53 protein-coding genes, 1 tRNA gene, 1 rRNA gene and 1 pseudogene are annotated in these 57671 nt (G+C 45.9%); 44 read left to right on the top strand and 12 right to left on the bottom strand.

Annotated features, from left to right (window positions below; all coding sequences use genetic code 11):
• The 8 genes from B9Y93_RS11460 to dnaA all read right to left on the bottom strand — a co-directional run.
• Positions 1-193 (bottom strand): 16S ribosomal RNA (locus B9Y93_RS11460); the annotation flags it as partial.
• A 581-nt stretch (positions 194-774) separates the two neighbouring features.
• Positions 775-3282 (bottom strand): DNA gyrase subunit A, encoded by a 2508-nt coding sequence (gene gyrA / locus B9Y93_RS11465; protein WP_085494579.1) that lies wholly within the window; start codon positions 3280-3282, stop codon positions 775-777.
• Positions 3283-3779: 497 nt separating this feature from the next.
• Positions 3780-5696, bottom strand: a complete 1917-nt coding sequence (gyrB, locus tag B9Y93_RS11470; RefSeq protein ID WP_085494580.1) for a DNA topoisomerase (ATP-hydrolyzing) subunit B — start codon at positions 5694-5696, stop codon at positions 3780-3782.
• A gap of 29 nt (positions 5697-5725) precedes the next feature.
• Entirely contained in the window at positions 5726-5983 is a 258-nt protein-coding gene (gene remB, locus B9Y93_RS11475) for an extracellular matrix regulator RemB (protein ID WP_085494581.1), read from the bottom strand.
• Positions 5984-5994: 11 nt separating this feature from the next.
• Positions 5995-7107, bottom strand: coding sequence for a DNA replication/repair protein RecF (gene recF, locus B9Y93_RS11480; protein ID WP_176228909.1), 1113 nt, complete (start codon positions 7105-7107; stop codon positions 5995-5997).
• A gap of 3 nt (positions 7108-7110) precedes the next feature.
• Positions 7111-7332: a S4 domain-containing protein YaaA gene (gene yaaA, locus B9Y93_RS24560; RefSeq protein ID WP_170936484.1), complete on the bottom strand. Its 222-nt coding sequence runs from the start codon at positions 7330-7332 to the stop codon at positions 7111-7113.
• Positions 7333-7372: 40 nt separating this feature from the next.
• On the bottom strand, positions 7373-8515 hold the full coding sequence (gene dnaN / locus B9Y93_RS11485; RefSeq protein ID WP_085494582.1) for a DNA polymerase III subunit beta: 1143 nt from the start codon (positions 8513-8515) through the stop codon (positions 7373-7375).
• Positions 8516-8696: 181 nt separating this feature from the next.
• On the bottom strand, positions 8697-10052 hold the full coding sequence (gene dnaA, locus B9Y93_RS11490) for a chromosomal replication initiator protein DnaA (protein ID WP_085494583.1): 1356 nt from the start codon (positions 10050-10052) through the stop codon (positions 8697-8699).
• 966 nt (positions 10053-11018) lie between these two features.
• On the opposite strand from dnaA, the gene rpmH reads away from it, so the two are divergent.
• From rpmH to B9Y93_RS11555, 12 genes are all read left to right on the top strand, one after another.
• The gene (rpmH, locus tag B9Y93_RS11495) at positions 11019-11153 is read left to right on the top strand and encodes a 50S ribosomal protein L34 (protein WP_085494584.1); all 135 of its coding nucleotides are present in this window, start codon (positions 11019-11021) and stop codon (positions 11151-11153) included.
• A gap of 136 nt (positions 11154-11289) precedes the next feature.
• The gene (gene rnpA / locus B9Y93_RS11500; protein ID WP_085494585.1) at positions 11290-11646 is read left to right on the top strand and encodes a ribonuclease P protein component; all 357 of its coding nucleotides are present in this window, start codon (positions 11290-11292) and stop codon (positions 11644-11646) included.
• A gap of 91 nt (positions 11647-11737) precedes the next feature.
• On the top strand, positions 11738-12508 hold the full coding sequence (locus tag B9Y93_RS11505; RefSeq protein WP_240967984.1) for a YidC/Oxa1 family membrane protein insertase: 771 nt from the start codon (positions 11738-11740) through the stop codon (positions 12506-12508).
• Positions 12505-13260 (top strand): RNA-binding cell elongation regulator Jag/EloR, encoded by a 756-nt coding sequence (jag, locus tag B9Y93_RS11510; RefSeq protein WP_085494586.1) that lies wholly within the window; start codon positions 12505-12507, stop codon positions 13258-13260. Before B9Y93_RS11505 ends, jag begins: the two co-directional genes overlap by 4 nt.
• Positions 13261-13361: 101 nt before the next feature.
• Positions 13362-14744, top strand: a complete 1383-nt coding sequence (gene mnmE / locus B9Y93_RS11515; RefSeq protein ID WP_085494587.1) for a tRNA uridine-5-carboxymethylaminomethyl(34) synthesis GTPase MnmE — start codon at positions 13362-13364, stop codon at positions 14742-14744.
• A 154-nt stretch (positions 14745-14898) separates the two neighbouring features.
• The gene (mnmG, locus tag B9Y93_RS11520; protein WP_085494588.1) at positions 14899-16821 is read left to right on the top strand and encodes a tRNA uridine-5-carboxymethylaminomethyl(34) synthesis enzyme MnmG; all 1923 of its coding nucleotides are present in this window, start codon (positions 14899-14901) and stop codon (positions 16819-16821) included.
• 99 nt (positions 16822-16920) lie between these two features.
• Positions 16921-17643: a 16S rRNA (guanine(527)-N(7))-methyltransferase RsmG gene (rsmG, locus tag B9Y93_RS11525; protein WP_085494589.1), complete on the top strand. Its 723-nt coding sequence runs from the start codon at positions 16921-16923 to the stop codon at positions 17641-17643.
• A gap of 954 nt (positions 17644-18597) precedes the next feature.
• Complete coding sequence (gene noc, locus B9Y93_RS11535) at positions 18598-19416, top strand: nucleoid occlusion protein (protein WP_085494591.1); 819 nt, start codon at positions 18598-18600, stop codon at positions 19414-19416.
• A gap of 391 nt (positions 19417-19807) precedes the next feature.
• Positions 19808-20569 carry a ParA family protein gene (locus B9Y93_RS11540; protein WP_085494592.1) on the top strand — a complete coding sequence of 254 codons (762 nt, stop codon included), beginning with the start codon at positions 19808-19810 and terminating at the stop codon, positions 20567-20569.
• Entirely contained in the window at positions 20562-21410 is an 849-nt protein-coding gene (locus B9Y93_RS11545) for a ParB/RepB/Spo0J family partition protein (RefSeq protein ID WP_085494593.1), read from the top strand. Before B9Y93_RS11540 ends, B9Y93_RS11545 begins: the two co-directional genes overlap by 8 nt.
• Positions 21411-21574: 164 nt before the next feature.
• Entirely contained in the window at positions 21575-22711 is a 1137-nt protein-coding gene (locus tag B9Y93_RS11550) for an aminotransferase class V-fold PLP-dependent enzyme (RefSeq protein ID WP_085495085.1), read from the top strand.
• Positions 22712-22739: 28 nt separating this feature from the next.
• Positions 22740-23255, top strand: coding sequence for a DUF4446 family protein (locus B9Y93_RS11555; protein WP_085494594.1), 516 nt, complete (start codon positions 22740-22742; stop codon positions 23253-23255).
• On the opposite strand, the gene yyaC is transcribed toward B9Y93_RS11555, so the two are convergent.
• Positions 23252-23839, bottom strand: a complete 588-nt coding sequence (gene yyaC / locus B9Y93_RS11560) for a spore protease YyaC (protein ID WP_085494595.1) — start codon at positions 23837-23839, stop codon at positions 23252-23254. The genes B9Y93_RS11555 and yyaC overlap by 4 nt on opposite strands.
• Positions 23840-23961: 122 nt before the next feature.
• Here yyaC and B9Y93_RS11565 point away from each other — a divergent pair, with 122 nt between their 5' ends.
• The 5 genes and pseudogenes from B9Y93_RS11565 to B9Y93_RS25195 all read left to right on the top strand — a co-directional run.
• A complete protein-coding gene (locus tag B9Y93_RS11565) occupies positions 23962-24243 on the top strand; it encodes a putative Se/S carrier protein (RefSeq protein ID WP_085494596.1) in 282 nt (93 codons plus the stop codon).
• A gap of 1 nt (position 24244) precedes the next feature.
• Positions 24245-25174, top strand: a complete 930-nt coding sequence (locus tag B9Y93_RS11570; protein ID WP_085494597.1) for a mechanosensitive ion channel family protein — start codon at positions 24245-24247, stop codon at positions 25172-25174.
• Positions 25164-25364 (top strand): DUF951 domain-containing protein, encoded by a 201-nt coding sequence (locus B9Y93_RS11575; protein ID WP_085494598.1) that lies wholly within the window; start codon positions 25164-25166, stop codon positions 25362-25364. Before B9Y93_RS11570 ends, B9Y93_RS11575 begins: the two co-directional genes overlap by 11 nt.
• Positions 25365-25574: 210 nt before the next feature.
• Positions 25575-25665 (top strand) — tRNA-Ser (locus B9Y93_RS11580).
• Between the two features lie 244 nt (positions 25666-25909).
• Positions 25910-26029: pseudogene (locus tag B9Y93_RS25195) on the top strand (hypothetical protein); the annotation flags it as partial.
• Here the strand turns inward: B9Y93_RS25195 and B9Y93_RS11585 are convergent.
• Positions 26014-26256, bottom strand: a complete 243-nt coding sequence (locus tag B9Y93_RS11585; RefSeq protein ID WP_085494599.1) for a zinc ribbon domain-containing protein — start codon at positions 26254-26256, stop codon at positions 26014-26016. The pseudogene B9Y93_RS25195 and the gene B9Y93_RS11585 overlap by 16 nt on opposite strands.
• A 258-nt stretch (positions 26257-26514) precedes the next feature.
• Between B9Y93_RS11585 and B9Y93_RS11590 the strand changes: the two genes are divergently transcribed.
• Positions 26515-26898 (top strand): hypothetical protein, encoded by a 384-nt coding sequence (locus tag B9Y93_RS11590; protein ID WP_085494600.1) that lies wholly within the window; start codon positions 26515-26517, stop codon positions 26896-26898.
• A 401-nt stretch (positions 26899-27299) separates the two neighbouring features.
• Here B9Y93_RS11590 and B9Y93_RS11595 read toward each other — a convergent pair whose 3' ends face one another.
• A complete protein-coding gene (locus B9Y93_RS11595; RefSeq protein WP_085494601.1) occupies positions 27300-27494 on the bottom strand; it encodes a YjzC family protein in 195 nt (64 codons plus the stop codon).
• A 226-nt stretch (positions 27495-27720) separates the two neighbouring features.
• Between B9Y93_RS11595 and rpsF the strand changes: the two genes are divergently transcribed.
• From rpsF to B9Y93_RS11680, 17 genes are all read left to right on the top strand, one after another.
• Positions 27721-28005 (top strand): 30S ribosomal protein S6, encoded by a 285-nt coding sequence (gene rpsF, locus B9Y93_RS11600; protein WP_085494602.1) that lies wholly within the window; start codon positions 27721-27723, stop codon positions 28003-28005.
• A gap of 43 nt (positions 28006-28048) precedes the next feature.
• Positions 28049-28555 (top strand): single-stranded DNA-binding protein, encoded by a 507-nt coding sequence (gene ssb, locus B9Y93_RS11605; RefSeq protein WP_085494603.1) that lies wholly within the window; start codon positions 28049-28051, stop codon positions 28553-28555.
• 45 nt (positions 28556-28600) lie between these two features.
• A complete protein-coding gene (gene rpsR / locus B9Y93_RS11610; protein ID WP_085494604.1) occupies positions 28601-28876 on the top strand; it encodes a 30S ribosomal protein S18 in 276 nt (91 codons plus the stop codon).
• Between the two features lie 255 nt (positions 28877-29131).
• Complete coding sequence (locus tag B9Y93_RS11615; protein ID WP_085494605.1) at positions 29132-29827, top strand: DUF421 domain-containing protein; 696 nt, start codon at positions 29132-29134, stop codon at positions 29825-29827.
• 61 nt (positions 29828-29888) lie between these two features.
• Positions 29889-30920 (top strand): LCP family protein, encoded by a 1032-nt coding sequence (locus tag B9Y93_RS11620; protein ID WP_244903380.1) that lies wholly within the window; start codon positions 29889-29891, stop codon positions 30918-30920.
• 123 nt (positions 30921-31043) lie between these two features.
• The gene (locus tag B9Y93_RS11625; protein WP_085494606.1) at positions 31044-31466 is read left to right on the top strand and encodes a CBS domain-containing protein; all 423 of its coding nucleotides are present in this window, start codon (positions 31044-31046) and stop codon (positions 31464-31466) included.
• A gap of 308 nt (positions 31467-31774) precedes the next feature.
• The gene (locus tag B9Y93_RS11630; protein WP_425320345.1) at positions 31775-32707 is read left to right on the top strand and encodes a DUF2232 domain-containing protein; all 933 of its coding nucleotides are present in this window, start codon (positions 31775-31777) and stop codon (positions 32705-32707) included.
• Positions 32708-32719: 12 nt separating this feature from the next.
• Positions 32720-34684, top strand: a complete 1965-nt coding sequence (locus B9Y93_RS11635; RefSeq protein WP_085494608.1) for a DHH family phosphoesterase — start codon at positions 32720-32722, stop codon at positions 34682-34684.
• On the top strand, positions 34681-35124 hold the full coding sequence (gene rplI / locus B9Y93_RS11640) for a 50S ribosomal protein L9 (RefSeq protein ID WP_085494609.1): 444 nt from the start codon (positions 34681-34683) through the stop codon (positions 35122-35124). Before B9Y93_RS11635 ends, rplI begins: the two co-directional genes overlap by 4 nt.
• Before the next feature lies 1 nt (position 35125).
• On the top strand, positions 35126-36478 hold the full coding sequence (dnaB, locus tag B9Y93_RS11645) for a replicative DNA helicase (RefSeq protein WP_085494610.1): 1353 nt from the start codon (positions 35126-35128) through the stop codon (positions 36476-36478).
• A 323-nt stretch (positions 36479-36801) separates the two neighbouring features.
• The gene (locus B9Y93_RS11650) at positions 36802-37584 is read left to right on the top strand and encodes a spore coat protein (RefSeq protein WP_097676070.1); all 783 of its coding nucleotides are present in this window, start codon (positions 36802-36804) and stop codon (positions 37582-37584) included.
• A 509-nt stretch (positions 37585-38093) separates the two neighbouring features.
• Positions 38094-39620: a peptidoglycan DD-metalloendopeptidase family protein gene (locus B9Y93_RS11655; protein WP_085494611.1), complete on the top strand. Its 1527-nt coding sequence runs from the start codon at positions 38094-38096 to the stop codon at positions 39618-39620.
• Between the two features lie 285 nt (positions 39621-39905).
• Positions 39906-40631, top strand: a complete 726-nt coding sequence (gene yycF, locus B9Y93_RS11660) for a response regulator YycF (protein ID WP_085494612.1) — start codon at positions 39906-39908, stop codon at positions 40629-40631.
• On the top strand, positions 40631-42508 hold the full coding sequence (gene walK / locus B9Y93_RS11665; RefSeq protein WP_085494613.1) for a cell wall metabolism sensor histidine kinase WalK: 1878 nt from the start codon (positions 40631-40633) through the stop codon (positions 42506-42508). The genes yycF and walK overlap by 1 nt, the downstream gene beginning before the upstream one ends.
• Positions 42505-43878, top strand: coding sequence for a two-component system activity regulator YycH (yycH, locus tag B9Y93_RS11670; RefSeq protein ID WP_085494614.1), 1374 nt, complete (start codon positions 42505-42507; stop codon positions 43876-43878). Before walK ends, yycH begins: the two co-directional genes overlap by 4 nt.
• Positions 43879-43895: 17 nt before the next feature.
• Positions 43896-44642, top strand: a complete 747-nt coding sequence (gene yycI, locus B9Y93_RS11675; RefSeq protein WP_085494615.1) for a two-component system regulatory protein YycI — start codon at positions 43896-43898, stop codon at positions 44640-44642.
• Positions 44639-45469 (top strand): MBL fold metallo-hydrolase, encoded by an 831-nt coding sequence (locus B9Y93_RS11680; RefSeq protein WP_085494616.1) that lies wholly within the window; start codon positions 44639-44641, stop codon positions 45467-45469. Before yycI ends, B9Y93_RS11680 begins: the two co-directional genes overlap by 4 nt.
• On the opposite strand, the gene B9Y93_RS11685 is transcribed toward B9Y93_RS11680, so the two are convergent.
• Complete coding sequence (locus B9Y93_RS11685; protein ID WP_085494617.1) at positions 45414-45644, bottom strand: hypothetical protein; 231 nt, start codon at positions 45642-45644, stop codon at positions 45414-45416. The two genes, B9Y93_RS11680 and B9Y93_RS11685, sit on opposite strands and share 56 nt — an antisense overlap.
• Positions 45645-45958: 314 nt before the next feature.
• On the opposite strand from B9Y93_RS11685, the gene B9Y93_RS11690 reads away from it, so the two are divergent.
• The 9 genes from B9Y93_RS11690 (at position 45959) to B9Y93_RS11730 (ending at position 57521) form a co-directional block, all read left to right on the top strand.
• Positions 45959-47182, top strand: coding sequence for a S1C family serine protease (locus B9Y93_RS11690; RefSeq protein ID WP_085494618.1), 1224 nt, complete (start codon positions 45959-45961; stop codon positions 47180-47182).
• 116 nt (positions 47183-47298) lie between these two features.
• A complete protein-coding gene (locus B9Y93_RS11695; RefSeq protein ID WP_085494619.1) occupies positions 47299-47472 on the top strand; it encodes a CxxH/CxxC protein in 174 nt (57 codons plus the stop codon).
• 288 nt (positions 47473-47760) lie between these two features.
• Positions 47761-48318, top strand: a complete 558-nt coding sequence (locus B9Y93_RS11700) for a hypothetical protein (protein WP_244903381.1) — start codon at positions 47761-47763, stop codon at positions 48316-48318.
• 206 nt (positions 48319-48524) lie between these two features.
• On the top strand, positions 48525-49394 hold the full coding sequence (locus B9Y93_RS11705) for an aminoglycoside 6-adenylyltransferase (RefSeq protein ID WP_085494620.1): 870 nt from the start codon (positions 48525-48527) through the stop codon (positions 49392-49394).
• 239 nt (positions 49395-49633) lie between these two features.
• On the top strand, positions 49634-50113 hold the full coding sequence (gene rlmH, locus B9Y93_RS11710; protein ID WP_085494621.1) for a 23S rRNA (pseudouridine(1915)-N(3))-methyltransferase RlmH: 480 nt from the start codon (positions 49634-49636) through the stop codon (positions 50111-50113).
• 263 nt (positions 50114-50376) lie between these two features.
• Complete coding sequence (locus B9Y93_RS11715; protein ID WP_085494622.1) at positions 50377-51594, top strand: hypothetical protein; 1218 nt, start codon at positions 50377-50379, stop codon at positions 51592-51594.
• Complete coding sequence (locus B9Y93_RS11720; protein ID WP_085494623.1) at positions 51587-53362, top strand: ATP-binding protein; 1776 nt, start codon at positions 51587-51589, stop codon at positions 53360-53362. Before B9Y93_RS11715 ends, B9Y93_RS11720 begins: the two co-directional genes overlap by 8 nt.
• Before the next feature lie 416 nt (positions 53363-53778).
• Positions 53779-55617: a DUF4365 domain-containing protein gene (locus B9Y93_RS11725; protein WP_085494624.1), complete on the top strand. Its 1839-nt coding sequence runs from the start codon at positions 53779-53781 to the stop codon at positions 55615-55617.
• Positions 55618-55727: 110 nt separating this feature from the next.
• On the top strand, positions 55728-57521 hold the full coding sequence (locus B9Y93_RS11730; protein ID WP_085494625.1) for a GmrSD restriction endonuclease domain-containing protein: 1794 nt from the start codon (positions 55728-55730) through the stop codon (positions 57519-57521).
• Positions 57522-57671 lie beyond the last annotated feature (150 nt).

The raw sequence follows: 57671 nt of genomic DNA on the forward strand, positions 1-57671 counted from the left end.
GAAGATGCCTATCTGGTATTAGCTCACGTTTCCGTGGGTTATCCCAGTCTTATGGGCAGGTTACCTACGTGTTACTCACCCGTCCGCCGCTAAGCCAAACACTTTCCGAAGAAAGTGTAAGACTCCGCTCGACTTGCATGTATTAGGCACGCCGCCAGCGTTCGTCCTGAGCCAGGATCAAACTCTCCATTAAAGTGTTTGACTTGCTCATTGGTATTGCTGACGAGAAATTAATTCTCAATAATGTTTCACTCGTTGTTCAGTTTTCAAAGAACAATTTTGCTTTGTCTCAACCGCCTTATCAGCGGCGACTTAATTAATATATCATATCTGAAATCTTAATGCAAGCTTTTTTTAACGACATTAATTATTTCTTTGTAAATGTCCTTATCACTTGCCCCTTCTTTTCAAAGAAGGAACCTTAGTATAACAAAATAGAGATTGTAATGCAACACTTATTTTCTATATGTCCTAAAGCTCATATTCCTTATCATTTTGTGGCCATCTTAAATATCCAAAGCATCTCTATTAGCCCATCACTTAACTCCACTCTCCTCTATATACATTAAATGAGTATAGAAGCTCTTTTCTATATGAATGTAACTTATAACTACTTAATTTTAATTCACATGATCTTGAAAAGGATCTTATCTCTTATCCATATGTATCATTGATTCACAGTTAAGAGGTTATTGAAGATCTCAAGCGAGATACAACCCTATACAATAAAAGAAGGCTGCACATTAGCAGCCTTCTTTCTATATGAGATGCGAATTATTCTTCAGTTTGCGGAAGATCAGTGTCAGGCAAGCTGGTTCCTTCTTCTGAAGCACCTTCTGCCTCCAACATTGGATCTTCCTCCTGATTCTTGCCGCAGCGTGTAACCGTAGATACAGCATCTTCATCACGAATATTAATAATCTTCACGCCTTGAGCATAACGTCCCAATTGGGAGATGCCCGAGATGCTTGTCCGGATAATCGTACCCGATTCGGTGATCACCATAAGGTCATCATCGTCGCTTACAACTTTTAGTCCTGCAAGAGGACCATTTTTCTCTGTCACATTAATGGCCTTGATTCCTTTACCGCCACGGGTCTGGGAACGATATTCCTCTGTTGGCGTACGTTTACCATAGCCCTTCGTCGTCACAATCAAGACATCTAGTGCTGGATCAATAACGTCCATATCAATGACACGGTCATCATTATCCAGATTAATTCCTTTTACGCCGGTAGCAGAACGTCCCATTGAACGAACGTCTTGCTCGGAGAAGCGGATCGACATCCCGTTCTTCGTCCCCATGATGATCTCTTGTTCACCATCAGTAAGACGGACTCCAATCAGATCATCATCCTCACGCAGATTGATCGCAATCAATCCACCTTTGCGGATATTGTTGTAGTCGATGAGTGGGGTTTTCTTCACAATTCCTTGTCTTGTGGCAAAGAATAAGTATTGTTCACCGCCAAATTCCTCGACCGGAATAACCGCATTAATGGTCTCTCCTTGCTCAATCTGAATCAAGTTAATGATTGGCGTGCCTCGTGCCGTACGGCTAAGATCAGGGATCTCATATGCCTTGATACGGTACACCTTGCCCTTGTCGGTAAAGAACATCAGATAATGGTGGGAGTTTGTCACAAACAAATGCTCCACAAAGTCATCATCTTTCGTGCCCATGCCGACAACACCACGGCCGCCCCGCTTCTGGCTGCGATAGGTTGTCGCAGGCAGACGCTTGATATAGCCGCTGTGCGTAATCGTAATGATAACATCCTCGCGAGGAATAAGATCCTCGTCCATGATATCATCGCCAAACGTAATCTCTGTACGGCGCTCGTCGCCATACTTCTGCTTAATCTCTTCAAGCTCGTCATGAACGATCTGAAGAACAAGCTGCTCATCAGCAAGAATCGCCTTGAATTCCGCAATTTTCGCCAGGAGCTCGTTATACTCTTCTTCGATCTTGTCGCGCTCCAAGCCTGTGAGGCGGCGAAGACGCATATCAAGGATGGCTTGTGCCTGCTCAAATGACAGGGTAAAGCGCTCTATCAAGCCATTGCGCGCTTCCTCATCATTGCGTGAGGAACGGATAAGCGCAATAATCTCATCCAGATGATCAAGCGCAATTCGCAAGCCTTCTAGAATGTGAGCACGAGCCTCTGCTTTGTTAAGTTCAAACTGTGTGCGACGGCGAATAACCTCAACTTGATGCTCAATGTAGTAGTGAAGAACATCACGAAGATTGAGAACGCGAGGTTCTTGATTAACAAGCGCTAGCATGTTCACGCCGAAGTTGACCTGCATCTGCGTATGGCGATACAGGTTGTTAAGCACGACGCTTGGCGTGACATCACGACGCAGCTCAATCACAACGCGCATGCCGTTACGGTCAGACTCATCGCGAAGGTCTGTAATGCCGTCGATCTTTTTATCACGAACAAGCTCTGCAATCTTCTCAACCAGACGCGCTTTGTTCACTTGGTATGGAATTTCATTTACCACGATGCGCGCTTTGCCGTTGTTCTCTTCAATCTCCGCACGGGCTCTCATTACGACAGACCCACGGCCTGTCATATAAGCTTGGCGAATGCCTTCGCGGCCCATGATCAAGCCAGCTGTAGGAAAGTCAGGACCATGAATATATTCCATGAGATCAATCGGTGTAAGCTCAGGGTCTTTAATGAGCGCTTGTACCCCATTAATAACCTCTGATAAATTATGCGGCGGGATATTGGTAGCCATCCCTACGGCGATACCAGACAAGCCGTTCACGAGCAGGTTCGGAAAACGTGCAGGTAAAACAACTGGTTCCTTCTCTTCACCATCATAGTTAGGCGCAAAGTCAACCGTATCTTTATTTAAATCACGAAGCATCTCCATCGAGATCTTCGATAAACGAGCTTCCGTATAACGCATTGCCGCTGCCATATCACCGTCTATGGAGCCGAAATTGCCGTGTCCATCAACCAGCATGTAGCGCAGGGAGAAATCCTGAGCCATACGGACCATCGTCTCATACACCGCAGAATCACCGTGTGGATGGTACTTACCAATAACCTCACCCACGATTCTTGCAGATTTCTTATAAGGCTTGTCCGGGGACATACCGAGTTCGGACATTGCATACAGAATACGGCGGTGTACGGGCTTTAACCCATCCCTTACATCTGGCAATGCACGACTCACTATAATACTCATCGCATAATCGAGAAAAGATTCGCGCATCTCGGTGCCAATGTCGCGGTCTTTGATCTGCGATTGTTGTTCTTCCGCCATGCTGGACCTCCTTCAAATAATTCCGAGTTCATCTGTTCTTAAAGCCGCGAACAAAATGTTCGGAAATTCAACAATATCCATCGCTTCTGAGCAGGTTTTTGAATAGGCATTGTTCGTTAACTAACCACAGCTGTCTCGATACTGCAACCGCATGCACGGGTGTCTAATTGCACGAAAAAACGGCATGCCTCCTATTCAGGAAGCAGCACCGTCGTCATGATGACATGTCGCGATCAAACTTCATGATTCTGTTATCTATTATATTACTTTCACAAATAAGAAACAATTAAACCTACTTGTGAACATAGGCCTAAATCAAGCCCTATAAACCTATTCAATTCTGCTTCGACCTTGCTAAAGCTATATGAAATATACTGTCTATTATACCATGAAAATGATTTGAATACTGCATAAATCCAATCACTTCATTTTCACAGAGCAAAAATACCCCAGTCATTACGACTGAGGTATCAATTGCCTATCTCTAGGAAAATGAACTAGATATCCAAATTCTTAACAAATTTCGAATGTTCGATAATGAAGTCACGACGCGGTTCAACTTGATCCCCCATCAAGGTATCAAAAATATCATCCGCCATCTTTGCATCGTCAACCGTGACTTGAAGCATTGTACGGCTTTCTGGATCCATAGTCGTTTCCCACAGCTGAGTGGCATTCATTTCACCAAGACCTTTGTAACGCTGAACGTTGATCTTGACGCCTTCGCCCCACTCGGCCATGATCTCATCCTTCATCTTCTCGGAATCTGCATAGCGGACAACCTTGTTGCGCTCTATCTTAAAGAGCGGAGGCTGCGCGATATAGATATAACCCGCTTCTACGATCTTTCTCATATAGCGATAGAAGAACGTCAGAAGCAGTGTGCGAATATGAGCGCCATCGACATCGGCATCGGTCATGATGACGATCTTGTGGTAACGAGCCTTGGACAAGTCAAAGTCTTCCCCAATCCCCGTACCAAGCGCTGTAATGATATTGCGAATCTCAGCATTAGACAACACCTTGTCCAATCGCGATTTCTCCACGTTCAGAATCTTACCGCGCAGCGGCAGAATCGCTTGGAAATGACGGTCGCGGCCCTGCTTCGCAGAACCACCAGCGGAGTCACCCTCAACGATATACAGCTCGCTGATGGATGGGTCCTTGGAGGAACAGTCCGCAAGCTTCCCTGGCAAAGAGGATACTTCGAGCGCGCTCTTACGGCGAGTTAACTCGCGCGCACGCTTGGCCGCTTCTCTGGCACGAGCCGCTTGTGTTCCCTTTTCAATGATCTTCTTGGAAATAGTCGGGTTCTCATTCAAGAACTGCATGAACTTCTCCGCAAACATCGATTCCACGATACCACGAACTTCGCTGTTGCCAAGCTTAGTCTTGGTTTGGCCTTCAAACTGCGGCTCTGGAATTTTAACCGAAATAATCGTCGTCAAGCCTTCCCGAACATCATCACCGGTCAGATTAGCGTCGCTTTCCTTCATCAAGCCCATCTTGCGTGCATAATCGTTAATAATTCGAGTCAGCGCACTCTTAAAGCCGGATTCATGCGTTCCGCCCTCATGGGTATGAATATTGTTTGCGAACGAATAGATGTGATCTGTATAGCTATCGTTATACTGCAAAGCAATCTCGCAAGTGATATTGTCCTTGGCGCCTTCGACGAAGATCGGCGGCTCATGCACAACATCGCGATTGCGATTCAAATATTCAACGAATTCAATAATCCCGCCATCATACTTAAACGTATGTGACTGCGGATTATGAGAACGCTCGTCCGTCAGAACCATCTCGATTCCACGATTCAAGAAGGCCAGCTCGCGCACGCGAGAAGCTAGGATGTCGTACTCGTACACCAGCGTCTCCGTAAATACTTCGCTATCCGGTCTAAATGTAATCGTCGTTCCGGTCTCCTCCGTCTCGCCTATAATCTTAAGATCATACTGCGGCACGCCACGATGGTACTCCTGCTGATGAATGTACCCATCACGTTTGACCGTTACAATCAAGGAATCGGACAAGGCATTCACGACGGATACCCCTACCCCGTGAAGACCGCCTGATACTTTATATCCTTCGCCGCCGAACTTACCGCCAGCGTGAAGAACGGTCATAACGACCTCTACAGCTGGACGCTGCATCTTCTCTTGAATCCCGACTGGAATCCCGCGCCCATTATCGATAACAGAGACACTGTTGTCTTCATGAACGGTAATCTCAATACGATTACAATATCCAGCAAGGGCTTCGTCTATACTATTATCAACAACTTCCCATACGAGATGGTGAAGACCTTTGCTGCTGGTAGAGCCAATGTACATCCCTGGACGTTTGCGAACCGCCTCCAGCCCTTCCAGCACCTGTATCTGATTCTCATCGTATGTTTGATGATTCAAGGACATCCCATCACCCACTTCTCATTCATTCTAAATCATGCTTCGTCCATACGTGGTAAATGATGCGAACGCTTCTTCAGCGTCGTTGAAGATATCGGGGAATAATAAACCTTGCCCTTCGTCACCACGATGGACTTGGCTTCTTCCTCACCGATCGTCTCAACATTTTTGATTTTGTGGGAGTGTGCTACAAATTGCTTGGACAGCTTCGATGACTTCTCAATTGAGATATCAAAGATCGCCACCAATTCCGAAGATCGGATTACCTTTTCTCCACCTAGGTGAATATACATCGCACCCACTCCTAACCCTTCACTTGTCCGCTATCCACATGACAAATATTCGCACCCTGCAGCTTGTTGGTATGGATGCTTTCAATGCCGGTCGTCGTTATAAAGGTCTGCACCTTTTCCTGAAACGTCTCAATAAGCTGCGTCTGACGGTAGCTGTCCAGCTCAGACAGCACATCATCGAGCAGCAGCACGGGGTATTCGCCGATCTCCTCATGGATCAGCTCGATTTCCGCAAGCTTAAGGGACAAGGCTGTCGTTCGCTGCTGGCCTTGCGAGCCATACGTCTGCACTTCCTTGTCATTTATAAAAAAGGTCAAATCATCCCGATGAGGACCAACAAGCGTCATGCCACGGCGCAGCTCTTGATCATGCATTTGGGTTAACTTTATCATAAATTGCTCAAATAAAACAGCTTCATCCTCTTCCTGGCCGCCGAACGAAGGCATGTAACCGATCACGAGCTTCTCAAGTCCATCGGTAATTCCAGCATGAATCTGCTCAGCCCATACTTGCAGTTTCTTTAAATATTGTTTCCGTTTCTTTACAATTTTAACACCATGTTCAACAAGCTGTTGATTCCAGATCTCCAGCATCCCATTTTGCTTCGATCCTCGATCATTCCACATTTGCTTCAAAAAGTTATTGCGCTGGTTCAGCACCTTCTGATACTGCTGCAAATGATACAGATAGCTTGGCTGCACCTGTCCAATCTCCATGTCAAGAAAACGCCGCCTAATGCTTGGCCCGCCCTTTACAATCTCAAGATCCTCAGGAGCAAACATGACGACGTTCAGCGCACCAACAAAATCACTCAGCTTTTTTTGTTCAAGGCCATTGAGCTTCGCTTTTTTGCCTTGTTTGGAAATGTTCAGCTCAAGCTGGCATGGGCCGTATTTACGGTCAACCATAGCCTTTAGCTGCGCATGATCTGCCTCCCAGCCAATCAACTCCTTGTCCTTTGACGTGCGATGGGACTTGGTCAAGGCAAGCACAAGTATGGCCTCTAGAAGATTGGTCTTGCCTTGGGCATTGCGGCCGACAAACAGATTGACATTGTAATTGGTGTCAAGCGTTAACTCCTCATAATTCCGATACGACTTCAGCGATAACGATCGGATAAACACCCGCTACGCCTCCTGCGAGGCAATGACGAACGCTCCGCAGTCCTTAACCTGAACCTTGTCTCCCGGATACAGCTTGCGTCCTCTTCGCTGCTCCGTCTCACCGTTAACTTGTACCGCGCCTTCTTCTAGCAGCACTTTGGCATGGCCGCCTGTTGATGCGCAGCTTGCGAGCTTAAGCATCTGCCCAAGCGTAATGTATTCTGTCTTAATGCCTACTTCGTTCATGGTTGTTCCTCCTGCCGATCCTGCCTAACCGCCGACAATATTAAGTCGTTGTCCGGTATGGCAAAATGAGATGCAAACTATTCACGTTCTCTGTGGATTTGAAAATAATCGGGCTCATTGCGCCTGTAAAGCCAAGGAAAATATGTTCACATTCGATGACCTTCAGCACATCAAGCATGTATTTGGAGTTGAAGGCAATGCGCAGCGCCTCTCCGTTGAATTGTTTTACCTCCAGCTGCTCGGTTACACGGCCGAGTTCTGTGGAGCTTGAGGAAATCTCAATGGTTCCATCCTCTTTTGTTTGCAGACGAACAATATTGGTTTTTTCCTCACGGGACAGCAAATAAGCGCGGTCAATTGCTTCCGTTAATTTTTTTGTGTCCAAAACGAGTTCTGTTTTGTACTGATTCGGAATAATTCTAGAAGTATCGGGATAGGTTCCGTCCAAAATACGCGAATAGAACAGAACATGATCAATCTTGAAGAGCACTTGGTTGTCCGCAACAACGATATCGACCATCGTATTTTGATCCGGAATGATTTTGCTGAGCTCATTCATTGTTTTGCCGGAAATGACAATGTTGTGGAAACGAAGCTCTGTGTCCACTTCAATATGAGCAGCGCGGCTTGCCAAACGATGGCGGTCGGTTGCAACGAATTTGAGTTCGCCATCTTGGAGATTCCACAGCACCCCGGTAAGAATTGGTGTTGTTTCGTTTGTTGAAATGGCAAATACGGTCTGCTTGATCATGGTCTTCAGCAGATCGCCATTTACACTGAATACCTGCTCTTCTTCAATGCTTGGCAGCACAGGATATTCTTCTGGATCAAGGCCGACCATTTGAATCTCGGCAGAACCTGCGCGAAGCAGTGTTTGGAATTGATCCTGCATTTCAATCTCAATGTGTTGGGAAGGGAGCTTCTTGATAATCTCCACAAAGAATTTTGCAGGCAAGACGACGCTTCCTGGGCGTTCTACCTGAACAATCGTTTGTCGATCATCTTCGATCGGAATAAAGCTTTGGATGGAAATATCGGTGTCGCTAGCTGTCAATGTGACGCCTTGGAAAGTAACGTCTACTTTGATCCCTGTCAAAATAGGAATCGTGGTTCGGCTGGAAATTGCTCTGGATACGTTCTGTATCGCTTCGTTTAGCTCATTTTTCAGAATTGATAACTTCATAGTTCCACTCCTTATGCGAGAAGAAATAGTTCTTGCTGTCTATTTATAAGATGAACTTATTAATCTTTTTAATATAGTAGTAATAGTAGGGCCTCTTGATACTGTGGATAACTGCCTTCAGCACACATAAGATAGAGCCTATTCACATGTGTATAAATTGTGTATAGGCTCTTTGAATTGTTCACAGTGTCGGATTTTTAATTTTCTCGATGAGATTCTGAACGACTTTATACAACTCCTGATCATGCGTCAGGTTCTGGGTGATCTTCTCGTGTGCGTGAATAACAGTCGTATGATCTCGACCGCCAAAGGCCTCTCCGATCTTAGGCAAGGAATAATCCGTCATTTCCCGTGAGAGATACATCGCAATTTGTCTTGGAAAAGCAATGGCCTTCGTGCGCTTGCGGGCTTTGAAGTCCTCCATGCGCAATCCATAATATTCCCCTACGCGCTGCTGGATATCCTGAATGGTGATCATCTTCGGACGGCCTGTTGGAATGATATCCTTCAGCGCTTCTGCCGTTAGATGGGTCGTAATATCCTGATTGGTCATCGTTGAATAGGCAACAACGCGGGTAAGCGCGCCTTCAAGCTCACGGATGTTCGTATTGATCTGATTCGCAATATACACCATGGCTTCGTTCGGAATATCGAGGTTGTCGGCTTTGGCTTTCTTTCTCAAAATCGCGATTCGCGTCTCTAGATCTGGTGGCTGGATATCGGTGATCAGTCCCCATTCAAACCTAGAGCGAAGTCGTTCTTCGAGCGTTTCGATCTCTTTAGGCGGACGATCACTAGAGATGACAATCTGCTTATTGTCATTATGCAGGGCATTAAACGTATGGAAAAATTCCTCTTGCGTGGATTCCTTCCCTGCCAGGAATTGAATATCGTCAATCAAAAGAATGTCGATATTGCGGTACTTATTGCGGAAGCTCTCCCCGCGGTTATCGCGAATGGCATTGATAAATTCATTCATGAACTTCTCCGAGGTCGTGTAGACGACACGGCTCTTCGGATTGTGCTCAAGAATATAATGTCCGATTGCATGCATCAAGTGCGTCTTGCCAAGACCTACGCCCCCATAGAGAAACAGCGGATTATAGGCTTTGGCCGGCGCTTCGGCGACAGCAAGCGATGCCGCATGGGCAAAGCGGTTGTTCGATCCGATGACAAAGGTGTCAAAGGTATACTTCGGATTCAAAATATTCGACACCGGCTCTTCCTGCAGGGCAGCACGAGGCGGAGGTGTTTGCGGTTGAACCTCTTCGGGTTCAGCTTGTGCCGCCTCCTCGATAATAAACTTAACTTCCACCTGTTTTCCCGTCATCTCGAAGATGGTAGAACTGACGAGCTTCGTATAGCGGCTCTCCAGCCATTCGACAGCAAATGTGGTCGGAGCAGTTATTAAAATTTGGGTGTCAGTATACTTGACCGTCTTTGTGGCTTTAAACCAGGTGTCAAAGCTCGGCTTGCTGAGCTTTGTTTGGATGACGGTCAGCACTTCCTGCCAACGTTCTTGTAATTGGCGATCCACAGATGGTTTCACTCCTTCAAACCTGTTGCGCCGTCGCTAACTGACGCACGCTTTAAGAATACAACTCGCCTGAAAAGGACAAGCTCCCCGACAAATGGCGCAAGAGGGGCTCTCTAAAGATTAAGAAAGCCCTCTAAACGACAGGGCGCTTTGTCGGGGTCTATGCTGATGGACATGCCTGAAGCATGTCGAAATATAACGTATTGAGGACAAAAGGTTATCCACAATAACAACATAATTAAGAGCGATAATATCAGGCTATGGATAACTTGTTCACAACCTTATCCACAGATTGTTGATAACTTAACTGTGGAAAACAATTATTCACATCCGAAAAACAATATTATCATAGCAGATGAGCCCTTATATTTCAACGACAGTGCAAATTTTATCCACACATTCAATACCTTGTGTATAAAAATTATTACCACCACAAGATATTGTTTATAAATTGTGCCTGCCTTGTGCGGTGGGGAAAAATGCTGTCGAATGTTATACACAGCTGTCGGAATGGAATCGGGGAAAAAACGAAAAGTTCTGCACATGTGAATAACTTCTACTGAAAATGTAGCTGTGTACAGGTTAAATATTTTGAGAAAAATGGTTGTGGATAGTTTATGAATTCAGATTGGAGACTATGCACAAGGCGAAGGGCTTGATCATCAGCGCTCGGTGTCCATCATAAGATAGGGATGGATTAAAACTGAAAGCAGCGCAGTTATTATTTTCATAAAAGAGGGAGGAAGCGTCTTTTCGGCATGTCAGGCATGCTTGGTTCCGTGCGATTCTTAAAAAAGACAGGCTGGGTAAGCTTTATTTTCAACTGGAAACCATTTATGGTAACTGCAACATTGACTTTTAATAGGGTATCTGTTTAAATGTATAAAGGAATTTTGCGCAGAAATATAAACCGTGCAAATATGCCGGATTATTTTTAATATCCCGCATGAGGAGGTGCAATTAATCATGAAACCAACATTTAAACCAAATGTAAGCAAGCGTAAGAAAGTTCATGGTTTCCGTGCGCGTATGAGCACAAAGAACGGCCGTAAGGTGTTGGCTGCTCGTCGTCAAAAAGGCAGAAAAGTATTGAGTGCTTAAGTTGTGCTGAAGCGAGACCACCGCGGTGGTCTTTTTTTCTTTATACACGTTTAATTGCTTGGGTTGAGGTGCATACTTGGAGAATGATGCTAATCATGATCCAGCACTAAGTCGAATAAGAGGTAGGAATACGACTGTGCAGAAACAATACCGTCTAAAGGATCGCAGGGATTTTTCCCGTGTATACCGTCATGGCCGTTCATGGGCTAATCATCAGCTTGTTTTGTATGTGTTTTCTAGACCTGAGGTGGAGCAATTCCGCGTCGGGATCTCTGCAAGCAAAAAAATCGGCAATGCGGTTGTGCGCAATCGAATGAGGCGCTTAATAAAGGAAATAATGCGCCAGGAAAGCGACCATATTATCAGTCATGTGGATTTGGTCTTCATCGTGCGCAAAGGCGCAACCGAAATGGATTATGACCAGCTCAGAAAGAGCGTGCTGCATGTATGCAGAAAGGCCTCTGTCTACAAAAAAGACAATACGGTGAAATGATGTCCAAAGTCATGCTGTGGACCGTTTCCTTTGAAACCGTTTATATGATATATTTACATTGGAATCGGATGGTTAGAGAGGAGTTTTGCTATTGTCGCTTAAGAAGTTGCTTTCGAACCGAAAATTGCTCTTAACGGTTCTTGCCGTTGTATTTGTTATGGTGTTAACCGGATGTACCCGCGCAGCGCAAGGGTCCATGACGACGGACATGCTCAAAGAGGGGAACTTCTGGGAGTCTAATGTTGTCTATTATTTCTCATTAGTGCTGGATACGTTTGCAGGATGGTTTAAAGGGGAGTATGGTCTTGCTATTCTGATGCTAACCATTATTGTTCGTTCGGCTATTCTTCCGCTTACGATTAAGCAGATGAGAAGTTCGAAGGAAATGCAAAAAATTCAGCCTCAATTGATGGAGCTGAAAAAGAAGTATAAAGATAATCCACAAAAGCAGCAGGAAGAAACGATGAAGCTGTTCCAGCAGCACAACGTGAATCCGATGGCAGGCTGTTTCCCGATGTTGATTCAAATGCCAGTCTTTATAGCATTGTACAATGCTATTTATTTGAACTCTGATATCGGTGGTCATCAGTTCTTGTGGCTTCAACTTGGAGAGAAGGACCCGTATTATATATTGCCGGTTATTGCGGCCTTAACAACATTTATTCAATCTAGAATGATGTCTTCTCAAATGCAGTCCTCGATGCAGTTCATGCTGCTCGTGTTCCCGGTACTGATCTTCGTTATGTCGATCAGCTTCCCGTCTGCATTGCCGCTTTACTGGGTGTACAGCAATATCTTCACGATCGTACAGAACTATTTCCTTTACCGCAACAAGGATAAGGAGGTCAAACCGGCGAAATGAACACATTGATTGTATCAGGGAAGACAATCGAGGAAGCCGTTCAGAAGGGATTGACAGAGCTCCAAACGACCAAGGACCAAGTTACGGTTCAAGTTCTGGAGCAGCCATCACGTGGTTTGTTTGGGTTATTTGGTGTTCGACCAGCCAAGGTCGAACTTACCCGGATTACGACCAAGCCAGCGGCTGTGCCTGTTGAGGCACCAAGTCAGTCTTCTGATGCAAGTTCAAATCATGTTGCCGTGTCGGTGGATGAGCAAGGCGAGGAAACCGCTCATTCGTCTAATGCCAAAGCCCTTTCCAAGGAACAAGGAGTGGAAGAGGCGAAGAAGTTCGTCTATGACGTAGCGGAGTCCATGGGACTTCATATTGAAATTACGGTGGACAAGCGTAAGGATCACCTGTTGTTTGATATCGCGGGCTCCGATCTAGGGCTCATCATTGGCCGCAGAGGGCAGACGCTGGATTCACTGCAATACTTGACGAATCTGGTTGCCAATCGTTATTCGGATCAGCATCTGCGCATCACCTTGGATGCCGAGGACTTCCGTGCTCGCAGAAAAGAGACGCTTGAAGCTCTAGCAGAGCGTCTTGCCAACAAAGCGATTCGCACACGCAAGGAAGTCATGCTTGAGCCGATGCCTCCGCAGGAGCGCAAGATTATCCATGCCAAGCTTCAGGATCATGCCAAGATCAAGACGTATAGCAAAGGTGAAGAACCGAACCGTCGCATCGTTATTTCATTGAAATCATAATGAATCGTTATCGTTTGACACGATTGTTTGTCATGTATGCAATGATTGCCCTTTAACAAGGCGTAATCATTGCTTTTTTTCTAGTGATAGGGGGGAGCAAGGTGATAACAGATACAATTGCTGCGATATCCACACCGCTAGGTGAGGGCGGTATCGCGATTATTCGAGTAAGCGGTGATGAAGCGATTCAAGAAGTGGACCGCCTCTTTCGTGCTAAGATAAAGCTTGCCGATGCGGCGTCTCATACGATTCACTATGGCCATATCGTCGATCCAGATACGAACGAGCGTATTGAGGAGGTTATGGTGTCGGTCATGCGCGCTCCGCGTTCATACACGACAGAGGATGTAGTGGAGATTAACACCCACGGCGGCGTGGTATCGATTCGACGCGTGATGGAGCTGATCTTGAAGCAGAATGTCAGAACAGCTGAGCCTGGGGAATTTACGAAGCGTGCCTTTTTAAATGGACGGATTGATCTGTCGCAAGCGGAAGCGGTAATGGATCTTATTCGCTCCAAGTCAGACCGCGCCTTCGATGTAGCCATGAAGCAGGCCCAAGGCCAGTTGTCTACTAGAATCAAGGATCTTCGTCATACTTTAATTGAGACGCTCGCTCACATCGAAGTGAATATTGATTATCCTGAGCATGATGTTGAGGAATTGACAAACCAATACATTCAAGCGCAGTGTGGTACAGTAATCTCATCCATTGATCGTTTATTGAAGACAGCCTCTGAGGGCAAGATATTGCGAGAAGGCATTGTCACCGCGATTGTTGGCCGCCCCAATGTAGGGAAGTCCTCCTTGCTTAATGCGCTGGCGCAGGACAACAAGGCCATTGTCACGGATATCCCGGGTACAACGCGTGATGTCATTGAGGAAATGATTACGATCAACGGCATCCCCCTGCGTCTATTGGACACGGCCGGTATACGCGAGACGACAGATCTTGTAGAGAAGATTGGGGTTGAACGCTCACGTAGTGCGCTTCAGGAGGCTGATCTTGTGCTGTTTGTGGTGAACCATCATGAACCCCTGCATGACGATGAGCGGGAGTGGCTTCAGCAGATTCATGGTAGACAAGTGATTGTCATTGTGAATAAAATGGATTTGCCAAACCATTTGGATCTCTCGGAGCTGGAAGCGCTGGAGCAGGCAGGAACGATTCGCGTCGTGAAGATGTCTGCCATGCTGCAAGAAGGCGTCGATGCGCTGGAGCAGGCGATATCCGATCTGTTCTTCACCGGCAAGATTGAGTCTCAAGATGCGACTTATGTCAGCAATGTGAGACATATTGGTCTTCTTCATAAGGCGAAGCAATCTTTGACAGAAGCGGTTCAAGCTACGGAAATGGGCATCCCGATCGATATCATCCAGATCGATGTTCGTTCGGCGTGGGAAGAGCTAGGGGAGATCATTGGAGACTCGGTAGGGGATTCATTGATTGATCAGATCTTCTCCCAATTCTGCTTAGGCAAATAACGGCGGGTGAGAAGGTGGAGGTAGAAGGTATTCCTTGATTGCTTTGACCTTCTCGACCGCTTTCATTACTTTGGATAAAATAAGCTGATCATAGCGTCTAGAGGCAGGAATGCCTTGACGTCTGATAGGTTAGCTGCATAAAGGAGGGAATGTCATGCCATATGTTGCAGGGCATTATGATGTTATCGTGATTGGAGCGGGTCATGCAGGGGTTGAAGCTGCACTTGCTTCTGCGCGCATGGGCGTAGAAACGCTGTTGATCACGATCAATCTGGATATGGTTGCATTTATGCCATGTAACCCATCCATCGGTGGTCCAGCCAAGGGCCATGTTGTTCGAGAAATTGATGCGCTCGGCGGAGAGATGGGGCGTAATATTGACAAGACCTTCATTCAGATGCGTATGCTGAATACAGGCAAGGGCCCTGCTGTTCATGCGCTGCGCGCACAAGCCGATAAATTTTTGTATCAACAGACCATGAAGGAAACGATCGAGATGACCAAGCATCTGACCATGCGTCAAGGCATGGTCGAAGAGCTCCTCGTGGAAGACAGCAAATGTGTAGGGGTAGAGACACAGAGCGGCGCCCAGTATATGTCGAAGGCCGTTGTGGTCACCACCGGTACGTATTTGCGCGGCAAAATTATTATGGGTGAGCTGATGTATTCGAGCGGCCCTAACAATCAGCAGCCTTCTTTGAAGCTGTCTGACAGCATGAAGTCGCTTGGACTTGAGATGGTGCGCTTTAAGACAGGTACACCGCCTCGTGTGCATGGGGAAACCATTGATTTTTCCAAAACGGAAATTCAGCCCGGTGACGAGCAGCCAAAGTTTTTCTCTTATGAGACGAAGAGTTCGGATAACGAGCAGCTGCCTTGCTGGCTAACCTACACATCTGCAGATACCCATCACATCATTAATGACAATCTGCATCGTGCGCCTATGTTCTCAGGGGTCATTGAAGGGACAGGTCCAAGATACTGTCCTTCAATTGAGGATAAGATCGTACGCTTTGCCGATAAGCCGAAGCATCAGATCTTCCTTGAGCCAGAGGGCAAGAACACGAAGGAATATTATGTACAAGGCTTATCGACCAGTATGCCTGAAGATGTGCAGCTGTCGATGCTAAGAACGATCCCTGGCTTAGAAAAGGTAGAGATGATGCGTACCGGCTATGCGATCGAATATGATGCCATTGTGCCTACGGAGCTGTGGCCTTCTTTGGAAACCAAAAAGGTCGAGGGCTTGTTCACGGCTGGGCAGATTAACGGGACCTCTGGTTATGAGGAAGCTGCTGGCCAAGGCTTGATGGCAGGGATTAATGCGGCTAGAAAGGTACAGGGCAAGGAGCCCGTTATCTTGAATCGCTCGCAGGGTTATATTGGCGTTCTGATTGATGATCTGGTAACCAAAGGGACGAATGAGCCTTATCGCCTGCTCACTTCTCGAGCAGAATATCGCTTATTGCTTCGCCATGACAACGCGGATCTTCGCTTGACGCCGCTCGGTTATGAGATTGGGCTGATTAGCGAGGAGCGTTATGCTGCGTTCCAGGCGAAGATTGATCTTGTCGCTCAAGAGCTGGAGCGCCTCAAGGCAACCAAAGTGAAGCCGGATGAAGCCGTACAAGCCATGCTGGCTGAAGTGGGCTCTGCGCCGCTTACAAACGGCTGTGACGCGGTCACGCTGTTAAGACGTCCTGAGGTAACCTACGCTCAAATTGAAGGCTTGTTCCCATCCACGCTGCCGCTTGATCAGGAAATGAAGGAGCAAGTCGAGATCCAAGTGAAATACTCCGGTTATATTGAGAAGCAACTGGCGCAGGTGGAACGCCTGCAGAAGATGGAGAGCAAGAAGATTCCGGATGACATCGTATATGAAGAGATCCATGGCATTGCTTCGGAAGCCAAGCAGAAGCTGTCGACTATTCGTCCGATCTCCATTGGCCAGGCCTCTCGGATCTCTGGCGTAACGCCTGCGGATATCTCGATTCTGCTTGTGTATCTGGAGCACTATAACCGTGTAACTGCAAAGCGCCAGGCAGAGATGGATGCAGGGCAAGGGCAAACTCAATAAGTATGTGTAAGGGATAACTGTAATAAAAGGGGACCATCCCAAATGGTGATTGCGGCGTTCTAGGATGGCCCTGACAAGCTTAAGGACAGGAAGGTACGTATGGATCCTATTCAACAGCAATTTGCCGAGTGGCTGAAGCCTCACGGGCTTGAAGTTACTGAGCAGCAGTTTAAGCAGTTCGATCAGTATGTGGATATCCTGGCGGATTGGAATGAGCGTATGAACCTTACCGGCATAACAGAGCGCGGAGCTGTCTATGAGAAGCATTTTTATGATTCTTTGACGCTTTCCTTCTATGTCGATATGGTTGGCGTACGATCTATGGCCGATATTGGTTCAGGAGCGGGCTTTCCCGGTATCCCACTAAAGATTATGTTTCCACAACTGGAGCTGACGATTGTCGACTCCTTGAATAAACGCATTCAATTTCTTCAGCATCTTGTACAGGAGCTTGGCTTGGAGTCGGTAACTTGTCTTCATGCGCGGGCTGAAGAGGCTGCTCGTAAGCCAGAGCATCGGGATCATTATGATCTTGTAACCGCAAGAGCTGTTGCGAGATTGAATGTGCTGAATGAGTTCTGCTTGCCGTTTGTTCGTAAGGATGGATGGTTTGCTGCAATGAAGGGCGCGAATCCTTCAGACGAGATCAAGGAAGCAGCCAAGAGCATGCAGGTTCTGCAAGCAAGTTTGCAAGAAGAGCATGAGCTTAAGCTTCCCATTGAGCAATCAGAACGGCATATCGTTATTGTGAAGAAGAAAGGCCCGACTCCAAAGGCGTATCCCCGCAAGGCTGGAACGCCGTTGAAGTCGCCAATCATCTAGGTCTTTCGTATTGTGCATCAGTGCCTCCCACTGCGTTCTACAGCGCGGTGGGATTTTTTCTTGCCCGCATAATTTAGGAAAAGGGAAGTGCGAGTAGCAGAGCGAAACAGACAGTATTTGAATACAAGTGCACCAAAATAATATTTACCAAATATGTAAAATGAAATGGATATGTTTATATGATCAATAACAGTAAACGGCTGTGAATTCACATTACACGCTCTATGATTTGTGGTACGATAATAGAGGAGTTGACGCCATGTTTGTTCCACGTGAAACAAAGTGTACTGCTCCTCAGATGCACGAATAATACCTTTGATAGAGTCGGAAATAAATCCATCATGTTAAGCGGGATGGTTGTCAGAACAGGCGAGAACGGGATGATGCTGAGGAAGTCGTATGGCTTGACATTGGGAAGGGTGGACCCGATTGGAATTGGGACATAACGAGATCGGTGAGCAATTAGGAATGAGATGCCTTCCAACTTGCTTCCCTTATTGAGATCTTCATTTATGAAGCTTATTGAAATGTGGCTTTTGGACTGGAAGAGATGGAAAATGTTGAATTTCAATAGGGTTGTGGTTAAGGTGTTAATGAACGGATAGCGTGTGATGCTGGCTGATCATTGATCATGTAGGATATGGATGAAACGCAGACGATGTCGATTCGTATGAACATAAGGAAGATTTTCCATGAACGGTCAACATATTTGGCAGGAAAACAGACTTTGATTGGAGAATACATACAGATAGTGCATGTATTGTCGTCATAAGGTGTAGGCGCTGACTGAGCAGCTAGAAAGGCTCCGCTGTTTGCATGAGAGAGGGAGTGCAGGGACGGCAAGCTCAGATCCAGCCAATGTCAGTCTAATAAAGGTTCTACCGTCGAAGTTACCATTGACCGCGTAATGGACTTGCCTGGCATTATTATGAAGTTAGGTGGTATGACTATCCTATGAAAGAACAATTATCTCGGTTATTTGGCTTTGCGGAACGTTCCTCTGTGGATGAGGTCAAGCAGCTCCCTGTGGATGAGATCGTAATGAGCCCTTATCAACCGCGAACTGTATTCGATGATGATCGTATTGATGAGCTTGCTCAGACGATTAAGACGCATGGGGTGATTCAGCCTATCGTTGTACGTCAGCGTGACGGCCATTATGAGATCATTGCTGGTGAACGCCGGTATCGTGCGGTGAAGAAGCTCGGTTATGAGACCATTCCTGGGATTATTCGCGATATCAATGATTCTCAAGCGGCTTCTATAGCCTTGATTGAGAATTTGCAGCGTGAAGGACTAACTTCTGTTGAAGAGGCCTATGCCTATCAGAAGCTCATTGATCTTCATGAGCTGACACAAGAAAGTCTTGCGCAGCGGCTTGGAAAGAGCCAATCTACCATTGCCAATAAGATACGTTTGCTTCAGCTCCCTGATCCAGTCAAGCAAGCGCTCATGGAACGGAAGATATCTGAGCGTCATGCTCGTGCATTGTTAGGTTTGGATTCAGAAGAGCTACAGCTTAAGCTTCTTCATGAGATTATGGAGAAGGAATTGAACGTGAAGCAAACCGAGGCGAGAGTTGCTTTTTATAAACAATTAAAGAACAAATCAAAAAAGCCGAAGCGTATTTCGTATTCTAAGGATGTTCGCTTAGCCTTGAATACGATTCGCCAATCGATCGATATGGTATCTGGCTCAGGAATGGATATCAAGACAGATGAGCATGATCATGAAGATCATTATGAGATCGTCATACGCATTCCTAAGCGTTAAATCATAGAGATGCATAAGAGCTCGGCAGCGCTGTTAGAATGTTTAAGATTCGAGCTATTAGCGGCTAGAACAGCCGCTTTTTTGCTGACAAATGAAAGCTAGGCTTAATTGAATATCCCCAGTTATCAAGATGATCGCTTCGAAAGAAGTTGAGATTGAAGCGATCTGCAGGATATCGTAACTCCTATGGGGCAATTACTCCATAAGATTGAGATAATGGTTTATGATGAAGACAAGCTATTGTATGGATCATGTTTGTTAGCAGTTGGTCGAGGAATGAGTCGCATGATAGGGATGTACGTCTAAATGTGTATCGCAGCATGACAAGTCATGCATGGCTGCAGGGCGAGCATCTGAGATGGACGAGAAGAAAGGGCATGGGGTGAGGAGAATGGCTAAGATTATTGCCATTACCAACCAAAAAGGCGGCGTTGGGAAGACAACAACGACTGTGAATTTGGGTGCAGGCCTGGCAATGCTGGGCAAGCGGGTGCTGTTGGTGGATATTGACCCGCAAGGCAATACAACAAGCGGCGTCGGAATTAATAAAGCAGATGTAGCAAACTGCATCTATGATGTCATTATTAATGACGTTCACCCTCAGGAGGCCATTGTCAAGACGGCTATTGAGGGATTAGATATTATCCCTGCTACGATTCAGCTGGCAGGAGCTGAGATCGAGCTTGTCCCAACGATCTCCAGAGAAGTGCGATTGAAGAAATCACTGCAGTTGGTAGCGAAGCAGTATGATTATATTTTGATCGACTGTCCGCCTTCCTTAGGCATCCTAACGATCAACTCGTTAACCGCTGCACACTCCGTTATCATACCGATTCAATGTGAGTATTATGCGCTTGAGGGGCTTAGTCAGTTATTAAATACTGTACGTCTCGTGCAGAAGCATTTGAATACGGCACTTCAGATCGAAGGTGTGCTGTTAACGATGCTAGATGCGAGAACAAATCTAGGCATTCAAGTGATTGAAGAAGTGAAAAAGTATTTTCAGCAGAAAGTGTATCAGACCATTATTCCGCGCAATATTCGATTAAGTGAAGCGCCATCCCATGGTCAATCGATTATGACGTATGACCCTAAATCTAAAGGTGCCGAGGTGTACCTGGAACTTGCCAAGGAAGTGGTTACTTATGAGTAAGCGTTTAGGTCGAGGATTGGATGCACTTATTCCATCATTGTCAGTGCAGGAGGACGATAAGGTGATCGAGGTACCTTTGAAGCAGCTGAGACCAAACCCTTATCAGCCGAGAAAAAATTTTGATGAACCTTCTATACAGGAATTAGCCGAGTCCATCAAACAGCATGGTGTGATTCAACCGATTATTGTACGTTCTGTACTGAAGGGCTATGAAATTATTGCAGGTGAACGAAGATATCGCGCATCACAGCTGCTGGGACTGGATACCATTCCAGCTGTTGTACGTCCCTTTACGGATGATCAAGCGATGGAGATCGCATTAATTGAGAATCTTCAACGGGAGAATCTCAATGCAATTGAGCTCGCCCAAGCCTATCAGGGGTTGATGGATCAGTTATCATTGACGCAAGAGGAGCTGTCCGTTAAGGTAGGCAAATCCCGTTCACACATTGCCAACTTCCTGCGTTTACTTCAGCTTCCTGAAGAGGTGAAGGAGTATGTTTCACGTGGAACACTATCCATGGGACATGCACGTGCGATAGCGGGTATTAAAGATCCTCAGGTTGTTAAGCAGTTGGCGAAGTCTACCATTGATCAAGAGTGGAGTGTTCGCCAGTTGGAAGAAGCGATTCAACAGATGAATCGTAAAAATAAGGATAAGAAAAAGATAATAAGCAAAGATCCCTATATAGAGCAGCTGGAAGAAAACTTAAGAGAGACATTCCGAACCACAGTAAAAATCAAATCATCAAAAAATAAAGGGAAAATTGAAATTTCCTACTTTAGCAAGGATGATTTGGAGCGGTTATTGGAGATGCTGCAATCGTTTACTTCCAAATAAAAGCATGATTTCTACCGTAAAGCATACTTAGTTGTGATCCGAGCACAGAGGGATTAAACTAAGTGTGCTGTCTTTGTATTTAACGCGTATTTTGTATCAGAAATTTAACCTTTGGCGGCCTTTAAGGAGGTATAGTGGTGAAGAGTGAACATCCGATACTCTATATGGACCATGCGGCCACCTCTTGGCCCAAGCCGGAGCAAGTCTTGGTGGCGATGGAGAAGGCCATGAGAGAGGAAGGCGCCAATCCTGGACGCGGAGGACATATGATGGCCTCTCGGGCGGGCAAGCGATTAATGAAAGCCCGCATGGCTATAGCTGAGTTGCTTCATGTGCGTAATCCGATGGATATCGCTTTTATGTTAAATACGACGATGGCGTTGAATACCGCATTGCACGGGTATCTAGAATTTGGTGATCATGTGATCGCCACATCGGTTGAACACAATTCCGTCAGTCGTCCTTTGGAATGGCTGAAGCAGGAGAAGGGAATTAATGTCACCTATATCGATACCCTTCCTTCAGGTGAAATGGACCTAAACCAATTAGAAGCAGCATGGACTGCAAAAACGAAGCTTGTCGTCTGCAATCACAGCTCCAATGTGCTTGGTTCGATTCTGCCTATAGCAGAAATCGCCATGCTCGCGCATGACAAAGGGGCAAAAATCCTGGTGGACGCCGCGCAATCCGCAGGCTATCTGCCGCTTGATGTGGAACAGATGGGGATTGACATGCTGGCTTTTCCTGGTCACAAGGGGCTGCTCGGCCCAACAGGAACAGGGGGATTGTATATTCATCCTGACATTGAGCTGCGGCCGCTGATGCAAGGTGGAACGGGCAGCCATTCGGATTCCGTCCAGCATCCTATAACACGGCCTGATCGATATGAGGCGGGAACACCCAACACGGTCGGAATTGCGGGGTTGGAAGCTGGCGTCAGATTCCTTCTGCATGAAACGGTCGAGAACATTTATACTAAGGAATGGACGCTGACACAGCAATTGCTGCAAGGCTTTGATGCCATGACTGGGGTCCAATGGTTGGGACCTGATATCGGTCAAGCAAGAACAGGAATTGTATCTATTACTGTAGAGGAAATGGACGCAGCTGCATGTGCCTTTCGCCTGGATCGTGAATATGGCATTGCGGTCAGGGCAGGCTACCACTGCTCGCCATTAGCCCACCAGACAGCGGGGACGCTGAATGAAGGGGCGGTTCGCTTCAGTGTTGGCTGGAATACGACAAGCGAGCATATTAATTATGCATTAGAGGCTGTCGAGCACCTATGCAAAAAAGGTTAACTTATTTGGAAGCAGGAGATTGACTTCGATGAATGAACTGGTCAAAGAATGGTTGCCATTGCTTATTGTTGGCACAGCAGGTTTAACGGTACTTTTATTCATTATTGTAATGGTACAAGGTGTGAAGCTTCGCAAGATGCGACGAAGGTATGATGACATGATGAATGGGACGGGGGTTGCTAATCTGGAGGAGCTGCTTATGCAGATGAATCTAGAGGTTGAATCCATGCATGTGGAGCAGGAGAAGCAAGCCAAGCAGATGAAACAAGTGCTGGCTCGCGTGCATGAGCATGCGGCTCATCTTGGGATAGAGCGCTATAATGCGTTTGGGGAATATGGCAACAACTTAAGCTTTTCCCTCGCACTCATTAATGATGATTACAACGGCATCGTCCTGACAGGAATTCATGGGCGCGAGCATACGTATGTTTATGCCAAGCCGGTAGAGAAGGGGCAATCCCAATATACACTGTCTCCAGAGGAACAACGTTCATTGGAGACTGCCATCTCCAAGGTGGAGGCCCACCTTCCAAAGGAAGATTAAGATAAGCGCGGCTGCGTAAGGGCCGTATGCAAACATTCTGCAATCTTATCCGCCATGCTCATGACGAGATGAAGGCGCGTGTTCTGTAATACAAAGTACTCCATAAAGCCTCCGATGTTGACGATGCCTGTAATATGCATATCGCCGACCGGGGGCAATTGTTTGTTTACGCCGGCACCAGGGTGAACAGGACCGGCTTGAATCTGGATATGGCCGACACTGCTGCTTTGTCCTAAGCAGGCATCGATGGCAATGGTAAATGATGCTGGGTAATTGTGCTTCAGCTCATGCAATGTATCTTGGAGGTTCATCGCGTGTACAGGCTGATGAAGGGTTCCAAGTGTGATATACTCATTGCTGTTATACCTAGCCAAGCGTGTGCCAACGAGCGGCCCCAAACAATCTCCTGTTGAACGATCCGTCCCGATGCAGACGACGGTAATCGGTGCATCAGACTTGCACAGCTGCAGATGATCGCTTAAGGCCTTCATGATCATGAGCTCTGCATCGGGATGGTCATGTGCTATTTTTGCTGGCACAGGGTTAGGATCAGGAGAAGGTCGAAATAATGGGAATGACAGCATGAGCGAAGCCTCCGTTTCGATATTTTGGTACTATTTAGTATATGAATTTAGGACTAGATTTATACGTTATGCGAATCTGCTAGCTGCTCTTAATCTAGCAGTAGAAGGAGTGCTGATCACTCATGTCTATACACAGCAATGAATGCGGGATTGTGATGTCCTTTGATTCCACTCAGCAGGCCTTGCGAGCAGAGATGCTGATGGAGTATATGGACATGGAGATAGACACCTTTCCCACACCGAAGGAAATTACAGCTGGCTGTGCGTTATCCATACGTTTTGATGCAGAGTTACTCGAACAAGTAAAGCAATTGGTGCGGACAGAACATGTTGTTATCCGAGGATTATTTGAATGGGCGGAAGGTACATATCAATGTATATGGAATGGAGGAGAGGAATCGTAACATGCTACTAGCAGCTGAACCCTCAACAGAGGAAACATTAGAGCAAACATTTACTATTTTTGAAAAATGGAAAAACAGCATGTGGGAGTGGATGACCGACTCCAACACATGGGAAATGCTAATGTTTAATACGATCAAGATCTTATTCATTATTCTGGTGACACGCATCCTTATACGGGTCATTCACGGCATGATCAATCGTGCGATGGCAGCAAAGGAACATAAACGAGTGAACATGAACCCTCGCAGGCTTGTTACCGTTGGGAAACTGCTTAAGAACATCGTGTCGCTGTCGTTGAACTTCATTATGATTCTCGTGATCTTATCGATCTTTCATATTAATCTTGCACCATTGATTGCAGGTGCGGGGGTTGTCGGACTAGCCGTTGGTTTTGGTGCCCAAAGTCTAGTCAAAGATGTAATGACGGGCTTCTTTATCGTTTTTGAGGATCAATTCGCGGTAGGGGATGTCATTCAAGCTGGACAATCGCTAGGAACAGTAGAAATGATCGGGCTTCGTTCTACGCGTATTGTAAGCTGGACGGGAGAGGTTCATATCATCCCGAACGGCTCCATCAATGAAGTGACCAATTATTCGCTTAATAATTCGATTGCTGTGGTAGACATGTCTGTCTCCTATGAGTCCGATGTCGAGAAGGTAACAGCTGTCATTGAGGAAACGCTGCAAACCTTGCCTGAGCGCTATGAGGATGTCGTTGCTCCACCTGCGGTGCTGGGCATTCAGAATATGGGCGCCTCCGATGTTGTCATTCGTGTAACGGCTGAATGCAAGCCCTATACACAAGCTGGGGTTGGGCGTATGATTAAGAAAGAACTCAAGAAGGCATTTGACGAGCAAGGCATCGAAATTCCATATCCGCGCTTGGTCACTTTCCAGCGTGAAGAAGGAGGCAAGGCAAGTGGAGTCTAAGAACTTCCAATTGGGAGACATTGTGATGATGAAGAAGCCGCATCCTTGTGGAACGAATGAGATGGAGATCATTCGCATGGGGATGGATATTCGGATTAAGTGTGTAGGCTGCAAGCACAGTGTGCTTCTTCCACGAGCAAAGTTTGAAAAGAGCATGAAAAAGGTGCTTCGATCGGCAGCAGCCGATTGAAGAAAAGATACGAATAGAAGCTCTGTTGTAAGCAAGGGAGCAGCGATTGACATCATAAAAAAGCGGCTGTTTGGGAGAGAGCAATACTGTCCAGACAGCCGTATTTTGTTGGCTTGCACCAAGGCTCTCTTTTAACAAAAAGGTATGTGAAAAGTGAAAAGTTGTCCTATTGCATCCCACACTCTTATATGCTACAATCAGTTATGCTGCGGAAAGGTACCCAAGTGGTCCAAGGGGGTTGACTCGAAATCAACTAGGCGTCGCGAGGCGTGCGTGGGTTCGAATCCCACCCTTTCCGCCACCATTTAACTTTGCATGGTAGTACCTTGTCCGGCATGCCCGAACAGAATCTAGAAGATTCATACATCCCATAGTCATTCATGATGCTTCCTGCGAGCGATTGCAGGAAGCATTTTTGTTTACCCTAATACCATTTATAAGGTAGGTCATAGAACAAATAGACCGCCCCTCAGACTGAGCTGCACCTCGAATTGTTAGACACGATCTAACAATTCGGGTCACTTCAGACATGGTATGCGGTCTATTTGTATGACTACTGTCTAGCTAACGCTCTCATAGCGGCTATATCGAAGAGTCGTGCTCGCGCACGGCTCTATTTCTATTTAATAAGTTGCTATAGTGGATGTTTCTATCCGAATAAAATATCGAGAACCGTTCCGAGCTGGCCTCTAGATTTGCCTTCCAGAATCGATGGGTTATACACCTCGACAAATCCACATGTCTCACAGGATACAAACAAAAAATGATTATGCTGGATATCAAACATTTTGCTAAGTCCAGTCCCTGTCATTGCCAATTCCTTGGTTCGGCAAGTATGTCCACCGCATTTGGAGCATTTAAAACGCTCTTGAATGGCATCTTCTACTCTCATAGTTATCATTCCTTTCTTAGACGGTAATAATAGGTAATACGTAATAACTCTTCATTTGATTCGTGCAATCTATTGGAAATGGTGCCATCAAAGGGAAGTGTTAGATATGAAGTTGGGCAACAATCCTTTTATTAAATAAGAAGCAGGGCTGTCTGCGCTTAACGCCGGGAGAAAGGATATGAACCGCTTCGCTTCTGTGTGCATAGGAATACATATGACATGAATGAACCATACGGGCTCCTGAAGGAAGGTGAGAGGATGAAGTGGAATTTGTTTTTGCTGGTGCTGGGCCTGATCTTTGCTTTTATTTCTAAAGAAATACCGATATGGGCGCCTCAGTGGACATGGGTTGGGCAACTGCTCGTCTATCTTGCTTCAGCAACACTAATCCTAGCTTTATTGCTGTCCATGCCTATTTATACGGATATGCTGTATCAAAAGAAATCTAGAAATAAAGCGCTTTTTATTGGGCTGTTATCCATGACCACCTTCGTCTCCTTCCAATTCAGCATGGTCCATGCCACGGAGCAGGATTGGCTCTTGTCTGGAAGCGGGGGAATCGTGTTTTTCTTGGCTGGAAGCGGGCTCATTCGATTAATTAGTGTGCCGAAATCCGCCTATGAGGAACAAGAGAAGATGTAGGGGAATGAAATGTAATGATCGTCATGAAGAAAGAAGATAACATAACGGTCTCAAAGGGTTAGTGGGTTACGTTAGGCGGTTAAAAAGCTTATTTCTCATAATGAAAAGACCTCGCCTAAACGAGGTCTTTTTCTGGTTGACGGTGCGTTATTCTGACAACTTTTCCTTATCGCATTCTGAATGAGCTTGGATCTTCTTCATGAGCTGTTCTCATGAATGCGTGTGTTTAGACAAGCTTGTCTTTAGCACAACCCCTCGCTTTTCTTCATGTTCTAAGATTTGGTTAGTCAAACTCACTTGGTACAAACACTCCACTGTTCAATGGAACGACACCTCGCTTGCACCGTCAGTGATTATTATGGTCTCGCAGCCGTGACTTTATACATGCCTAGCGAAAAAAATTAGTGCGTCAAAGCGTGGGATTTTTTCTTCCACTTGCGGTCCTTGTTCGTCGTTTCAGGGAAACGCTCCCCTTTTTTGAGCTTGATTTGCTTTGGATTCATAATTTCGGTGTGGAAGCTTTTCTCGCCAACCTCCATATAAATGGCATCATTGGGAGCGCGATCTCCAGGATTATATTCTGAACGTTCACCCATGCTGAGTTACCTCCTGCTGAGAACTGTATTAGACTTGCAAAGTGTAGTGTGTGTTTATCGAATCCACTCTATAAGTAACAACTAATGTCATTTCAGAACGTGGAAGCGGCTTATGGTTGCGTCTTGCGTCAAGTTTTGTTATATTATCTTAGTGCGAGTTTGTAGGCTCGCGCTCCTTGCTCTTGACCATAGATCAAGGGCCAATGTCCATAAGGAGGTGAAAGATATGCGCAAGTACGAATTGATGTACATTCTTCGTCCAGACTTGGAGCAAGATGTGGTTACAGCTACTGTTGAGAAGTTCCAAGGCGTCATCTCTAACGGCGGTGAAATTACAAAGCATGATGTGATGGGTAAACGCCGTCTTGCGTACGAGATCAAGAAATTCCGTGATGGTTTCTATGTGTTGGTTAACTTCACAGCAGAACCAGCAGTTGTAGCGGAAGTTGACCGTCAGCTTAAGATTGCTGATGAAGTCATTCGTCATCTCGTCGTAAACGATGTGGCTTAATGCCAATCATGAATTGTAATGCAGTTGTCGAAGGAGGGATACGATGTTAAATCGCGTGATCTTGATTGGTCGTCTGACAAAGGACCCTGAATTACGCTATACACCTGCAGGAGTTGCGGTAACGCAATTTACCCTTGCAGTGGACAGACCGTTCTCCAGCCAAGGCGGAGAGCGTGAGGCGGATTTCATTCCGGTAGTCACTTGGAGGCAGTTAGCAGAGACTTGTGCCAATTATTTGCGCAAAGGTCGTCTGACAGCTGTAGAAGGACGTATTCAGGTGCGAAATTATGAGAATAACGAAGGTCGTCGTGTATACGTGACAGAAGTTATTGCGGATAATGTTCGTTTCTTGGAATCCAATCGTGATAGCGGAGGCTATCGTGACGATATGGGTGGTGGCAGTGGTGGCGCTAATGCTAATTATGGTGCTCCATCCGGCAACTCTAACGCACGCAGCAATAACTCCAGCTATTCTCGCGGACCATCAGCGGATCCGTTCTCTGACGACGGCAAACCGATTGATATATCGGATGATGATTTGCCATTCTAAGCATCGCTTAGAACTTGGAATTCTTAAACAAAGGAGTTGAACACTATGAGCACAAGACCAAACGAAGGTGCAGAGCGCAGCGAGCGTAAATTCAACGGTCGTCGTGGACGCAACAAGCGTCGTAAAGTTTGCTATTTCACTGCAAACAAAATTCAACACATCGACTACAAAGATATTGACTTGTTGAAAAAGTTCATCAGCGAGCGCGGCAAAATCTTGCCACGTCGTGTAACTGGAACAAGCGCGAAATATCAACGTATGTTGACGATCGCAATCAAGCGTTCCCGTCAAGTAGCATTGTTGCCTTACACTACGGAGTAAGGTTCATATAGAGAAGCAGTCAAGAGTTGATCTTGGCTGCTTTTTTATATGCATGAAAAGGTTTATTTAGGTGTAAAATCCATTCGCTATGCCTAAATATTTACATATGACATTTTGTTATTTTATTTTTAGGTGCATTCCTTGTAAAATAAACAAGTATCTTTATTCCTAGATCTCACAACCCTGTCATACGAGTCCTACAGATAAAATGGCCCACGATTGCTCATCCTACACCTATGTAGGAGGAGAGAAGCCATGTATGAATTGGTTTATATGGTCGTAAGGACCTGGCTTGCGATGGCTGTGCTGTTGTTTATGACGAAGTTCCTCGGCAAGCGGCAGGTATCCCAGCTGTCCTTGTTCGAGTATATGACCGGATTGACCGTAGGCAGTATGATTGCTGCGATTGCGCAGAGCCCGATTGATAACTGGATGCCAGGCTTTATTCCTCTTCTCGTATGGGTGATTACTTCCTTCGCCTTGGCCTGGGCGCAGCTGAAGAGCAAACGATTTCGAGACCTGATGGAAAGCAAGGGAACGGTTATTATCAAGCGGGGGCGGCTCTTGGAACATAATATGCGCAAGGAGCGTTTAACCATTGATGAGCTGATGACACAGCTTCGCAATCATAATGCTTTTCAATTATCCGATGTGGAATTTGCCATCATGGAACCGACTGGCGATATTAATGTGATGCTGAAGCAAGAGCATCGGCCTCTAACCTTAAGCAGGATGCAAGCCGGGCTTAGGCAAGAACAGGAGTCGATCATTGTGTTGATGGATGGTGAGATATTAGAAACAGAGCTCAAACATATAGAAAAAGATGCTGCATGGCTAAAAGATGAGCTGCACAAAAGGGGACTAATGGAGAAAGATGTGTTTGTCGCAGAGGTGAATGCCAAGCACGAATTATTTATTGATTTGTATAAAAATAAGGGTCAAATCACATAGCATCATAAGCAGGTATTGATGTGTCATTTGTAATTATTATTAGGGGAAGAAGTGAATCATTATGAATCATACACCAAAACGTAAGAAAGTGAAGAAGACGAAGAAATGGTGGATTATTCTCGCCATTATCGTCATTCTCGGATTCGGGGGCTACTTTTTCCGAAAAGATCTTGCCATCTTGGCCTTTGATCTGTTCTTGTCCGATACGGTGCAGGAGAAGCTTGACCCCTCCTATAAGCCCATTCAGGACAAACCGGAAGTTACCCGCAAAATAACAGAACCATTCTCTGTGCTGCTGCTTGGAGTCGACCAGCGCGACCATGAGATTGGGCGCTCGGATACGCTGATCTATACGGTAGTCCGTCCAAAGGACAATAAAGTACTGATGGTTTCCATTCCACGCGATACGTACACCGAGATCGTTGGGCACGGTAGTTCTGACAAGATTAATCATGCTTATGCATTCGGTACGGCAAAGGATAAAGAGACCGGCGGGGCTAAAATGAGCATGGATACGGTATCGAACCTATTTGATACGGAAGTAAGCCACTATGCCTCGATTAACTTTGAAGGCCTAAAAGCAGTGGTGGATGAGCTTGGCGGGGTGAAGCTGCCGATTAAAGAGGATATCGTGAATAAGGACCCGAACCACGAGAAGTTCACGATCGAAGCTAATAAGCCGATTTATAACGGTCAGGAAGCATTGTGGTATGTACGCTACCGAGAAGATTCTGATATGAATCGCACGATGCGCCATCGTATCTTCCTAAAAGCGGTGATGGATCGCATGATTGAGCTGGATAAGATTGCGAAGATTCCGGAACTGCTTACGATTGCAGGACAGAACTTTACGACAGATATGAAGCCGAAGTATATGATTGATCTCGCGAAGCAGATGTTCCAAAATGATACTGCTCCTGAAATCAGCAGCTATATGCTGCATGGCGAAGGCGAGCGTATTGATGGCATCTGGTATTATGCACCGGATGAAGAAGACTTATCCTACATCCATGAATTGATTGGAAACTGGATGAATGAAGACACTCCTTCCACTTCATTAATGGCTCCAAAGAAGTATGAAGGCGAAGAATAAGAGCAGCAGGTCAGTCGCATAAAAGATGCGGCTGACTTTTGTTTTAGATGCATAAAATGTGTTAAGTTATTGTTAGAACCTTCTAGAAAAGAAGGGAGCTGCTAATGGGAGGGAGCTTAACAAATGAACATCGCGTTTTTCTTGTTGCCGAAGGTTGAGGTGGTTACCGTCAGTGAGCAAGCGACGCTTAGACAGACGCTTGAGCGGATGGAATACCATCGCTACACAGCTGTGCCCATTATTAATGATACGGGGGAATATGTAGGCACAGTAACAGAAGGCGACTTGTTATGGCATATGAAAAATTCTGAAGGCCGCATTACGTTTGAAAATGCGAACAAATTCCTGTTGAAGGACGTATCCTTGAATAAAGACATTAAGCCGGTGTCCATCGATTCCAAAATGGAGGATCTGATTAATCTGGCCAAGGTGCAGAACTTTGTTCCTGTGGTGGATGACCGCCACCGATTCATCGGCATTGTTCGCCGCAGTCAAATTATTGAGTACTGCGAGCAGTTCGTCATGAGAGCGATGGATGCGATGTAATTATGGTATAATAGGAATAATGCCCTCATGGAAGGATATGCAGGAGCTTATATGCCAAAAGCCACAGGGCATGAAGCAAGCCACGGCTAATCGGATAATAGAAGACAGGGCCGTGGATCATCCTGCGAACAATACTTAAGGCGTTATGTCAGCTTTCGTTTAGGTGAGGATTATGGCAAGTCTAAGCTTAAACATGAGTTGTTACATAGGAAGTCGTCGAGTTGGGATATGATCTCTTGGAGGACAAACCCAGCTTGAGGATGGGCACCAAGAATAAGACGGGTGCCAAAAGAACACTTACGCAAGAGGTGAAACTATTGAATAAAAAGTGGTCATCGTTAGTATGGGCGCTGGTCGCGCTTGTACTATTGCTCTCTATAGGCAATCCTGTGCAGATGTTGACGATGAGCTTTGCAGCAATCCCATTTGTCATATTGTTCGCTACCCTATCGGTAGGGGCTGCGATCATTTATGTGGCGGCGCTGCTTGCAATCGTCTTTTTGTTGCTGGGAACTGTAGGTTCAATCGTGGCGCTCGCATCCCTTTATTTTATTATCCCTGCGATCGTCATCGGCATCATGTTCAAACGAAAGCGGGCTGCTTGGAATGTATTTGCCGCAGGCACCCTGGCGTTCCTCATTGAATCTATTCTGCTGCTTGCCTTTGCCAAGGTGGCATTCGACTTCAACTTTGCAGAATTCCTGCGTACTCAAGTAGATGCCAGCGTGGCGACTCTGGAGTCGGCCATTCCATCAGGCATCAATATGGATATGATTGATCTTGTGATCAAGCAGATGAATATGATGCTGCCTGTCATGCTCATCATGAGTGCTCTTTATATGGGTACGGTGACGTATGCAATTAGCCGAAGATTGTTAACAGCCCAAGGGGCGGACGTCAATCGCATGCGTCCAATCAAGCATTGGATGCTGCCGAAGTCATTGTTATGGTACTACCTGATTGTCATTATTTTGGAGTTAGTGATGTCCGGCAATACGGATTCATCGTTCTTGTCCATTATTTTGCTCAATCTGTCGCCGCTTCTACAGCTTGCCTTTATCGTGCAGGGAATTTCTTTTGTGTTCTTTCTTGCTGATTTCAAGCGTTGGAACAGAGCTGTTCCAGTGCTCATTACGATTGCCGTGATCTTTATTCCATTATTGTATGGCTTGGTTCGCATTATCGGAATTATTGATCTCGCATTTCCGCTTCGGCAAGTGGTATCAAGACCAAAACAATAGGGTGATTGATCTATGCCAAAATTATGGTTTCATCGGTGGTATGCAAAGCATACGATGTGGATGCTGGTTGCGGTGCTTCTGCTTACCATTATGCTCGCGTTCTATAATTGGATGTTGAGCCTGCTTGGCATCGCTATGCTCATCGTGTTGATTGGAATTGCATTAAGCGCAGAACGCAACTTCCATAAGGAGCTGGAAGCATATCTTACGACACTGGGCTTGCGGGTGAAGCGAGCAGGTGAAGAGGTGCTGCTTGATCTTCCTTATGGCATTCTTCTGTACAGCGATCAAGGGAAGGTTGAGTGGCACAATTCGTACTTAGCAGAGCTGCTTGGACATGAGCGAGTGCTTGGCGAGAAGGTAAATGCGTTATTTCCATCCTTGCTTGCACAAGGGAAGGAACGGCCGGATACGGTAGAGCTGTCCTTTGGTGAACGTACGATTCAAGCCAATCTTGATTATGAGGAACGGCTCATTATATTTATGGACATTACGGAGATGGTGTCCATCAAAGAGCGCTATGAGAATGAGCGGCTTGCCGTAGGCATCGTCGTCCTTGATAACTTGGAGGAATCCATGCAGGGACTGGACGACCAGCAGCGAGCGGCGCTGCTCGCGAAGGTCACCTCGCATCTAACCGTATGGGCAAGCGAGAATGGCGTGCTCATGAAGCGGCTCTCCTCGGAGCGCCAATTCATGGTGATGCATACGGAGACGCTCTACAGGCTGGAGCAGACTCGCTTTGTCATCTTGGATGAGATTAGAGAGATGACGATGGACAACAAGCTGCCTGTGACGCTTAGCATGGGCTTTGCCGCTGAAGCGGACTCTGTTATGGAACTGGGACAGCTCTCACAGGCGAGTCTAGACATTGCCCTTGGACGTGGAGGGGATCAGGTGGCTGTGCGAGCAGGGCAGCGCTTGTCCTTCTACGGCGGCAAATCAAACGCTGTAGAGAAGCGCACGAGGGTGCGCGCCCGTGTTATTGCGCACGCGCTGCGCAACTTTATTGAGCAGAGCGATGCGGTGTTCATTATGGGGCATCAGACGCCGGATACGGATGCGATTGGCGCAGCGATCGGCGTGCTGCATGCTTGCCGATTGCTCGGAGTTGAAGCGTACATCGTGCTGGAGGAGAGCAATCCTTCCATTGCTCGGCTCGTTGCGATGCTCAAAAAGGATGAGCTGCTGTGGGCTCGATTTGTCAGCCGCAATGAGGCGCTGGAGATGGCAACAGAGGACAGCCTCGTTGTCGTCGTGGATACGCATAAGGCATCTCTTGTGGAGGAGCCGCGCTTATTGCAGACGAGCACGCGCAAGGTCATTATTGACCATCACCGTCGGGGAGAGGAATTTATCTCCGATGCGGTGCTTGTCTATCTGGAGCCGTATGCTTCCTCGGCCTGTGAGCTTGTGACGGAGCTTCTGCAGTATATCCACACGAGAACGCAGCTTAGCGTGCTTGAGGCGACCTGTATGCTGGCGGGCATTACCGTGGATACGAAGCATTTTACATTGCGCACAGGCTCTCGTACATTTGATGCGGCCAGCTTCCTGCGCCGTCATGGAGCTGATCCTGCCTTGGTGCAGAAGATGCTGAAGGAAGATTTGGATGAATACATCCAAAAGGCAGAAGTGATTCGGCATACGGAGATGCTGTATGATCACATTGCAATCGCCGTGACCGAGCCTGGACGTAAATTTTCACAGTTGCTCATTGCGCAGGTTGCTGATACGCTGTTAAATATGACAGGCGTTCTGGCCTCGTTCGTCATTAGCGAGCGGCCAGATGGCAATATCGGAATAAGCGCCCGCTCACTGGGGCAGATCAATGTTCAAGTTATCATGGAACGCCTCGGAGGAGGCGGTCATCTGACCAATGCCGCTGTCCAGCTTCCCATCACCATTGAGGAAGCGGAGACGAAGCTGAAGCAGGTGCTTGCCGAAATAGATGCAGAAGAGGGGTTATTCGAATGAAAGTCATCTTTTTGCAGGATGTTAAAGGACAAGGAAAAAAAGGACAAATTAAAGAAGTATCCGAAGGATATGGAAATAATTTTTTGATTAAAAACGGCCTTGCTCGCCCGGCGACAGAAGGCAACATGAAGACGCTCGAGCAGCAGAAGAAGTCGGAAGAGAAGAAAAAAGAGCAAGAGAAGCTTGATGCAGAGAAGCTTGCAGCGAAGCTCGGCGAAACAACAGTAGAAGTGAAGACGAAGGCTGGCGAAGGCGGCAGATTGTTCGGTGCGGTGACATCGAAGCAGATCGCTGAGGGACTGGCTAAGATCGGCATGAAGATCGACAAGCGCAAGATTGAGCTGAATGAGCCGATTCGCTCGCTTGGCTACACAAATGTAGAAGTAAAGCTTCATCCTGAGGTGCGCGGTACACTGAAGGTTCACGTAACGGAGGAGTAAGATGAACGAGGCATTTGTCGATCGTATCCCTCCTCAGAACCAAGAAGCCGAGCAGGCCGTTCTCGGTGCGATTCTGCTGCAATCAGAAGCGCTCATTACGGCGATGGAGCGGGTTCAGGTCGAGGACTTCTATCTTCCTGGCCACCAGCATATTTTCGAGGCGATGATCGAGCTTAATGAGGAGAATCAACCGATTGACCTGATTACGCTGACGTCTCATCTTCAGGATAGGAAGCTGTTGGATGAGGTTGGCGGTGTCTCTTACCTCGCAAGACTTGCGAATGCAGTACCTACGGCGGCGAATGTGGATTACTACGCTCAAATTATTGAAGAGAAATCCATGCTTCGCCGCTTGATTCGCACGGCTACTCAGATCGTGACGGAAAGCTATGCGGGTGACGATGATGTTAGCGCCCTGCTAAGCGATGCCGAGCGCAAGATTCTTGAGATCTCGAATCAACGCTCATCAAGCGGCTTTATTGCGATTAAAGACGTCTTGATGGAAGTATACGAGAAGGTTGAGAATCTCAATGAGAATCAGGGCGGAACGACAGGCATTCCATCGGGCTTCCAGGATCTCGACAAGATGACGGCTGGCTTTCAGCGAAGCGACCTCATCATTGTGGCAGCTCGCCCATCTGTTGGTAAGACGGCGTTTGCCCTTAACATCGCGCAGAACGTCGGTGTTCGCGCCAAAGAAACGGTTGCGATCTTTAGTCTTGAGATGAGCGCCGCACAGCTCGTTCAGCGTATGATCTGTGCGGAGTCCAACGTGGATGCGACAAGGCTTCGTACAGGCTCCCTGGAGGATGACGACTGGGAGAAGCTGACGATGTCGATTGCTTCCTTGTCTGAGGCGGAGATCTATATTGATGATACGCCAGGGGTTACCGTGGCCGATATTCGCGCCAAGTGCCGGCGCTTGAAGAAGGAACGCGGCCTTGGCATGATTCTCATCGATTACTTGCAGCTCATCCATGGGCGCGGCAAAGCGGGCGAGAGCCGCCAGCAGGAGGTCTCGGAGATCTCCCGTACGCTTAAGCAGATCGCCCGTGAGCTTGAGGTTCCGGTTATCGCTTTGTCCCAGTTAAGCCGTGGGGTAGAGCAGCGTCAGGACAAGCGTCCGATGATGTCCGACCTTCGGGAATCGGGTTCCATCGAGCAGGATGCGGATATTGTAGCCTTCCTATACCGGGATGACTACTATGATAAAGAATCCGAGAAGAAGAACATCATTGAGATTATTATCGCGAAGCAGCGGAATGGTCCGGTAGGTACGGTAGAGCTTGTATTCCTGAAAAACTTCAATAAATTCGTCAGCTATGAACGGACGCATGATCCACAGGCTGGCTAAGTGCTGGCGTTTCTTGCGCAGCACGATTATTTTCAATTGCTGCCCAGCATGCATATAGACGTCTTGTCTCTTTTAAGAGCAAGACGTCTATTTTTTATACGAAAAACGAATGAATAGACATATGGCTGCTATACATCCCAACCCTAGTTATAATCAAGCAGAAGATTCGCCAAGTAAGTCTTTTTCAATTCCATAATGAAGGATCAACGCGCTGCTTGCTTCTCTATTCTTGAATGATGCGGTCTGCTCTAGTGAATGAATTGATGGGAACGGTCAATACTGGAAGTAGACTATGCATCGTGTATATGGATGGAGGGATACATTTGAAGTGGTTGATCCGAACGGGCAAGACGATTGCGATTATAGCTGTGACAGCTGTCATCTCTAGTATGTTGACGATAGGAACGACGGCTATTGTGGTCGATCGATATATTCAGAGTGCGCTAGATCAATTTCGAATTCCAATAGATCGAGAGCCGCTGACAGCGATGAATCTATGGTCTATGCTGCTAGGGAAAGAGAAGACAAAGGCAGGCCACTCTTCTACGTCTGACTCCTCGTCTACAGATTCTCTTGATGAGGAAGGAAAGGTTGAAGCATCGACAGATGGACAGGATGATTCGCTTCCGGTATGGGGCAATGTCAGCAATGGGAGCGAAGAAGAGGGGGCAGGGCCGGATGAACTTGTCATGACGCCAGAGGAATGGACAAAAAATAAGGATCAGCTCCCACAGGATGCGAAGAATGAAATTTTCAGCACCTTAATGAAGAAGCTGCCTCAGGAAGACTGGCAGCGCATCTCTGTGCTGATGGAGGATGGATTGACTTCTACGGAGCTAACCGAAGTAGAACAGATTCTAGCCAAGCATCTTAATGATGAAGAATATAAGCAGATGAAGGAGATGCTGACTGGTGAACTAGGATCTTCGGCAAACAATGAGGGTACGAATGGTGGAGCAGATCATGAGGATGCTGGCGCTAGAGATGCTGCCAGCAGAGATTCGTCATCCCACAGATCGAACACGTCTTCTGTTAATGAGGGACGGGAGTCTGCTGCTAATGAAGACCCCGTGGATGGAGCGGCTTCTGAAGGCACCGAGCCTTGAGGTCTAGTGCTGCGAGTTTTGAACAGAAATTTCATAAATAGAGGCTGATCCATACTCAATAATAAGCGTTTGGCAGCCAAATGGTGAACGCTATTCGGTTTATTTGATGCGTGAAGCTTGCTCGTACGAGCCAATTGGCAAGATGAACAGGAGGGGACTCACACCGCGTATGCGGGTCTAACCTGATTTATTAAAGTTCAAGATGCCGTTAAACAAAAATTGCTACAGCAATCCTTTTGCCGCGCAAATCATCTATAAGGGTGATCGGTGTGCGATGAAGGGATTTTTTTGTGCTGAAAGGTATCAATTTGGGCATAATGAAGGAGTCTCTAGCAATGATGGCGATCACAATATGTCAGATTTACACGAATGGGTGATAGTTGCATCGAAGAAACGACTTATGATAGAGTAAAAAAGGTAACAAAATATTAATAAATACTACATGGTACATGTATCGATATCATCATAATCATGCACATTTGAATTGTAGCAGGTAAAGGAGAAGGAGTATGGATCGTTTCGATGAACGCCTTCAGGAAGAGGGCAAGACCTCGCAGCCTTCCAGCCGTTGGAACAAGCTGCTTTCCGCTTGGCGCAGCAAGGCGGCCACTGCTTCGGCAATGCAGTGGGTGCGTGAATCCCGCAAGCAAATCCTAATGAGCGTAAGCGGCGTTGTTATCATTACGGCTGCTGCTTGGGGTGGTAACGCTTATGTACATGCCAATACGATAGAATATCTTGAAGTCTATAAAGGGGACCAATTGGTCGGCACGGTCTCCAGCCAAGATGATTTGAATAAGCTGTATGACGCTCGCCTTCAGGCGATACAGACGAAGTACCCTAATGTTCATATGAAGATTGATACGTCTATGATCCGCACCGTAGGGGCTGCCAAGTTCAAGAAGGTTCCGGAGACGGAAGAGACGCTAGGCAAGCTGGAAGCGATGATCCCCGCATACGCCGAAGGCGTGGAGCTCAAGGTCAATGATGTGCCAATCGGGATCGTGAAGGATCAGGATACGGCGGACAAGCTGCTTATGCAGGTGAAGAATGCGCATAATCCAGATCTCAAGAAGACGAAGGAAGTCAAGGCGCTGTCAGCTAATACGCGTTCCACGAATGCGGCGAAGGTGATGTCCCGTGTAGAATCCGTCGCGCTTAGAGAACGGGTGGCAATGACAGAGAAGGATACGGATCCGAATAAAGTGCTGACTGAAGAGGAAGCCATGAAGCTTCTGACGGAAGGCAAAGAGAAGGCAGTAGAATATACGGTTAAAAAGGGAGATACGGTCTCTTCCATTGCCAAAGAGCATCGGGTAGCGATGGAGACCATCTATAAAAATAATCCTGAGGTTGAGGAGCAGTATTTGCAGATCGGACAGAAGCTGAATCTTACTGAGATGAAGCCGCTTCTTACCGTCAAGACGGTCGAGACGTATTCTGAATTTATCGTGACTGAGCCGCAAAAGGAAATCCGTTATGATGATTCCATGCGTGCAGGCGAAGTAAAGGTTGTCCGCGAAGGCAAGCAGGGCATGAAGCGCATGACATACAAGCTAACGAAGGACAACGGCAACCTGACGAAGGAAGAATGGATCGATCAGGAAGTCATTACACCTGCAATCTCCAAGATCGTGATTCAAGGCACGAAGGTCGTAAACGGCGAGGGAACGGGTTCGTTTGCTTACCCTGTGAGCGGCGCAACGCTGACGAGCGGCTACGGCGAGCGCTGGGGACGCATGCACAAGGGCATTGACCTTGTTTCTTCGGATCGCACCATTATGGCATCCGATGACGGCGTCATTGCATTTGCAGGCGTGAAGAACGGCTATGGCAATACGATTATTATCAATCATCGCAATGGCTATAAGACCTTATATGGGCATCTGAGCTCGATTGATGTTAATGAAGGTGATATTGTGGAAAAGGGACAGTCCATCGCCGTGATGGGCAGCACAGGAAATTCCACAGGGACGCACCTTCACTTCGAGATTCATAAGGATGATGCCGTCCAAAATCCACTTAAATATTTATAACCGTCTAACGAGCAGGGGAAACAGCTTCCCCTGCTTTTTTGTGCTGCCTGTCTATCAATGAGGAACAACCATGCTTATATCAGGAAGCGATTGAGCTCGTTCGTTATCTATCTCTATGAACAAGTACAGGATAAACAGGCCTAGCTGCAGTATACGATGGAAAGATGGCAGGAAGATGGCAAAGGATGAGATTGGACAGCAGATGGTCCAACGTTTACTATCAGGATATCGAGACAAGTATGATAAAATAGAGAGATCGATGGAAACTTTAGTGAGGTGAAGTTCATGTTCGGCAAAATATTGGTCGTAGACGATGAACAACCAATTGCAGATATTTTAAAATTCAACTTGGAAAAAGAAGGCTATGAGGTCATTTGTGCTTTTGATGGCGGGGCAGCGGTAGAGATGGCGCTAAAGGAGAAGCCTGATCTGATGCTGCTCGATCTGATGCTGCCGGTGAAGGATGGCATGGATGTATGCCGTGAGGTGCGGCAGCATCTGCACATGCCTATTATTATGCTTACCGCGAAGGATACGGAGCTCGACAAGGTGCTCGGGCTTGAAATGGGCGCCGATGATTATGTAACGAAGCCCTTCGGCACTAGAGAGCTGCTTGCTAGAGTGAAGGCGCATCTTCGCCGCCAGCAGAAGCATGCGGCTGCAAGCAGCGAGGAGGCGTCCATGCCGGAGAAGCAAGGGATTCGGCTGCATGAGCTGCTTATTGATACGGATATGTACATTGTCTATAAAAATGGAGAGGCGCTTGATCTGACGCACCGCGAGTTCGAGCTGCTCCATTATCTTGTGCGCCATAGCGGCAAGGTGATGACACGAGAGCATCTGCTGCAGGCGGTATGGGGCTATGAATACTTCGGCGATGTTCGTACTGTCGATGTTACCATTCGTCGTCTGCGCGAGAAGATTGAAGATGATCCGAGCAAGCCAGAATATATTATTACCCGTCGGGGACTTGGGTATCTGATGATGAATCCACGCAGCGGAGGGCTATGATGAAGGTATGGATCAACCGCTTTTTGCGCACGATCCAAGCGAAGCTCATCATTATTTATGTGCTGCTGATCCTGATCGCCATGCAGCTGATCGGCGTTTACTTCGTCAGCACGATGAAGCATACGCTGACGAATAACTTCACCAATGATCTGCAGATGACCGCTAACTTTGTACTGACTTATGCGGAGCAGAAGCTTAAGGGTGAAGAAGAGATTGATAGTGAAGGCTCGCTGGAGGACTTGGAGGCCATCGTCCGTAACTTATTCAATATGAACGGGGTAGAGATTCAGATTCTTGACGCGACAGGGAAGGTCTTGATTACCTCTGTGCAGGCTCACGCTGATTATATTGGACGCAAAAACACAGAGATGGTCGTGAACCGCGCCCTGCAAGGCATACGAGACAATGAGGAAGTTATCATTGATGAGGAAAATGTGCGCAAGAAGGTCCTCGCGAAGCCAATCTCTTCAGGCACCAAGATCGTAGGCGCCTTGTATGTCGTTGCCTCCATGAAGGATCTGTATACCACGATTGAGGATATCAACAAGATCTTCCTCTCGGGGATGGTGATCGCCTTAGGGCTGACGGCGGTGCTTGGCGTGATTCTTGCCCACACCATCACCCAGCCGATCAAGAATATTACGAGACAGGCCACAAGAGTCGCTGATGGCGACTTCGAGGGACAGGTGCCTGTGCTCGGCAATGATGAGATCGGCCAGCTGAGCGAAGCGTTCAATGATATGACGCGCCGTCTGCAGGAGGCACTCAGTGTGAATGAGGAGGAGAAGGAGAAGCTCGCTTCCGTTCTCACGAACATGAGTGACGGTGTGATTGCAGCGGATGAGCAGGGGCGCGTCATCTTGATCAACCGCCGCGCGAGCGTGATGCTTGGCAAGCGCGGACAGGAGTGCGAGAACAAGCCAATGGCCGACTTGCTTGGCGTTGAGCCTTGGCAGCTGGAGGAGCGGGCGCAGGACAAGGTCAATTGGATGCTGCTGCCGCTCCATAGTGCAGAGGGCGATTCTGAGCCCCATGAGACAATCCTGCGGGTGACCTTCACCCCTATTCATCGTCGGGGAGAAGGGATCACAGGAACGATCGTTGTGCTTCAGGATGTGACTGAGCAGGAGAAGCTCGATCAGTCACGCCGCGAGTTCGTGGCCAATGTGTCGCATGAGCTGCGCACGCCGCTTACGACGATTAAGAGCTACGCCGAGGCGCTCGAGGATGGAGCGCTGGAGGAGCAGCAGCTCGCAGGTCGATTCGTCGGCGTCATCCGCAATGAGACGGAGCGAATGATCCGTCTTGTTACGGACCTGCTGCATCTCTCGCGGCTCGACTCCAAGCATGCTAAGCTTCGAATGAAGCCGATCCATGTGTCTGAGCTGTTAGAAGAGGTGCTGGACCGCTTCTCCTTCCAGTTTAGAAGCAAGCAGATTGAGGCCGTTATCGAGGTGAAGGAAGGCGTTGAACAGGCTTGGATGGATCGAGATCAGATCGATCAGGTGCTGGACAATCTCGTGTCCAATGCGCTCAAGTATACCGCAGAAGGCGGAAGCGTGAAGCTCATCGCTGACGTAACGGAGGACCAGCGCTTTGTCTCTATAACGGTTCAGGACACAGGCATTGGCATTCCGAAGAAGGACCTTGAACGAATATTTGAACGATTCTATCGAGTGGATAAAGGCCGTTCACGCAATATGGGCGGTACGGGGCTTGGCTTGTCGATTGCCCGGGAAATGGTGCTGGCCCACGGCGGCAGCATTGTGATGGAGTCGGAATGGAATGAAGGGACAAGCGTTACCTTTACCCTTCCGATGAAGGATAGCCTTCAGCATCTAGATGAAGCACAGGAAGGAAGTGAGGCTGGCCTATGATGGAGCGAGTGAAATCATGGCTGTTGGCGGTTCTTGTCGTCTTAAGCCTCGTTCAAAGCTTCTTCTTGTCGTACAGCATGCCCAAGTTCGATGCGGTCGAGCGCTCATCTAGTCAATATATTAAGCCGAATCCATCTGGCCCAGACGAGAAGGTGGAGAATCTAATTTACCCGGAGCAGATGATTCTGCATCTTGGCAGCAACGAGCATGCGGTACTGTATCCGAATATGACCTTTTTCAATATTGTGATGAAAAGGCTTGAAGGCCGTTCCTATGACGGCTTCCAAGCGAAGCCTGTTCACGTGATGGATTGGAAGAAGATTCGCGAGGAGCGGGAGGGCATCGAGCTTCGCTATAATACGGCAATTCCGGTCAAGCTGCTGAAGAAGGTGCTTCCGATTCAGGAAAGCTCTTCCTTTGATTCAGAAAGCGTATCTCGCATCTGGATCTATGCAGCAGATGAAACAAACGAAGCTCGTGTCTTTTTCTTCACAGCAGATGGAGACAAGATCTATGAATCAACCGGTGCCGATCTCACCGTGCAGGATGTAAGGCAGCATGTCGAGTTCGGACGCACCTGGAATCGATATCAGCTCGTTAATGATACCTTCTATGTGCCGGTTGACCCGTACGAGATGGTTAATGTGACGCTGGCGTATACGCTGTATACACCAGAGCAGATGCAGAGCAGTCTGTTCTTCGATCCGACACTTACCAAGATTATTCAGGAGACGGATGGATCGAGGATTTATACGGATGGCAAGCGCGGATTGCAGATTCATAGCGATCAGCACTGGGTGACCTATTCGGATGCAACAGCGCCCGGTGAAGGCCGCAGCGATCCTACAAGCGATGTATCGACAGCGGTAAGCTTTATGAACCAGCGCGGCGGCTGGAACGGCAGCTATCGTCTCGCGAAGATCGTGGACAATACCCGTACACCGTCCGATGTGAACAGCATCTTGAACAAGCAGAACACGCTGATCTTCCAGCAGTACTGGGGCTCTTATCCGATTGTGAGCACAAGCAGCTTCCAGTTCGGCTATTTGCAGGTCATGCTGCAGCAGGGCATGGTAACTAACTTCGAGCGTTCGCTTGTGCAGCTCAGTTCACACGGCATCGATAAGGAACTGCGCAGCCTTGCAGGCGGCAAAACGTTAATTGATGCCTTAAAGGGAATGAATCGTGTTGCGGATATTGTGGAATTAGATCCGGCTTATGAGCCGGTATTGAAGAAGGATAAGATTGAATTGGTTCCGGTATGGCAGATCACTTACCGGGATGATACGACAGAGCTGCTTCGACTGTATGCTGAACAGGGGTCTGACACTGCGGCAGCAGGTACAGGAGTGCCACATGCGCAAGAGTAGAAAGGGGGATGGTGTCGATGGATTGGAGTCGAGCGAAGAGCATCCTGATCTATGCGTTCTTGCTCCTTAATGTCGTACTCGGCTATCAGCTGTGGCAGGATGTGCAGGAGCGATTGTCCACACAGTTGGACTGGACGTCATTGTCTGAGGATGCGAAGCAGATGAAGGAAGCAAAGAATATCGATATTCCGGCTAAGATTCCTTCTGAGACACCATCACTTCGTGAAATTACGTATAAGGTGATTGAGAATCAGCAGACTAGGGTGCCCTTAAAGCAGGTTGCGGACAGTAAGATTATTTATATGTCTCAAAAAGACTTTATTGAGGGTCTTGGAGATGAGATCCATTATCTAGAGCAGTATCGCCATGATATGGCGATTAATGAGGATGGCGTATTCATTCTTCATCAGCAGCTGACGAACGGGCTGCCTCTATTCGAGGTGAAGCTGAAGCTGTATTATGAGAATCAGAAGATTACAGGATACGCCCAGCAGTACGTTGAGGCTGAGGAGTCACGGGAGCTTGAGGACCAGAAGATTATTACGGCCTCTCAGGCCTTAGGCAGTGTCATTATGAATCACTTGTCCGTAGGCTCCATCGTGAGGGATATCCAGCTTGGATATCACGGACAGCTGTTCGATACGGATACGCAAGTAGCATCGCCAACATGGCGCATTATGCTTGAAGGCGGAGATGTCTACTATGTCAATGCGATCAGCGGTTCCGTAGAGCATGTGCAGGGAGAGAAGGGGAAAGAAGCATGAGTTTACGATTCACCGTATTGTCGAGCGGCTCAACAGGGAATGCGACCGTTATACAGAACAAGGATGCAACGCTGATGATTGACGCTGGCTTAAGCTGCAAGCGAGTCAATCAGCTGCTTGAAGAGCAGGGACTGTCCGGCTCTCAGATTGACGGCATTCTGGTTACGCATGAGCATTCGGATCATATTAAGGGACTAGGGGCATTCTCAAGAAAACACCAAGTCCCCATTTATGCAAATGAGAAGACATGGGAAGCGCTGGAGAAGCATATTGGTGATATAGCAGAGGAACATCGCATTGTGATGCGGACCGGGGAGGCGAGGGACTTTGGAGACCTTCGAGTAGAGTCGTTTGGAATATCCCATGATGCTGCTGAGCCTGTCGCTTACAACTTCTATGAAGGAGAGACCAAGCTCAGTGTAGCGACTGACCTGGGCTATGTCAGCGACAAGGTGCAGGAGCAACTGCAAGATGCCAATGTAATGGTGTTCGAGTCCAATCATGATGTTGAGATGCTCCGGATGGGGCGGTATCCTTGGAACATTAAGCGGCGCATTCTGGGCGATCTTGGCCATCTATCCAACGAAGATGCGGGCAATGCATTATGCGATATTGCAACAGGCAATACCCGCCGTGTCTACTTGGCCCATCTAAGCCGCGAGCATAACCAGATGGATCTTGCGAAAATGAGCGTTCAAGGCGCGATGGAGGATCGGGGATACTTTCTCAAGGAAACCGAGCTTCAGCTTCGCGATACGTACTATGATCGTCCTACTCCGTGGGATACGGTTGTTGAGAAGACGAGAATTCCTGCGTTAAGTGAATAAAGGTATCGAGCTCAGATGCCTTGTTCGAGATATCATCCTTGGTAATGACGCCTTTATCTACGAGTAGTTCCATTAAGGTGGATACAGCCAAGGTTAAGCGGTATTGATCATCTTTTAGGTCGGCAATCTTGCCCACCAGATCGATCTCTGTCCAGGTTGGAGAATATCGTTCCATCGTTTCACGCTCCTCAAGGTAATAGAATCTTGGAAAATAGAACGCTATGAAGTGTTCATATGATAGAATATGTGAAAGATTTTAATTCTATGACTGTTCATGACTGTCCAAGTAGCGACATATGCATTATTATTTAGTATATCCTGCAAATTGTAATGCATTCTGATTGATTAATAGAATCTGTCAAGCGATTGTTGGCTTGTGATGAGATAGAGTAGTCACAACACCATGAGATAGCGCGATTGGATCGGCCTTCGATATCGATGAGGTTCCGAACCAGAGGCGTTCGGCTGGGCTGAGAGGAGATGGAGCGGGTGAGTTTGTTCGATGATGATTTTTACTCCCCTAAGGTACCGAAGCGGCGCAAGCGGGAATGGCTGAAGAGAGCAAAGGTTCCGCGGCGCCAGTGGCAGAGGTTGAAGCAGCCCTTCTCATCAACACGGGGAATGACCATTGTCCTGGTCGCGATTACAGCAGTGATCAGCTCCCTGCTCACACTGACGATTGTGCAGCTGTGGGCGGAACCAAGCGGGCCTGTGCAAGCTTCGGCAGATCCTTATGAGCGAATTGTAGAAGCGGCAGACAAGGTAAGCCCTACGGTTGTTAGTATCGTGAACAAGCAGAAGGATGCATCAGATACACTGGCAACGCCGGAGGAGGCTGCACTTGGCTCTGGCATTATTTTTAAACAAGAAAATGGCAAGGCTTATATCATTACCAATGAGCACGTGGTCCAGGGCGCTGATCTGCTGGAGGTCGTGCTCGCGGATGGGCAGCGCAAGAATGCTGAGGTTGTGGGCAAAGATAAGATTACGGATATTGCTGTGCTGAGCATTGGAGATGCAGGCATTACGGAAGTGGCTGTTATGGGCGATTCCTCGAAGCTGCGCCGTGGAGAGACGGTCATTGCCATCGGCAACCCGCTCGGCTTCGGCGATTCCTTGACTGCCGGCATTATCAGCTACACCAATCGCAAGATTCCCGTATCGCTGAATCAGGATGGGGTCTATGATTGGGAGCAGCTTGTCATCCAGACGGATGCGGCGATTAATGAAGGCAACAGCGGTGGAGCGCTGGTTGACTTGAGCGGTCGTGTCATCGGCATCAACACGATGAAGGTTGCAACGACCGGGGTAGAGGGACTCGGCTTTGCGATTCCCGCCAATGAAGTGATGCTGATCGTTGACGAACTGGTGGCGCAAGGCAAGATTATCCGCCCGTACCTAGGGGTATACACCATTGACCTTGAGAATCCATATGCGCCGATTACGGAAGAGCAGCGTGAGGACCTGGAGCTGCCGGACAGCGTCGAGCATGGCGTTATCGTGCTTGAGGCAACGGGCCCTGCGGAGACAGGCGGGCTTAAGCTTAACGATGTGATCGTTCGTTTGGATGATACGGATGTGGCCTCGACGCTTGCCCTAAGAAAGTATTTGTATGAAGAGAAGAAGGTTGGGCAGCAGCTTGAGATTGTCTTTTATCGAGACGGGAAAAAGATGTCGGCAACGGTCATGTTGGTGGATAAGCCAGAGTCTTAATTCGGTAAAAAGGTCCCCTGAAGGACTTGATGGAAATGAAGCCATCAGGTACAGTTAAGGCATAGTCAATACGTCGATGTGGAACAGCAAGAAGGGCATGAGAAAGAGGGAACGTCATGTATGTAGTTTGCAAAGAGCATATTGAGCTAGCGATTGATAAGTTTGTCGATGAATATGAGGATGCGCCGGATGTTGTGAATCTGGATGAGCAGCAGTTCAGTGATTGGGAGCGTCCCATCAAGTGCTGCATGAAGGATTGCGGTCAAGAGGCACAATTCCTTGTTGTATAAGCAAGAGGCACAATCGAAGGAGAGCAGGGCTGTGGATAAGTTCCATGGCCTTGCTTTTTTTATTGGGGCAGCCATTATTTGTGGATAACCGCAGGAGTGAGTAGATCTTACACCGTTATTCACATGTGGATAACGGTTCGGGAAATCATAGATGTGTTATGCACAGGCAGAAGCATCATCATATCGGTCTAGAGATGTAGATAAGATTCGTTCATAGGAGGATGTAAGGACAGGCTCAGGCACGTACAATATAAGGAGCTTATTATTGGGAACGTGGAGGAGATAAGGATGAGAATCGTCCAACGCATGATTCGCTATGCCACTCAGCACTTCGAAGACGGCCGCTTTGCAGACCAAGAAGAGATCGACTATCAATGGCCGGCACAAGGATTCCCTGTCGTCAGCATTCGCACCAATCGCGGATTCTCAGGGAAGCGGGGCATTGCGAAGCCAAAGGTCGCGGTAGGACTGATCGCCATCGGCGATATCGCAATTGGATTAATTGCTGGAGGCGCGATTAGTGTCGGGCTGCTGGCCGTTGGAGCACTATCCTTCGGGGTATGGCTGGCGCTAGGGGCGGTCGTCGGAGGGCCGGGCCTTGCTGCAGGTGCGGTAGCCATTGCGGGAGATATAGCCCTTGGTGCAATAGCTGTGGGCAACTGGGCCATCGGAGCGATTGCAATTGGAGCGAAAGCAGTTGGGGCCATAGCCATCGGACAATGGGCGCTTGGTGTAGTGAGCATAGGCGAGTATGTGCTTGGTCTTGTTGCGATTGGCGAGAGCGGCTTCGGTCTTGTTCCCATCATCGAGGATTTGTGGCGGTGGATTGGCGGGTTGTTTGATTAGCAGCACAGAGACTTAGGGGGCTATTGCTGTTTTTTCATGGTCATTCATCAGTATTTAATGTGTAGGTTCTCAGGTTGTTTATGTGGGCTCGTTTCGCCATCTTTAACGTGGTAGAGTGATCTGTATGGGAAGCTCGTACAGGCAGCAGTCGTCGCGGATGAGGATGAGGAACGGGCTTTTATAATGGATCAAAAGGAGGCTGGATCATGCGAAGCGAGCAAGAGATGATGGAGCTGATCTTGCATGTGGCAAGACAGGACGAGCGCGTACGTGCGGTAGGAATGAACGGCTCTCGGACGAATCCGAATGTGCTGAAGGATATGTTTCAGGACTATGATATCGTGTATTTGGTTACGGATATAGACTCGTTTATTCAGGACCCGCACTGGATTGATGTGTTTGGGGAACGGCTGATCATGCAGATGCCAGAAGCGATGTCAATGTTCCCGCCTGATCTTGGCGGTTGGTTCTCTTACTTGATGCAGTTTGAGGATGGGACGCGGATCGATATGATCTTGATCCCGATAGAGGACAAGGATAAGTATCTTCAAGACAATAAGCTTACGGTCATCCTGCTGGATAAGGATCAGGCGCTGCCAGAGCTGCCTTCCCCAACGGACGAGGACTATTGGGTAAAGCGGCCATCGGCTCTATATTTCGCAGATTGCTGCAATGAATTCTGGTGGGTATGTACGTATGTGGCGAAGGGCTTATGGCGTCAGGAAATATTGTTTGCACAGGAGCATCTCCATTCGATCGTTCGTCCGATGCTGATGAAGATGCTGAGCTGGAAGGTTGGCATTGAAACGGATTTTTCTTTAAGTGTTGGGAAGTGTGGGAAATATCTGAAAGCTTATATGACCGACGGAGCTTGGAATAAGCTTATGGCTACTTATCCGAATGGCACCTACGATGGCGTATGGAACGCGTTGTTCACCATGTGTGGGCTGTTCCGGGAGACAGCGCTGTTTGTAGCCGATCGGCTGGGATTCGAGTACCCGATGGAAGATGATCGGAAGGTTACGGCTTATCTGGAGCGTGTAAGGCAGCTGCCGGCTGATGCGACAACGATGTAGGAGAAATGAGTGAGCCTTGACTGCTCTAGGGGATGATCGATGATGCCTCTGGTGCGGGCGAGGCCTTTTTATTATGTATCTGAAGCAGCATGAAGGCGCAGCACAGCATAGCTAAGCAAGAGCAGTATTGCGTATAATAATGAGATAGGTGAGAGATATGGTGGCTGACTGCGGTTATTGCTTAATAGAGTGACCGTAGATTGAAGCAATCCGGAATATAAATGAATTGAGGGCTATAGATGTTTATACAAATTGTTGGTGTAGGAAAGTTGAAGGAAAAATATTTGGTGCAGGGGATCGCAGAATACAGCAAGCGGCTGGCCCCCTATGTGAAGTTCCAAGTAATTGAAGTGCCAGATGAGAAGGCACCCGAGAATATGAGTGATGCAGAGCTGCTTCAGGTGCAGGAGCGGGAGGGCGAGCGAATCCTGTCCCATATTAAGCCGGATGCGCATGTCGTGGCTTTGGCAATCGGCGGCAAGCTCTGGTCTAGCGAGGAGCTTGCCGAGCATCTGGACAAGCTTGGCACCTACGGGACGAGCCATGTGGTATTCGTCATTGGCGGTTCCGTTGGACTGTCGCCAGCCGTTATGAGCCGCGCACAGTCGAAGCTCAGCTTCGGCCGCATGACCCTGCCGCACCAGCTGATGCGCTTGGTGCTCGTGGAGCAGATTTATCGGGCAGTGAAGATAAATCGGGGGGAACCGTATCATAAGTAGAGCGAAATTTATTTAGAGAGATCTGTTGAATCTTAATAAGCAGTAGGTTTTCAAATAGTGAATGATAAGAAATAACTAAGTAAATATATAATGAATTCATGGGCATCCGGTAGGGTGCCTTTTTTTATTTGGTAACTCAATTTCCTCCCGAATTTAATAAGCAGAATTAAGTAGAAGTATGTAGAAATAAGAAATAAATTATATACAATTCTAATGTAGATCTCGTAAAATAGGAATATGGTGGAAAATTAGGGAGATAGGTTGTGGGTACCTTGTCACGAAGCGCTGACTATACAATACAAGGCTTTATTTATCAATTTAATAAAACACTACTAGAAATTTTAAATGATGAAGATGATGCAGTAATTTCAATTGAAGGCATCATTGAGGATATAGAAATTGCCACTGACTTCACAACAAGAGCGATACAGTGTAAATACCATGAGGAACAAGAGAATTTCACTCTAGGTAATGTGTACAAACCCATTCTTCAGATGATGGAACATTATTTTGATAACCTAGACAAGGATATAGAGTATAAACTCTATGCGCATTTCCCAAATGAAAGAGAGGGTAGTAATTTTGAGATAAATGAGGAACACATAAAGACAATACTCCAGTCACGCGATCAGAGGTTTCAGAGAATTATTACTAAGATAAAAGGAAATGTTGATATTCCAGGTTTCCTTGAACGCTTTACTTTAGAATTTGGTGCTTCTCTACAGGTAATTATTGAACGTATCACTACGTCTTTGGAGAGAAATGGATTACCGAGAGATGACATTGACACTTTATTTTACCCCAATGCCATCCAAATGATTGCAGATCTGAGTATACTTCATGAGGCTCAACAAAGGGTAGTTAAGAAATCATCAATGTTATATGATCTACAACAAATTAGGAAAACAGCAATTACAAGATGGACACGATCATTGCGAACATTGGATAAAATTTTGTCCGCTAGAAGAAAGCAGTTAAAAACTAATCTTGACAAGAATTCTAGGTTGCGATACTTATTTTTATCCCAACAATCTATTAATAATTTCAACGATGAAATTGTAAATTTCATATCCGATTTTGTAAATAAGTTTCACTTTAAAGAGGTGCACGATAAAACTCCACTAATTTGTATAAATTGTTCACAGGAAGTTTTTAAAGAGATACGAGTAAGGTTACATAAGAAGAATATTCGATATAATGATGGATTAGTGACTGACGAATATTTCGATAAGAATAAATTCCTGACAGGACCTGTAAGAGCCAAAATAGGGAAGCAATTTTATACTGACTTTCAAGTACGACTTCTACGATTTGATGAAAATGATATCGGAATATTAAATGAAACAAAATGTGATGATTTTTTTCTATTCACTGATACTGTGCCAGAATTGGATTTTCAAGACGTAAATGTCGAACATATAAATCTAAAAGAAATTAATCAAATTAAATTTGTTATGGGAATGGTGGATATTTATGACTAATGTAATTGGTAAAGTAATGTCTAGTTCTCCTGATAGTATTGTTGTTACAATACAAAATTTAAAGGCCCTTGAAGATAATAAAGACAAATTACAAATTGGACAATATCTAAAAATAGCAGACGGAAATAGCAATTACATTGTTAGCGTGATAAATAATATTAAAGCAATAGATTACAGCATTGAAGATGATATTAAACTAATAATTGAAACGCAACCAATAGGCAGTATAATTGACGATAATTTCCGCAGAGGAACAAAAAATTTACCTGTTCCAACAGAGCCTGTATATGTATTAGATGCTGGAATGCTTGATCGTATTTTTGGGGCAGGTGCAGAATATAATTTTCCTATTGGTGCCCTGTCTCAGAATGAGAACATTCAAGTAAAAGTAAATGGTGACAAGTTTTTTGGGAAACATATTGCTATTGTAGGCTCAACTGGTGCAGGCAAATCATGTACAGTGGCGAAAATACTACAAGGAGCCGTGGGTATTAATAAATCGCTAAACACTAATTCAGAGGAGCAAAAGAATTCTCATATTATTATTTTCGACATACACTCTGAATATTCCGCTGCTTTTACACTAACGCAAGAGCAGAATTTTACATTAAACAGTCTATCCGTGGATAAAATGAAACTACATTATTGGCTAATGAATTCAGAAGAGTTGGAATCATTATTTATAGAGAGTAATGAAAATAATTCCCATAATCAGATCTCAATGTTTAAAAATGCCGTTATATTTAATAAGGAGAAACATAATCCCACAATTAACGACATTACGTATGATACACCTGTCTATTTTGATATTAAAGAAGTATTTAATTATATCGAAAACATGAACAAAGAAGTGATTAGTAAGCTTGAAACCGAAAATTGTCCAAAATTATCAGACAATACATTGGTAAGAAATCGTAAAGAACTCTACTTTGATGAAGTATATGAATTTGTGCCACAATCCACAGCGGCTGCAACTAAAGCTTCTAATGGTCCATTTCATGGTGAGTTTAATCGATTTTTGTCCAGATTAGAAACGAAACTTACCGATAAAAGGTTGAATTTTTTGTTGAATCCTACCAAAGAAAATGGTGGGCTATATTCGACTAATGACTTTGAAGAACTCATGAAGCAGTTTTTAGGATATCTTAATAGAGCAAATGTCACAATAGTTGATCTAAGTGGAGTACCCTTCGAGGTTCTGAGTATAACAGTAAGTTTGGTTGCAAGATTAGTATTTGATTTTAGTTTCCATTATTCAAAAATCCAGCATGATAGAGAGTTACTTAATGATATCCCTGTAATGATTGTTTGCGAAGAAGCGCACAATTATATTCCGCGTAACGGTGGTGCCGAATATAATTCATCAAAAAAATCTATTGAGCGAATTGCTAAAGAAGGGAGAAAATATGGGTTAAGTTTAATGGTTGTAAGTCAAAGGCCTTCTGAAGTATCGGAAACGATACTAGCGCAATGCAATAATTTTGTTTCACTTCGTTTAACAAATCCGAATGATCAAAGTTTTGTGAAAAACCTCATGCCAGATAGTACAAAAAATCTTGGGGAAATACTCCCGAATCTTGGGCAGGGTGAGTGCATAGTCGTAGGTGATTCAATAATAATGCCTACGGTTATCAAGATGGAGAAACCGATGCCGGAACCGAAATCGCAAAGTGTCCCATTCAGTCAAGAATGGGAGCAACCATGGAAACAGGTAACCTTCTCGGATATTATTAAACGTTGGAGAAAAGAAGAAGGATTAGAACAGTAATTCTATGTTAGGGATGCGGATGCATCCCTTTTATCTATTCCATCGATTAATACCAAGAGACTTATAATATTCTTGAATTGACCACTATTATTTGATCTATTTTCTCTGAATTCGACGAGTGCGTTCACTCGGAAGTCGAGGCTTTGAAGCCGAAGATGGCTGTCACGAAAGGGTTGAATCAATTATTATGTATCAACATTAATCTGACGTGACTAGCATTGAAGACTAGTTGGTAACAGTGGGGCGCATCACTTTAACGGCAAATAGACCTTATGCAAAAGAAACAAAAAGAGGACTGTAAGAATAGTGGAAGCTGATATTTACTTGGATAATTTAGGGATACAGTCATTACAAATACAAAATCGATTATTATAATAGGCATCTCATAAAAATATTAGGAAACGGAGAACTAAATTATGAGTGATAATCTCCCAACAAGATTAGCAACATTTGATCAGGAAGAAGACAGTGTACTGAAATTTAAGCTCCTTGTGCCTAAAAATAAGTATCTGGTTCGCACGGAATCGGGAGGTGACTACGGTGTTGATTTGATTCTTGAACTAAAAAATAACCAATCTATGACTAATTTTCGTATACACATGCAATTGAAAAGCAATTCAACGAGAAAGGTAAGCAACGGTGGTACCTTCGGGTTTTCTGTACCCGTATCTACATTAAATTATTTGATGAATCAGCCGCGGTCTATCTTTGTCGTGTATGTAGAGAAGAGTAATTGCTTTTTATGGGAATGGGTAGCTGAAATCAATAAAGTCTGTATAGATAAAGGCATGGAGTTATCAAGTACAACCCAAAAGGAAGTGAAGTATGAGTTCCAAAAGGAACTTGCTTATAAATCTTTTGATGAGATTTTTAATATGGTCACGAATCATGGAACTTTTACACGTGAGGTATCCCTCCGCCTAATGAACGGCTTTGAAGTGGTTCCAGGCGTGGGGGGGCAAATCGTTGATACAATCGACACTTTTAGAAAAGAATACGAGCAGGCTCAGGAACTAGAGAAGGGTTATAAATTCGCGAAAGCCTTAGAGAAATATGACGCCCTATCTAAATTTCTAAAGACCGAAGGTATTTATGCTAAATGTGCTATATTGGCTGAAAGTATAAATGATTATAAAAGAGCGATTAGTTATTGTGATAAAATTTTAAATAATAATACTTGTCATTTCGAAGCAAACATAATAAAAGGAACAAGTTTGGGACAGTTAAGAAAATATAGGGAAGCCATTACGGTTTTAGAGAAGGCCCTTTCACTTGAGGAGAATTTCATTGTTCTTAATAATTTGGGATACTCTTGGTGGATGAACAACCATCCAGAGAAAGCGACTAAATACTATTTAAGAATCCTACAAGTTGACCAGAGTAAAGCTGTACAGACTCATATTAACTTGGCCCTCTGTTACGATCAGATGTTTAATTTTTCTGAAGCCTTTCGACATATAGCTATAGCCCTCGAAATTGACCCATCAAGTTCGAAAGCCTTAGCGATTGCTGGTAAGTTCCACCGGTTTTTTGGCAGGAACGATATCGCAGAAGAGTATTTCAGGAGGTCACTTGACATCAATCCACATGATTACGTAGCAATTTCTGGATTAGCTTTGATTCTAGTGGAGAGAAGAGAGAGTTTTGAAGCGGCGCATTATTTTGGGATATGGATGAAAGATCATGGTCAGACGCTCTTCAAGAATAAGCGAAAGAAAGAACAAAATGTTCTCATTGTAGACATGACGTGGAGAAGCATCAATCCTATTCTGTTAAAACAGCTTACAAAAAGAAAATTTATGGTTAGTTTCGAAAATGGTGAGGAACACCACATTGAGATTCAAAAGAAGGACTGGGTTGCAATCGGTGCCATATTAGAAAAGACTGAAGACGTGGAAATCCCTATACTCCCGTATTTATTAAAAGTATACGAGCAAGAACAAGATGCCGTCCAGACCATAAAGCAAATATTGCAAAGGGTTTCATTAACCCAGTATGCTTTTATGCCGGACACCTATGTAGATGTAAATTCCAGCATTCAGGTAATTATAAAGGAACTGGAAAAATCTGTTTTCTTCACAATTGTTTTTAACGACTTCAGAATTACTGGATCTACGAATGCTTCAGACAAAGTCGGGTTTAAGCAGTTCATTAAATCATTTTCAAGTTCTAAAGAGATTCAAATCCATATCCGGGATGAAAGTAAACGAAAAAACATAATTATTAGCGGCGTAAAAAAGGTATTCATTTCTTAGAAAATGAAAAACGGCGAATACTTATTTTTAGAAGTTATCGAGGAGGATAAATAAGTTCATTATAGAATACTATTTTGTAATTGGTTGGAGATGGGAGGCAGGGACTAGTTATGGATAGATTAATGCAGGATCTGGCCATACGTGGTGAAAGTATCCAGAGAATCTATGATTATTTTATTGGTGAACGATTTTTAGTAAATCGAAGATATCAAAGGAAATTGGTCTGGAGTATTGAAGAAAAGAAAGCATTTATTGACTCTATTCGAAGAGGTTTTCCTATACCGCTTATATTAGTAGCCGAAGTAAGCTTTAATGATCAAAAAAACTTTGAAATTATAGATGGTATGCAGCGACTAAATGCAATAATTGCTTTTATTGAAGGTGAGTATGATTTAGAGGGTGAGTATTTTGATCTGGAAACAATGGCGAAAACAAAATTACTATTAGATAGCGGTGATTTAATTCAGAAATTTCCTAAAATGGATAGAAAAATATGCACTCAAATAGCAGGTTATAATTTACCACTATCTATCTATTCTTTTGAAGGAATAGACAAAATTGATGAGATTTTTCGAAGAATTAATTCAAATGGTAAGCACCTATCAAAACAAGAATTAAGACAAGCTGGAGCAATAGGTCATTTTGCCCAGCTTGTCAGGCACATATCTAGTAAGGTCCGTGGTGATGTTTCCGCACACGATACACTCTTGTTAAATGAGATGAAAAATATCAGCATTACCAGCCGCGACTTACCTTATGGGATTAACGTTGATAGCGTTTTCTGGGTTGCTGAGGGCATATTAACAAGAGAATACGTTAGGCAATCACGAGATGAGGAAGTAATCGCTGACATTTTGGCATATATGGCATTAAGTACGAAACCACCTTCAAGTTCGGATATTCTTGATGACTATTACGGACTTTCGTTAGGGGAAGGAGAAGTAGACAGTAGATTTCAGGAAATTGAATCAGCAGTTTTAAAAGTTACACCAGGAGTTTTGGGTCAACAGTTCTTATATATATACGATGAGTTAAGAAAAATATTGAACCACTCGGGACAAACCTTTAATAGATTACTATTTGAAGATGCAGGACCGCGACTACCTCGGTATTTCCAAATATTATTCTTAGCATTATACGAACTATTGATTCTGGAGTCTTTAGTAATTGCTAATTATAGGGGATTAATTGAACTTTTAAATAACATGGGTAGCAGAAATATGAACCTAGGGGGGGGAGGCGGACGTTGGAGTGCAAAAGAACGTCAAAGTAATATAGCCGCAGTAGCAGGCATAATTAGAAGTGTTTTTGTTAAAAAAGAAAGAAGAGACCCGGCAATAGATTCTTGGATAACTCAATTCGAAAATATCTTAACCCAATCTTTTACAGAGCAATCCTTATATGATTTTAAGCAAGGATTCCATAGACTGGGGGGAGATTTCGAGTTTGACGAAGCCCTCTTTAAAAAAGTAATTCTAACTTTAACCGCAATGGCGAACGTTGGTCCAAATACAGTAGGGTACGTCATTATTGGAATTGCTGATGACCACGATGCTACTGACAGGATTGAAACAGTATATGGCACAAGTGCAATAAAATTTAATAAATTTGAAATTACAGGCGTTCAGGGTGAAGCTTCTAAATATAGAAATGGACTAGATGGTTACTTTCAATATATTATACAAAAACTATCCTCCATGCCTATTTCAGAAGCTGATAAAAATCAAATATCTAGAAACATTAAACTGATTAGTTACTATGATAAATCAGTGCTTATATTTCAAATTGAGAGTAGAAATGAACCATCATTGTTTGATGGGAAATATCATATTCGTAAAGGGCCAAACAACGAAGCAATACCTCCCGAAGAATACCCAGATTTGTTCAGAAGATTCTTTGCATAATTACTTGTCAAAATGCTGTCTACCCACAAAGTCTAAGAAGACTGGAGGACAGCTTTTGTTTTTAATAATCAGCAATTGGCTGTAAATATTGTAATAGCAATGGCAATGTTAATTTTAGTTAGTGTAGGCAACCGGGATAATCAAGCTTCT

This window comes from Paenibacillus aquistagni, assembly GCF_900177815.1.
GTDB classification, from domain to species: Bacteria; Bacillota; Bacilli; order Paenibacillales; family Paenibacillaceae; genus Paenibacillus_B; species Paenibacillus_B aquistagni.

What these genes read in the sequence shown, in the direction of transcription:
- B9Y93_RS11655 (WP_085494611.1), top strand. Translation starts at nt 38,094, where the DNA reads ATGGATCGTTTCGATGAACGCCTTCAGGAAGAGGGCAAGACCTCGCAG.
- mnmG (WP_085494588.1), top strand. Translation starts at nt 14,899, where the DNA reads ATGCCATATGTTGCAGGGCATTATGATGTTATCGTGATTGGAGCGGGT.
- B9Y93_RS11730 (WP_085494625.1), top strand. Translation starts at nt 55,728, where the DNA reads ATGGATAGATTAATGCAGGATCTGGCCATACGTGGTGAAAGTATCCAG.
- B9Y93_RS11685 (WP_085494617.1), bottom strand. Translation starts at nt 45,644, where the DNA reads ATGGAACGATATTCTCCAACCTGGACAGAGATCGATCTGGTGGGCAAG.
- jag (WP_085494586.1), top strand. Translation starts at nt 12,505, where the DNA reads ATGAACACATTGATTGTATCAGGGAAGACAATCGAGGAAGCCGTTCAG.
- B9Y93_RS11585 (WP_085494599.1), bottom strand. Translation starts at nt 26,256, where the DNA reads ATGAGAGTAGAAGATGCCATTCAAGAGCGTTTTAAATGCTCCAAATGC.
- dnaB (WP_085494610.1), top strand. Translation starts at nt 35,126, where the DNA reads ATGAACGAGGCATTTGTCGATCGTATCCCTCCTCAGAACCAAGAAGCC.
- remB (WP_085494581.1), bottom strand. Translation starts at nt 5,983, where the DNA reads ATGTATATTCACCTAGGTGGAGAAAAGGTAATCCGATCTTCGGAATTG.
- B9Y93_RS11570 (WP_085494597.1), top strand. Translation starts at nt 24,245, where the DNA reads ATGCTACTAGCAGCTGAACCCTCAACAGAGGAAACATTAGAGCAAACA.
- gyrA (WP_085494579.1), bottom strand. Translation starts at nt 3,282, where the DNA reads ATGGCGGAAGAACAACAATCGCAGATCAAAGACCGCGACATTGGCACC.
- B9Y93_RS11705 (WP_085494620.1), top strand. Translation starts at nt 48,525, where the DNA reads ATGCGAAGCGAGCAAGAGATGATGGAGCTGATCTTGCATGTGGCAAGA.
- yycH (WP_085494614.1), top strand. Translation starts at nt 42,505, where the DNA reads ATGATGGAGCGAGTGAAATCATGGCTGTTGGCGGTTCTTGTCGTCTTA.
- B9Y93_RS11555 (WP_085494594.1), top strand. Translation starts at nt 22,740, where the DNA reads ATGAATGAACTGGTCAAAGAATGGTTGCCATTGCTTATTGTTGGCACA.
- rpsR (WP_085494604.1), top strand. Translation starts at nt 28,601, where the DNA reads ATGAGCACAAGACCAAACGAAGGTGCAGAGCGCAGCGAGCGTAAATTC.
- B9Y93_RS11620 (WP_244903380.1), top strand. Translation starts at nt 29,889, where the DNA reads ATGAATCATACACCAAAACGTAAGAAAGTGAAGAAGACGAAGAAATGG.
- rpmH (WP_085494584.1), top strand. Translation starts at nt 11,019, where the DNA reads ATGAAACCAACATTTAAACCAAATGTAAGCAAGCGTAAGAAAGTTCAT.
- B9Y93_RS11720 (WP_085494623.1), top strand. Translation starts at nt 51,587, where the DNA reads ATGACTAATGTAATTGGTAAAGTAATGTCTAGTTCTCCTGATAGTATT.
- B9Y93_RS11725 (WP_085494624.1), top strand. Translation starts at nt 53,779, where the DNA reads ATGAGTGATAATCTCCCAACAAGATTAGCAACATTTGATCAGGAAGAA.
- yycI (WP_085494615.1), top strand. Translation starts at nt 43,896, where the DNA reads ATGGATTGGAGTCGAGCGAAGAGCATCCTGATCTATGCGTTCTTGCTC.
- rpsF (WP_085494602.1), top strand. Translation starts at nt 27,721, where the DNA reads ATGCGCAAGTACGAATTGATGTACATTCTTCGTCCAGACTTGGAGCAA.
- B9Y93_RS11635 (WP_085494608.1), top strand. Translation starts at nt 32,720, where the DNA reads ATGCCAAAATTATGGTTTCATCGGTGGTATGCAAAGCATACGATGTGG.
- B9Y93_RS11595 (WP_085494601.1), bottom strand. Translation starts at nt 27,494, where the DNA reads ATGGGTGAACGTTCAGAATATAATCCTGGAGATCGCGCTCCCAATGAT.
- B9Y93_RS11700 (WP_244903381.1), top strand. Translation starts at nt 47,761, where the DNA reads ATGAGAATCGTCCAACGCATGATTCGCTATGCCACTCAGCACTTCGAA.
- B9Y93_RS11545 (WP_085494593.1), top strand. Translation starts at nt 20,562, where the DNA reads ATGAGTAAGCGTTTAGGTCGAGGATTGGATGCACTTATTCCATCATTG.
- B9Y93_RS11540 (WP_085494592.1), top strand. Translation starts at nt 19,808, where the DNA reads ATGGCTAAGATTATTGCCATTACCAACCAAAAAGGCGGCGTTGGGAAG.
- B9Y93_RS11550 (WP_085495085.1), top strand. Translation starts at nt 21,575, where the DNA reads ATGGACCATGCGGCCACCTCTTGGCCCAAGCCGGAGCAAGTCTTGGTG.
- rsmG (WP_085494589.1), top strand. Translation starts at nt 16,921, where the DNA reads ATGGATCCTATTCAACAGCAATTTGCCGAGTGGCTGAAGCCTCACGGG.
- B9Y93_RS11680 (WP_085494616.1), top strand. Translation starts at nt 44,639, where the DNA reads ATGAGTTTACGATTCACCGTATTGTCGAGCGGCTCAACAGGGAATGCG.
- rlmH (WP_085494621.1), top strand. Translation starts at nt 49,634, where the DNA reads ATGTTTATACAAATTGTTGGTGTAGGAAAGTTGAAGGAAAAATATTTG.
- B9Y93_RS11625 (WP_085494606.1), top strand. Translation starts at nt 31,044, where the DNA reads ATGAACATCGCGTTTTTCTTGTTGCCGAAGGTTGAGGTGGTTACCGTC.
- gyrB (WP_085494580.1), bottom strand. Translation starts at nt 5,696, where the DNA reads ATGTCCTTGAATCATCAAACATACGATGAGAATCAGATACAGGTGCTG.
- B9Y93_RS11615 (WP_085494605.1), top strand. Translation starts at nt 29,132, where the DNA reads ATGTATGAATTGGTTTATATGGTCGTAAGGACCTGGCTTGCGATGGCT.
- B9Y93_RS11565 (WP_085494596.1), top strand. Translation starts at nt 23,962, where the DNA reads ATGTCTATACACAGCAATGAATGCGGGATTGTGATGTCCTTTGATTCC.
- B9Y93_RS11590 (WP_085494600.1), top strand. Translation starts at nt 26,515, where the DNA reads ATGAAGTGGAATTTGTTTTTGCTGGTGCTGGGCCTGATCTTTGCTTTT.
- rplI (WP_085494609.1), top strand. Translation starts at nt 34,681, where the DNA reads ATGAAAGTCATCTTTTTGCAGGATGTTAAAGGACAAGGAAAAAAAGGA.
- yycF (WP_085494612.1), top strand. Translation starts at nt 39,906, where the DNA reads ATGTTCGGCAAAATATTGGTCGTAGACGATGAACAACCAATTGCAGAT.
- walK (WP_085494613.1), top strand. Translation starts at nt 40,631, where the DNA reads ATGAAGGTATGGATCAACCGCTTTTTGCGCACGATCCAAGCGAAGCTC.
- ssb (WP_085494603.1), top strand. Translation starts at nt 28,049, where the DNA reads ATGTTAAATCGCGTGATCTTGATTGGTCGTCTGACAAAGGACCCTGAA.
- noc (WP_085494591.1), top strand. Translation starts at nt 18,598, where the DNA reads ATGAAAGAACAATTATCTCGGTTATTTGGCTTTGCGGAACGTTCCTCT.
- yaaA (WP_170936484.1), bottom strand. Translation starts at nt 7,332, where the DNA reads ATGAACGAAGTAGGCATTAAGACAGAATACATTACGCTTGGGCAGATG.
- dnaN (WP_085494582.1), bottom strand. Translation starts at nt 8,515, where the DNA reads ATGAAGTTATCAATTCTGAAAAATGAGCTAAACGAAGCGATACAGAAC.
- B9Y93_RS11695 (WP_085494619.1), top strand. Translation starts at nt 47,299, where the DNA reads ATGTATGTAGTTTGCAAAGAGCATATTGAGCTAGCGATTGATAAGTTT.
- yyaC (WP_085494595.1), bottom strand. Translation starts at nt 23,839, where the DNA reads ATGCTGTCATTCCCATTATTTCGACCTTCTCCTGATCCTAACCCTGTG.